Source organism: Kribbella sp. NBC_01510, from assembly GCF_045040325.1.
Lineage (GTDB): Bacteria > Actinomycetota > Actinomycetes > Propionibacteriales > Kribbellaceae > Kribbella.
In genome coordinates this window covers 1,986,621-2,042,692 of the sequence record NZ_CP109418.1, presented here as the reverse complement: position 1 = coordinate 2,042,692, position 56,072 = coordinate 1,986,621, and the positions used below count along the sequence as shown (strand labels likewise).

The window sequence follows — 56,072 nt, the reverse complement described above, 5'->3', positions numbered from 1 at the left end:
CCGGCGAGCTGCTGCTGGAACGCGTACTGCAGCCCGGTCGTCCCGACCTGGTCCTGCGCCGACGCGGTCGGGCCGGCGTTCTTCAGGCTGTCCGCGGTCGCCGTCTTCATGGTGCCGAGGATCGACCGGGCGAACGTCGCGGTCTCCGGCAGCGACTGCGTGCCACCCATCGTCAGCACGCCGGGCAGGTTGCCCATCACCTTGCGCAGCGCCTCCCACTGCTCGGACCGGATCGTGATCGCGTCGACGAACTGGCCGGTCGGCGCCGCCTTCGCGCGGGCGGCGAGCTTCGCGCCGTCGACCTGGAGGTTCTTGGTGAAGGCGGCGTACGTCGCAGGCGTCGCCACGTTGCCGGAGGCGACCCCGACGATGACGACCTGGCGGTTCGCGGTCAGGGCGACGCCGTTGCGGTCCAGGATCGAGGCGCGGGCGGGCAGTGCGCGGACCCGCTTGAGGTAGTTCGCGTCACCGAGCCCGGGGTAGATGGTGTCGCCGGAGGCCTTGATCTTCCACACGTCGCCGGTCTTCACGGCGGTCGCCGTACTGGTCCACTTCATCGCGCCGATGCCGCGGAGCTGGGCCTCGACGGCGAGGTCCTGCGTGCAGTTGCTGCCGTCGCTGCACTTCGGGTCGCCCTGCGGTGCCACCGTCACGGTGCTCGCGACCAGCGCGGTGTCCACGTCGTCGAGCCGCTTGCCGAACACCGTCGGATTGTCGGTGAGCGCGCCCGCCGCGTCCGGCTTCCCGTCCGGCGCCCACGCCTTCACCCAGGCGTCGGCGAACTCCTTGATCACCGCGGCTGAGGCCTGCTTCTCGTCGTTCGGGTCCGGCTTGCCGTCGGCGCCGGCCTTCTTTCCGGAGCAACCGGCGGTGATCAGCAGACTACTCAGGCAGACGATGGCAGTGGTTCGCTTCACGTTCTCAACTCTCGCACGACGACGGATGGACACCGGGCACAGTCTTCGGCGTGTGCCTTTACAGGCACGAGGGCGAAACTACTCAACCCACCCAAGTACGACGCGGGGTGGGCGGCTGGAGTTGGCATCGAATCGCAAAATCGCCTGATCAGGCAGGTGGATCGCCGCGATGAATCAGAGTCAAGAGCCTGCGCGAATCGTGGGCCAGGCAACCGATTGCTCACTCCCGGCGTATTCTGCAGCCTTGTGACCCGCCTTGCTCTGCACAGCCGGCTGATCCCCGGGACCGAAGAGGCCTACGAGATCGAGCACGCTCGTGTCTGGCCGGAACTGATCTCCGCGATGCACGCCGCCGGCATCAGCGACTGGTCCATCTGGCGCAGTGGCCGCGATCTGTTCCACCTGGTCGTGTCCGACGACTTCGAGGCCGCCGTCGCGCAGTTGAGGAACGACCCGGTCGACCAACGCTGGCAGCAGCACATGAGCCAGTTCGTCGAGGGCTTCGCCCAGAACCCCGAGGGCGTCGCCGGCCAGTCGTTGCGCCACGTCTGGACCATGAGCGAGCAGCAGGACTGAGGGCCGGGCCGCCAGCCCATCACAACCGACGTCGGCTGCGTGGGCTGAGCGTCGCCGCACCGCCGGCGGCTTCATTGTGATGGCCTGGCGGTCCGCCGTCTCTAGTCGGACATCTCCCACACGAGGATCTCCGCACCGCCTGGGCCGGCGGTGAGGCGGCGGCCGTCCGCGTCGATCTGGCGTACGGCGTCCGCGGTGCCGAGGTCGCCGGCATTCTCGAGGCTCGCCGTACCCAGCGCAACGAAGAGATGCAGGTACGGCGCTGACGGCAAGCCCACGGTCTGGCCGGGAGACAGCCGCGCGACTGAGAGACCTGCGGAACCCTGATTGATCCGGATCGCGGTGCTGCTCGCGTGCTGCGGCAGGCCGGACGCGATCGGGACCAGCTGGCCCCCGCGAAGGTCGATCTCGGCCTGCTGGTAGGAGGGTGGCAGGTCGAAGCGGTCCGGGCGGACCCACATCTGCACGTAGTGCACCAGATCGCCTGCGTCGTTCCATTCGGAGTGCTGGATGCCGGAGCCGGCGCTCATCCGCTGGGCCAGGCCCGGGTGGACGACGCCGCTGTTCCCTTCCGAATCGCGGTGCGCCAAGGCACCCCGCAGTACCCAGGTGACGATCTCGAGATCCTGATGCGGATGTGTCTCAAACCCGGTGCCCGGGGCAACGGTCTCGTCGTTGTGCGCGACCAGGAACCCGAACCCGACGTTCGCCGGATCGTAGTGCGGTCCGAACGAGAACGAGTGCCGCGACTCCAGCCACTCACTGGCCGTCCGAAACCGCTCGTCCGCCCGCCGGATCTCGATGCCCATAGCTCTAGTAATAACAGTGGGACTGCGCCGCTCGGTGGGCGGCGCAGTCCCGGATCGTGGGTGGTGGGTGGTCAGCCGGTGGGGTTGCCGTTGTCGGAGCCGAGGGTGGCGGTGATCGACTGGGTCTGGCCGTTCCGGGTGATGGTGAGCTTCACCTGATCGCCCGGGCGGTGCGAACGGACCGCGGCGACCAACGCGTCCCCTGACGCGATCGCCTTGCCGTCTACAGCGGTCACCACATCACCCGCGTGCAGACCGGCCTTGTCCGCCGCACCGCCGGACGTGACCTCGCCCAGGCGTGCCCCGTTCGAGAGCCCGTCGGAGGACTGCGCGTCGCCGACCTGGACGCCGAGCCGCGCATGCGTGGCCTTGCCCTTGGCCACCAGCTCGTCGATGATCGGCTTGGCCTGGTCGATCGGGATAGCGAAGCCCAGGCCGATGTTGCCGCCTTCGGATTGTCCCGATCCGCCGGCGGTTTTGATCGCGCTGTTGATTCCGACCACCTGGCCGGCGAGGTCGATCAGGGCGCCGCCCGAGTTGCCCGGGTTGATCGCGGCGTCCGTCTGGATTGCTGGGAAGACTGTCGTGCTGTCCTGCTGTGCGTCGCCCGACGTGACCGGACGGTTCAGCGCCGAGACGATGCCGCTCGTCACGGTCGCCTCCAGGCCGAACGGCGAGCCGATCGCGACCACGCCCTGCCCGACCGCGAGCTTGCCGCTCGAACCCAGCTTCGCCGGGGTCAGGTCGGTAGCGGAGGCGTGGATCACGGCCAGGTCGGTGAGCGGGTCGGTGCCCTTGATCGTGGCCGGTACGGTCCGGCCGTCGTTCAGCATCACCGAGATGGTCGCGCCGCTGCCGGCGCCGGCCACCACGTGGTTGTTGGTGACGATCAGGCCGTCCTTGCTGATCACGATGCCGGACCCGGTCGCCTCACCCTGCGAGGTCGCGACCGCGATCTTCACCACGCTCGGCAGCACCTTCGCGGCGGCGCTCTGCACCGAGCCGTCCGGCGCCGAGGCGGGTGCCGCCTGGTTGCCGTTCAGCGGGGATGTCACCGACGGGGTGTTGGAGGTGGAGTCGTTCGTCGCCGAGTACACCGCGGCGCCGCCGACACCGCCCGCGGTGCCGACCAGCAGAGCGGTCAGCGCCACCAGGGCGAGGCCCCGCCGCTTCGGCTTCTCCGGTGCGGGTGCCACGGGCTGCGGGCCATAGGGCCAGTTCGGGCCCGGCGACGTCCCCTGATGCGCCCCCGGCCCGAACTGCGGGTAAGCACTCCCACCTGCCGGGTGCTGTCCCGATCCCTGCGGCGGCCGCGGCTGCCCGCCCTGTGGCGCGAATTGCTGCTGCTGGTGCTGCCCGTAGCCACCCATCGGCAGCTGCTGGGTCCGCTCCTGCGGACTCACGCCGTACGACGGGTTCTGGCTCCCCGGCGTCGAACCCTGCTCGGGATTCGACCCAGGCTGGTTCTGCGGCAGCTGCTGTGGGTTCTCGTTCATGACGAGTACTTTGACGGCCGGACCTGAGAGGGCCCTGAAGATCCCCTCGGAGCAGCCGAAGAAGTCCATGAAGATCCTCTGAAGGATCGGTCAGGAAGTCTTCAGCGAGTCTGCGTCGCGGCGTGCGGGAGCCACAGCGTGAACTGTGCTCCGGCGCCCGGGACGTTGCGGGCGTAGATCATCCCGCCGTGCTGCTCCGCCGCGTGCTTCACGATCGCGAGCCCGAGACCAGATCCGGGCCGGCTGCGCGCCTCACTGGACCGGTAGAACCGCTCGAACACGTGCGGCAGGTCCGGCTCGGCGATCCCCGGTCCGGAATCGGTCACCGTGAGTACGCCGTCCAGCAGCCGGACCGTGACGTGGCCGACGGGCTGTCCGTCGCCGCGCGGCGTGACACCCTCCGGCACGCTGTACTTCGCCGCGTTGTCGAGGAGATTCATCACGGCGCGGCCGAGCAGCCGCTCGTCACCCCACACCGGGAACGGAGTCAGCTGGACGTCCCACTCCAGCCCGGGCGCGCGCCGCCGTACCTTGATCACCGCGTCCTGGACGACGTTGGACAGCTCGATCAGCTCCGCGTTCCGCACCTGCGGGGTGTCGCGGGCCAGCTCGGTCAGGTCGCCGATCAGGGTGGTCAGCTCGTCCATCTGCGCCCGGACGTCGTCCAGCAACTGCTGCCGGTCCTCCGGCTTGAGGCCACCGCGTTTGTCCGCCTGGGCGAGCAGGTCGAGGTTGGTCCGGATGCTGGTGAGCGGCGTACGCAACTCGTGTCCCGCGTCACCCACCAGCCGTCGTTGCCGGTCCTGAGAGCGCGCCAGTGCCGCGAGCATCGCATTGAATGCTTGCGCCAACCGCGAGATCTCGTCCGACCCGGTGACGGGGATCGGTTTCAGATCCTCGGTCCGCGCCACATGCTCGGCAGCACCGGTCAGCCGGGCCAGCGGCCGGAGGCCGGACCGGGCGACGGCGTTGCCGGCGAGCGCGGCGCCGATGACGCCGATCAGTCCGAACGCCCACAGCACGATGCCGAGGTTGTGCAACGTCTGGTCGATCGCCCCCAGCGACTGCGCGACAACCAGCGCTCCAGGCTGCAGGAGGCTGGGGTCGGCATTGCACGGCGCGCCGACCGGGCAGTACTTGGCGGGTACGGCGACCACGCGGAAGTGCGAGCCGTTGCGCACGCCGACCGTCCGCAGGCTGGCGTCGGTGCCTTGGTTCTGGGCGATGGCGAGCTCGTCCGGTCCGATCGGCGGGAGCGGGCTGTTCGCGGCACCGAACTGGCGACCGTCCGCACCCAGGATTGCGACCTGAATGTCGCTCAGGCCGAACGCGTCTGACGAGATCCTCTGCAGGTTCGTGAGATTGGTCAGGACGCCCTTCTGCGCGGCCTGGCCGGCCCGCATGATCAGGCTGTCGTCCAGATTCTGGTACATCTGCTGGCGCACCGTGACGTACGCCGCCACACTCACGATCGCCACCGCGAGGGCGACCGCGACCGCGGCGAGCATCGTGACGCGCGCGTGCAGGCTCAGCTGGTGGAGGGTTTCGGTCCACCAGTGCTGGGTGCGGGCAGCCGTCGCGGCGACCCGGTTCCCGTTGCTGTTGGCAACCGATTTGTCCGGGGCCGGTGGCTCCAGCCCGACCGGTGCCGGTTCGTGCGGAGCCGACGCGGCCTGCTGCGGCCGGCCGGCGTACGACGGGAGATCGTCGGGGTGTTGCCTACTCACGGTGGGGTGTCCCTCAGCACGTACCCGATGCCGCGGACGGTGTGGATCAGGCGGGGCAGGTCGTTGACCTCGGTCTTGCGGCGGAGGTAGCCGATGTAGACCTCGAGGGAGTTGGCGGTGGTCGGGAAGTCGTAGCCCCAGACCGCGTCCAGGATGACCGCACGCTCGAGCACCCGGCGCGGGTTGCGGATCAGCAGCTCGAGCAGGGAGAACTCGGTCCGGGTCAGCGGGATCGCGACGTCGCCGCGGTGCACCTCGTGCGCGTCCACGTCGACCACGAGGTCGGCGTACTGCAGGACCTCGCCGCGCTGGCCGCCCTCGCCGGGCGAGCTGCTGCGGCGCAGGAGGGCGCGCAGCCGGGCGAGCAGCTCCTCGAGCGCGAACGGCTTGGTCAGGTAGTCGTCGCCGCCGGCGTCCAGGCCGTCGACCCGGTCCGCGACCGCGTCCCGCGCGGTCAGCACCAGGATCGGAATGTTGTTGCCCGCGGCCCGCAGGGCCTTGGTGGTCTCGAGGCCGTCCAGCCGGGGCATCATCACGTCCATCACGACGACGTCGGGCTCGACGTTGCCGATCACCGCGAGCGCCTCGGCGCCGTCGGCCGCGGTCACGACCTCGAAGTCGTTGAACTCCAGCGAACGGCGCAGCGAATCGCGGACCGCCCGGTCGTCGTCCACCACCAGTACCCGCATAGCGCGCTCCCGCTCCACCTGAGTCCGGACAGCCCGATCTGACCATCCGCGTGTCGAGATTAGGCCGTCTCTTTGAGAATCGCCTGAGAACCCGCTGATCGCTACCCAATACCCTCGTGGACACCTTAGGTTGAACAGTCGTGGACGTCCTCGAGTACACCCCTGAGCCCGACGACTTCGCCTGGACCTTCGGTGGAGTTCCTCCCGTCCGCCGGGTCAAGCCCGGCACCGCGCTGCGGTTGTGGACCGAGGACGCGTACTGCGGCACCCTCCGCAGCACGGCGGATCTCGCCAGCGCCTCGCTGACGATGCCGTTCGTGAACCCCCAGACCGGCCCGTTCTACGTCGAGGGCGCGGAGCCTGGGGACACCCTGGTGCTGCACTTCGTCGAGCTCACGCCGGCCCGGACCTGGGGTGTGTCCACGACCATCCCGTTCTTCGGCGGCCTGACGAGCACCGACAAGACGGCCACGCTGCAGGACCCGCTGCCGGAGCGGACCTGGGTCTACGAGGTCGACTCCGACAAGCAGACGGTCGGGTTCCAGGCCCAGAGCAGCGGATTGGAGCTCGCGCTGCCGCTGGAGCCGATGCTGGGCACTGTCGGGCTCGCGCCCGCCGCGTTCGAGGCTCGCTCGTCGCTGGTGCCGGATGTGTTCGGCGGCAACATGGACACACCGGAGATGCGCGCGGGCGCGACCTGTTACCTCAAGGTCAACGTCGAGGGTGCACTGTTCTCGATCGGTGACGGTCACTACCGCCAGGGCGAGGGCGAGTCCTGCGGGACCGCGGTCGAGGGCGCGATGAACGTCGTACTGATCGTCGAGCTGCTGAAGACGCCCGGACCGACGTGGCCGCGGATCGAGAACGACGACTACCTGGCCGTGGTCGGGTCGAGCCGTCCGCTCGAGGACGCGTGGCGGGCTGGTCAGGTCGACATGGTCGGCTGGCTCGGTTCGCTGTACGGGCTGGACAAGCTGGACGCCTACCAGCTGTTGAGCCAGATCAGCGAGGTCCCACTGGCCAACGTCGTCGACGTCAACTACAGCGTGGTCACCAAGGTCCCGAAGCGCCTGCTACCGGCGACGAACGTGTACGAAGGCATCCACGAGCACCTGCGCACAGCGGCCGCCTCGCTCAGCTGAACGCGGGTACGACGTCCTCCGCGAACCGCTGCATCGGCTCGTGGTCGTACGCGACGCCGGGGATGTACGCGAGGACGTACTCGATCCCTGCCTCGGCCAACTGCTCCACGTGCTCGGTGAGCTGCTTCGTCGTCACGACCTCGGCCAGTGCGCCAGGCGTCCCGCCGGCACCGATCTCGGCGAACTCGTCCAGGCTGTAGCGCCCACGCGCCTTGGCGGTCGCGACGCCCGGATCCGCGCCGGCCTCGACCGGGAAGACGTTGAGACTGGTCGACTTCACGATCTCGTCGTAGTCACGGCCGACCTCGTCGCAGTGCCGCCGGAGGATGGCGAGCTTGCGCTGGATGACGTCGACGCGACCGGTGCCGACGTTGCAGGCGTCGCCGTACCGTGCGACCAGCCGCAGCGTGACCCGTTCGCCACCGCCACCGATCCACAGCTTCGGCTTGCGACGAGGCTCGATGATCGGCTTGTCGACCGAGTGGTACGTGCCCTTGAAGACGACGTCGTCCTCGGTCCACAGCCGGTGGATCAGCTCGACGGACTCGGCGAACGACCCCATCCGGTCCTTGAGTCCGGTCCAGGGGTAGCCGAACGCCTTCCACTCGTGCTCGTACCAGCCCGCGCCGATTCCGGCGTACAGGCGGCCGTGGCTGGCGACGTCGACGGTGGACGCGATTTTCGCGTACAGCGCCGGGTTGCGGTAACCGTTGCAGCCGACCATCTGGCCGATGTTCACCCGCCGGGTGTCGCGGGCCAGCGCGGCCGTGGCCGTCCAGGCCTCGAACACCGTCTCGCGGACCGGCTCGGGAACCGTGTGGAAGTGGTCGAACAACCAGATCGAGTCCCAGGGACCGGCATCGGCGGCGCGCGCGACAGCCGTCATCGCCTCCCACTGCTCGACCGGGTCGTCGAGCTCGACCAGGTCCATCCGCCAGCCTTGCGGAACGAACACTCCGAACTTCATCGACTGCTCCTTCGGGTACGACGGGAGATCGCCACGCCGGTGAGGCACAACGCGCCGCCGGCCAGGGCGAGGAGAGCGGGGGTTTCGCCGAGGAAGAGCCAGCCGAGGACGATGGCGATCACCGGGACCGCGTACACCGTGGCGCCCATCTTGCCGGCGCTGGTCCGCCGGAGGGCGAAGGCCCAGGTGGTGAAACCGAGCGCGGTCGGGAAGGCGCCGAGGTAGATCACCCACCAGATCGTCGCGCCGTCCGCGGTCTGGAGTTCGTCGATCAGCCGCGGGGCGAACGGGAGGCACACGATCGCGCCGATGGTGCACCCGAGCCAGGTCACCTGGGCCGACGGGAGCCGGCTGAGCAGCGGCTTCTGCGTCACCACTCCGACGGCGTACGAGATGGCGGCGGTGACGCACAGGATGACGCCCCACGTCTCGGCGCGGCCGGTGGAGGTCGAGATGCCGATCAGCAGGACGCCGCCGAACGCGACCAGGCTGCCGATCACCACCTGGCGGGGGAAGCCTTCGCCCAGAGTCAGCCCGGCGAGCAAGGCGATCAGCAGTGGGGCGATGTGGATCAGCATGGCCGCGGTGCCGGCCTCGAGGCGGCGTTCGGCTTCGTTCAGGGCGAGGTTGTAGACGCCGAACCAGAGCAGACCGAAGACCAGCAGCGGCAACCAGTCCCGCCTGGCCGGCCACTGGCGTTCGGCCGGGTTCTGCCGACGGCGGATCAGGAGGAACAGGCCGAGGAGGACACTGCCGACCCCCAGACGGGCCAGCGACATGGCGCCGGCGGAGAACTCCCGGCCGCCGTGCCTGATAGCGACGAAGGAGGAGGCCCACACCAGCACAGTCACACCGGCCGCGCCGGTCGCCAGCAGGCTCTTGGCCGGAGCTTCCACGATGGTTGTCACGTGACTACCCTAGGAACCGAATCTGCGGTTTCCCATGGCGATACGAGTTGAGGAGGGTCCTGATGGTTGCCGGAACGAACGCAGAAGGCGCGCAATACCTTCACACTGAAAAGCCGGTGCTCGACGAGCTCAACCTGCGTCTGCTGACGGAGCTGACGGCGGATCCGCGGCTGCGGACCACGGAGCTGGCCCGGCGGCTCGGGGTCTCGGCTCCGACGGTGCGCGAGCGGGTCACCCGGCTGGAGGAATCAGGGGTGATCCGCGGTTACCGGCTCGAGGTGGACCCGGCGGCGCTCGGGCTACCGGTCGCCGCGTGGGTGCGGCTGCGGCCTGGTCCGGGGCAGATCCCGAGGATCATCGCGCTGGCCGACCGGACGCCGGAAGTCGTCGAGTGCCACCGGATCTCCGGCGAGGACTGCTTCCTGATGCGGGTCCAGGTGGCCGCCATCGCCGGCCTGGAGGAAGTCCTCGACAAGTTCCTCGTCCACGGCCAGACCACCAGCTCCTTCATCGTCTCCACCCCAGTACCCCCACGCCCGGTGCCGCTGGGGTGAGGTGGCGGACCGCCGGCCCCTCACAATCGCGCCGGTTCGCCGGGCTCCCGCCTGACGGTCCGCCGGATCCACGATTGTGATGGCGTGGCGGTCCGCCGTCCCCACGACAGGCCCCAACCACAGCTGAGGGTGGTCTGCATCACTAGTCTGGGGGCGACTTCAGTGACGTCTGGAAGGACCCTGCCCATGGCTGCCGACAAGTCTGTCCGCAGAGTTGCCCTGCTCACCGCCGGCGGGCTCGCGCCCTGCCTGTCGTCCGCCGTCGGCGGGCTGATCGAGCGCTACACCGAGGTGGCGCCCGACGTGGAGATCATCGCGTATCTGAACGGGTACCACGGCCTGCTCAGCGGCCGTTTCCTCGAGGTGACGCCCGAGGTCCGGGCGAAGGCGTCCCTGCTGCACAAGTTCGGCGGCAGCCCGATCGGCAACAGCCGGGTCAAGCTGACCAACACCGCCGACCTGGTGAAGCGCGGGCTGATCCAGGACGGCCAGAACGCGCTCCAGGTCGCGGCGGAGCGACTGGTCGCCGACGGTGTCGACGTCCTGCACACCATCGGTGGTGACGACACCAACACCACCGCCGCGGATCTGGCGGCGTACCTGCACGAGCACGACTACGACCTGACCGTGGTCGGCCTGCCGAAGACCATCGACAACGACGTGATCCCGATCCGGCAGAGCCTGGGCGCCTGGACGGCGGCCGACCAGGGCGCGCTGTTCGCCCGCAACATCATCGCCGAGCACAGCTCGAACCCCCGGATGCTGATCGTCCACGAGGTGATGGGCCGCAACTGCGGATGGTTGACCGCGGCAACGGCCCGGTCGTACCGCGAGTGGCTGGGCGAGCAGGACTGGAACCCGGGCATCGGCCTGGACCAGGCCGGCTGGGACGTGCACGCGGTCTACGTGCCAGAGGCAACGATCGACTTGAACGCCGAGGCGGACCGGCTGCGCAAGGTGATGGACGAGAACGACTGCGTCACCATCTTCCTGTCCGAGGGCGCCGGCGTACCGTCGATCGTGGCCGAGATGGAGGCCCGCGGCGAGGAGGTCGGCCGGGACCCGTTCGGGCACGTGAAGCTGGACACGATCAACCCGGGCGCCTGGTTCGCGAAGCAGTTCGCAGAGCGGATCGGTGCGGAGAAGACGATGGTGCAGAAGAGCGGCTACTTCAGCCGCTCGGCCGCGGCCAACGACCGGGACCTCGCGCTGATCAAGGAGTGCAGCGACTACGCGGTCGACGCCGCGCTGCGCGGTGAGAGCGGCGTCGTCGGTCACGACGAGGAGCGGGGCGACGAACTGCGCGCGATCGAGTTCCCGCGGATCGCCGGCGGCAAGGAGTTCGACCCGAACGTCGACTGGTTCGTCGCACTGAAGGCCGACATCGGCCAGAGCTAGCCGCGGAGGCGGCCGACCCACTGGTCGGCCGCCTTCTCGATCTGCGCGAGGACCTCGTCGAAGCCCTCCTCGTCGCCGTAGTACGGATCCGGTACGTCGTCCTCCGCGAACAACTGGACGTCGCCCGCGCGACTCAGCGCAGCCAGGTGCCCGGAGTCCATCGCCAGCACGAGATCGCGCTCGGCGAACCACTCGGGCTGGAACTGACGGGCCCGATGCGTGCTCCCGTCGTACCCGCGCCGTCGCAACGCCGCCGCGGCCCGCGGGTCCATCGGGTCGCCGGCATGCCACCCGCCGGTCCCCGAGCTGGTGACCTGGACATCGTCGATCCCCGCCTCGGCGAGCTTCGCGCGCAGCACGACCTCGCCGATCGGCGACCGGCAGATGTTCCCGGAGCAGACGATCTCGACCCGCCTCACGTCACTTGATCTCCGCCTTCTCCGGGAGTACGGCGTTCAGCAGGATGCCGACGACGGTGATGATCAGGGAGCCGAGCAGCGCGGACCAGAAGCCGTCGACGTGGAACTGGACGTCCAGCTTGCCGGTGATCCACGACGTGAGCAGCAGCATCGCGGCGTTGATGACGAAGAGGAACAGGCCCAGCGTCAGGGCGATGAACACGCACGACAACAACTGCAGGATCGGCTTCACGAAGGCGTTCACCACGCCGAAGATCGCGGCGACGATCAGCAGCGTGAGGATCCGCCGTCCGGTGGTCGCACCCTCCAGGGTGATCCCGCCGATGGCCCAGGTCGCGATCGCCAGGGCGACCGCGTTGGCGAGCAGTCTGATGACCAAGTTCTTCATGCCGCCGATCCTGCCATCCCGCCGGTAGCGTCACGCCTCCGTACGCGCCCTGATCCATCCCTGAGTCTTGACAGGCTAATGACCAAGTGATCTGATCATTTTTGTTCGTGAGGTCAGTGAGTGCTGGAGGAGGCCAGGGTGGGAGCCAAGAAGTCACACCGGTGGGGTGTGGTCGTGGCGCTGGGTGCCGCGGCTGCCGTGATCGCTACAGCGCCGACGGCGTCAGCCGGTCAGCCTGCAGCTGAGCCGGCGGGGACCGCGCAGGACTGCAACACCGTTCGGACCAACTGGACGGCGACCGCCCAACCGCACGCCGCGCCCGAGGGGTTGCTGAACGCCTACAGCAACACCGGCAAGGGCTGGACCGGCGCGGACAGCACGTACTCGGTCCCCCTGTCCGGCGGGCGGACCGCGTGGATCTTCTCGGATACGTTCCTCGGTCCGGTGAACCCGGACGGCAGTCGGCCGACCACGACGCCATTCATCAACAACTCGTTCGTCATCCAGTCCGGCGGCACGCTCAAGACCGTCACCGGCGGTACGGCGACCAACCCGACAGCGCTCGTACCACCGCCGTCCAACGGCTGGTACTGGGTCGGCGCCGCGCAGACCAGTGGCGCCGGCCGGAACCTCGATGTCGTCGCGCTGCGGTTCGAGCGGACCGGTACGGGCCAGTGGGACTGGCACTGGGCCAGCAACTACCTCGCCCGGTTCGACAGCAAGACGTTGAAGCTGCGCAGCCTCAAGCCGCTCCCGTCGGCCGCCAACGTGCAGTGGTCCGGCTGGCTGCTGCGTGATAGCGGCTACACCTACATCTACGGCGTCGAGGACCTCGGCTCCGCGAAGTACGACCATGTCGCGAGAGTCCGCGGCGACGACCTGACCGCGAAGCCGTGGGAGTACTGGACCGGTTCTGGTTGGTCGGCTGACGAGACTGCCTCGGCTCGCGTGCTCGAAGGCGTCGCCAACGAGCACAGTGTGACTCGCTGGGGTGACGGCTATGTGCTGGTCACGCATGACACGACCGAGCTGTTCAGCAAGCGAGTCCTCGGGTACTTCTCCTGCTCGCCGACCGGTCCGTTCGTGAAGCCGGTCGAGCTCTACCAGACCCCGGAGACCGGTGCGACCGGCAGCTACGGCAACGCCAACATCATCACGTACAACTCCCACGACCACCCGGACCTGCGCCGCGGCAACACGCTCCTGGTCAGCTACAACGTCAACAGCCTCGACGCCAACACCGATCTGTACGCCGACGTGAGCATCTACCGCCCGCGGTTCGTCGGCGTCACCTTGACGGCCGCACCATGAGTGCGTCGGGTGGCGTCGTACGTCGGAGTCTCCTGGACGATCTGGCGACCTCGATGCTGGCTCTGATCGCCGATCGGAAGTTGTCGTCCGGCGACCAGTTCGAGTCGGTCCGGTCACTCGCCGACCGGTTCAAGGTCGCCGTACCGACAATCCGGGAAGCACTCCGGCGGCTGGAGGCCACCGGAGCTGTGGAGCTCCGGCACGGATCCGGCGTGTACGTCGGTCCGCACGTCGGCCGGCTGATCCTGGCCAACCCACTTGCCCTGGCGCCGTCAGCCGACCGCCTGGTCGAGCTGCTCCAGGCGCGCGCCTTGATCGAACCACCGGTCGCTGCACTGGCCGCACGGGTCCGCGACGAGGCCGCACTGGAGCAGATGGGCCGGGATCTCGCCGCGGCGGCCGAGCTGATCGCATCCGGCGACCATGCCCAGCTCGCCGAGGTCAACATGGACTTCCACCGCTCCCTGGCGCAGGCGTCCGGGAACGCGACGCTGGCCGAGGTGGTCGAGTCCGTCACCGTCGTGAACGTCCGGGAGCAGCTGGAGATCCTGCACATCCACGGCGACCGGCAGACCGACCTGGACGAGCACCGCGCCATCTACGACGCGGTCCGTGCCGGCGACACCGAGCTGGCTGAACGACTCACGCACGAGCACCTCGACGGGGTCCTTGCTGTCATCAACGAACGACTTCAGCACCCCTGAAGCTGAAAGGACGCACCATGCAACGAATCAACCGGAAGGCGCTGACCGCCCTGGCGGTGGCCACCGCGCTCGCATTGTCCGCCTGTGGAGGCGGAGGAGGAACCGGTGCCGCCGCCAAGGGCGACGACAAGCCGGTCGACTCGCTGAAGTTCTACAACGACAAGGGCGGCTGGAAGGACGCCTTCACCCAGGTCGGTGCGGCCAGCAAGAAGGACATCGGCGTCGGCATGGAGCCGGTCGGGTACTCCGACTCCAACACCTACACCGCGTTCATCCGCTCCTCGTTCCGGACCAAGGAGAAGGCGGACCTGTTCACCTGGCACACCGGCAAGGAGCTTCAGGATCTGGTGGACCAGAAGCTCGTCGCCGAGACGACCGACCAGTGGACCAAGGCGATTGCTGACGGCAACATCCCGGAGCAGCTCAAGCAGTACTTCACCTACGACAACAAGCAGTACTGCGTCCCGCTGAACGCCGGCTACTGGGTGATGTACTACAACAAGGCCGTCTTCAAGAAGGCCGGGGTCACCGAGACCCCGAAGACCTGGCCGGAGCTCCTTGCCGTCGCCGACAAGGTGAAGGCGGCCGGGGTGAAGCCGTTCTACCAGACAAACATCCTGTTCTCGTTCGTCTGGTTCGAGACCCTACTGGCCGGCAAGGACCCGGACCTGTACGACGCACTCGCCACCGGCAAGGCGAAGTACACCGACCCGGGCGTGGTCGAGGTGATGAACGAGTGGAAGAAGATGATCGACGCCGGCTACTTCAGCGACCCGGGCTCGAAGACCGAGCCGCAGGCGCAGCTGAAGAACGGCGACGTGGCGATGATCAACTTCGGCACCTGGTTCAGCGGCAACCTGAACACGCTGAAGATGAAGGCCGGCACCGACTACGACTTCTTCGTGATCCCGAACGTGAACGCGGGCCTGCCGAAGACCTCGATGATCTTCGAGACCGGACCGGTCTGCTCGGCCGCGGCCGGGGACCACGCCTCCACCGTCAAGAAGTGGACCGACTGGTGGGTCACGCCGCAGGCGCAGACCGCCTGGGCGAACTCGCGCGGCGACCTGTCGTTCAACCCGAAGGCCGAGGTCAAGGACCCCGGCCTGGCGACGCTGAACAAGGATGTCGGCGGTGATGGCTACCGGCTGATCAACCGCTGGTTCGAGGCGACGCCGGTGCCGGTTGCGAACAAGGCGCTCGAGGTGTTCGGCGCGTTCGTCACCAAGCCGGGCGACCCGATGCCGGGCCTGCAGAAGATCCAGGCCGAGGCGGACGCGTACTGGGCCAAGCAGAAGTGACTTCCTTGATGGAGCGGCCGACGGCCACTCGCAAGGTGAGTGCCGACCGGTCGGCGCGGACGGGAGCTCGGACAGCGCCCCTGTTCGGGCTGCCGGCCGTGGGCGTGGTTGCGTTGCTGCTGTACCTGCCGTTCCTGTGGACGACGTACGTCAGCTTCACCGACTACGACGGCCTCGCCTCGCCGGTGTGGTCGGGGCTGACGAACTACAAGGCGATGTTCAGTGACCCGGACCTGGTGGGGGCGCTGACCAACACGCTGCTGTGGGTCGTCGGCATGGTGACTCTGCCCGTGGTGCTTGGGCTGCTGATCGCCGTGATGACGTACGGGCACAAGTGGGGCACGTGGCTGCGGTTGCCGTTCTTGCTGCCGTACGCGATCTCCGGCGTGGCCGTCGGGGTCATCTGGGGATTCGTACTGCAGCCGGACGGCGCGCTGGGGCAGGCGCTCGGGTTCTTCGGCCTGCCTGGTGCGCACACCGGCTGGTTGCAGGCCGGTCCGGGCAACACACTGATGATGATCGTGGCCGTCACCTGGCAGGCGGCCGGCGTGAACGCGCTGCTGTTCGTGGTCGGGCTGCAGTCCATCCCGGGCGAGCCGCTGGAGGCCGCGCGGCTGGATGGTGCGGAGGGCTTCCGGCTCTTCTGGCACCACCTGTGGCCGCAGCTCCGTCCGATCACCACAGTCGTCATCGGACTGTCCATCGTGGGAAGCCTCAAGACCTTCGACGTGGTGTGGGTGATGACCCAGGGCGGTCCTGGTACGTCGTCGGAGACGCTGGCGTTGTCGATGTACAAGGAGACCTTCGTGCTCAACGACTACGGACAGGGCGCGGCGATCGCGTTGTTCCTGAGCCTGGTCACGTTTGCCGCGTCGATCCTCTATCTGCGCTACCAACTGGGGGAGTCGCGTGAGCAGGGTTAAGACTCCGATCCTCGTCGTACTGGGGCTGATCTGGCTCGCGCCGGTCTATCTGCTGATTGTCAACGCGTCCAAGTCGGTCGACGGGTACGACGCGAAGACGGTGTGGAAGCCGGGTGGGTTCGCGCTGTTCGCCAACTTCGGCGACGCGTGGAGCAAGGCCGCGCTCGGTGACACGCTGGTGGCGACGACGATGTACAGCGTGATCGCGCCCGTGCTCGCGGTGCTGATCGGCGCCGCGGCCGGCTACGCGATCGTCGTACTGCGGCTGAAGCGCGGGTTCCTGTGGTTCGTGTTCATCTTCGGCGGGACGATCTTCCCGTTGCAGATGATCCTGATGCCGCTGTTCTCGGGGTACGCCAACTCCGGCCTCTACGACACCCGGGTCGGGATGATCATCGTGTACACGGCGATCAGCGTGCCGTTCTCGGCGTTCGTGATGCGCAACTTCTTCACCGGCATCGCCCGCAGCGTCTTCGAGGCCGCGGTGGTCGACGGCGGCGGTCTGTTCCGGATCTTCCGGAGCATCTACCTCCCGATGGCGGGGGCCGCGCTGGCCGCGATCTTCATCCTGCAGGCCACCTTCGTCTGGAACGACCTTCTCCTGGGCCTCACGCTCAGCCAGTCCGACTCGGTCCGCCCGATCATGCCCGCCCTCACTGGTCTGCAGAGCACGTACGGCGGCGCCGCGCTACCGACCGTGCTGGCGGGCGGCCTGCTGGTCTCGCTGCCCACAGTGATCTTGTTCCTCGCCGCACAACGCTTCTTCTCCCGGGGCCTCGCCCTGGGTCAGTTCTGAAAGGACGTATATGAGTAGCCGCACAGTCGTCGTTACCGGTGGCGCTGCCGGGATCGGACGAGGTGCTGTCGAACGCTTCGTCCAAGCCGGCGACGACGTAGTCGCAGTCGACCGAGACGCCGATGCTTTGGCTGGGCTCGAGAAGGAACTCGGGGTCCGGGGGATCACCGTCGACGTTGGGGATCGCGAGGCTCTGGCGACGGCCGCGCAGCAAGTGGAGCGGGTCGACGCGCTGGTCTGTGCCGCGGGCATCCAGCGGTACGGGACCGTGGTGGATACCTCGTGGTCCGTCTACGACGAGGTGATGGCGGTGAATGTCGGCGGCGTCTTCTTCGCTTGTCAGGCGTTTGTCCCGTTGATCCCGCGGGGTGGCAGCGTCGTGGTGGTCGCGTCGGTGCAGGCGTATGCGGCGCAGAAGAGTGTCGCGGCGTACTCGATGGGCAAGGGTGCGTTGCTGTCGCTCGTGCGGGCGATGGCGGTGGACCACGCTCCCGAAGGGATCCGCGTCAATGCGGTCTGCCCGGGCTCGGTGGACACCCCGATGCTGCGGACGTCGGCCGCACAGTTCGGCGGCGGGCGGTCGACCGACGAGGTCGTTGCCGAATGGGGCCGGTCGCATCCGCTCGGCCGGGTCGCGACTCCGGGAGAAGTTGCCGAGGTTATCCACTTCCTCTCGTCGCCCGCCGCTGCGTTCGTGACCGGAGCTGATGTGAAGGTGGACGGCGGATTGACCGCCGGCCTGCCCGTCGTACTGCCGGAGGACGCGAAGTGAAGATTGTCGACATCCGCGCCACGACCGTCACGATGCCGCTCGAGGCGCCGTTGCGGCACAGCAACGGCGCGCATTGGGGCCGGTTCGTCCGAACGGTCGTCGAGGTCGAGGCCGACAACGGGCTGATCGGCCTCGGCGAGATGGGTGGCGGCGGCCAGAGCGCCGAGGCCGCGGTCACCGGGCTCAAGTCCTACCTCGTCGGCCATGATCCGGCTCGCACCGAGGCGCTGCGCTGGATGCTCGCCAACCCGACCGCGAGCCTGTACAACAACCGGACCCAGCTGCTGGCCGCGATCGAGTTCGCCTGTCTCGACTTGCAGGGCCGCGAACTCGGCGTACCGGTGCACGAACTGCTCGGCGGCAAGGTCCGCGACCGGGTACCGTTCGCCAGCTATCTGTTCTTCCGCCACGCGGCCGACGACGGCACCGGCGAGATCCGGACGGCCGAGCAACTCGTCAAGCACGCTCGGGAGCTCGTCGACGAGCATGGGTTCAGCGTGCACAAGCTGAAGGGTGGCGTCTTCCCGCCGGACTACGAGCGCGAGTGCTTTCGCGCACTGGCCGAGGCGTTCCCCGAGCACCGCGTCCGCTTCGACCCGAACGGCGCGTTCAGCGTCGAGGAGGCCATCCGGTTTGCCCGCGGTATCGAGGACCTCGACAACGACTACCTCGAGGACCCGACCTGGGGCATGAACGGGATGCGCCGGGTCCGCGAGAACACGCCGATCCCGCTCGCCACCAACACCGTGGTGGTGAACTTCGAGCAACTCGCGGCCAACGTCCGCGACCCCGCCGTCGACGTGATCCTGCTGGACACCACGTTCTGGGGCGGGATCCGGCCGTGCATCAAGGCGGCCGGCGTCTGCGAGACCTTCCAGCTCGGGGTCGCCGTGCACTCGTCCGGCGAGCTCGGCATCCAGCTGGCCACGATGCTGCACCTGGGCGCCGTCGTACCGAACCTGTCGTTCGCCGCCGACGCGCACTACCACCACCTGCGCGACGACATCATTGCAGGCGGCAAGGTTCCGTACGTCGACGGCGCGATCGCTGTCCCGGACGGTCCCGGCCTCGGTGTCGAACTGGACCGCGACAAGCTCGCCGAGTACGCCGAACTGTTCCGCGAACTCGGCCCCTACCCGTACGACCGCGATCCGGCGCGCCCGGACTGGTACCCCCTGCTCCCGAACACCGATTGGGCCGACCCCTCATGACTCAGCTCATCCCTCGCAGCGCCGACCTGGCGAGCGATGTCCTCACGCACACCTACGACGACATGTTCAACCCGCCCGGGCTGACGAACTTCCTGGGTACGGCGCAGGTGGACCACGACGTGTTCGCGATCCGCAGCGTGAACTTCCCGCCGTACTCGCACGGCGACTGCATCACCGGACAGTTGTACGTCGACGGGCGGCTGGCTCGCTCGTACGGCGGGACCGTCGAGGTGGTGTGGCGACCGGACCAGGTGGTCCGTTCGACCGTGGTCGACGGGCTGACCCTGCGGACGGTCACCGCATGCGCTCCCGGTCGGCCGGCTGTCGTCGTACAGCTCGACGTGGAAGGTGCACCGGGCCGCTCGGTGCGGCTTGGGTTCGCCCTGGACAGTACGGCGACCCGCTCGGGGAGCGGTTGGTTGAAGCCGGAGCCACCGTCGGAGCCGAACACACTGACCGCGGTCGACGGCCGCGTTGTCGGGACAGGGGAGTCCGGGTCCGCGGTGAGTCTCCAGGGACTCGACGTGGCCGGCGTCGTCGACCGGTCGATGCTTGAGGCAACCGTCGTACTGGATGCCGCAGGCAACGGTCGGGTCTCCTACGTACATGTCCTGGCCGGGGACCTCGCCGAGGCGACGGACCACTTCGACGCGTGTGTGGCCGACGTACCCGCGGTGTTCTCAGCGGCCGAAGGCTTGTGGGACAAGGCGCTGGCGGACGCGTTCGATCCGAACGGCGACGGCTTCAGTGGATCCCTGCCGGTCCTCGAGACCACGAACGATGCGCTGCGGAAGCTGTACTGGTGGGGCGTGCTCGGCGTGATCTGGTTCCGGCGGGACAACCCGGCCAGCGTGATCGGGCGGACGTACGACACGTTGATGCCGCGGTACTGGCAGACCACGACGTTCATCTGGGACTACAGCCTCTCCTCGCTGACCCACGCTTTGCTGGACCCGGAGCCGATGCGCAAGCACATCGAGCACTGGATCGATCTCGACATCCACGAGCACTTCGGCACCGAGTGGCTGACCGGCGGACCGGTCGGGCAGTGGTACTCGGTCAACGACTTCGCCATGACGCGGCTGGTGCGCGACTACGTGCGCTTCACCGGGGACTCCGGCTTCCTGGACGCTTCTGTGGGTCCCAAGCCGGTTGCGGAGCACCTGCACGACTGGGCCACCGCCTGGCGCGGCCTGCGGGGCGAGCACGCGCTGGCGGACTACGGAGGCATCGACAACCTGCTGGAGTGCGTGAGCAGCTACGTGCACGAGGTGGCGAGCTTCAACGCCGCCAACGTGTGGTGCCTGCGCGTCGCCGCGGAGGTCGCCGAGCGTTCAGGTGATGCCGATCGCGCCGAGCTGCTGCGCAAGGAGGCCGACCAGCAGGCCGGTCATGTCAACGAGCTGTACATCGAGGGCGCGGGCTTCTGGCACGCGCGGCAGCCGGACGGCTCACTGATCCCGGTGCGGCACTGCTACGACTTCAACATCATCGGTACGACGATGGCCGCCGACCTCTCGGAGTCCCAGCGGGCCGAGATGGTGTCCTTCTTCCAGCGTGAACTCCAGACGCCGGAGTGGATGCGCGCGTTGTCGCCGTACGACGCCGACGCGGCCTTCAGCGTTCGCCCCGATCACCAGTGGAACGGCGCCTACCCGGCCTGGCCGGCCGACGCCGGCCGCGCTCTCTTCGCCTTGGGGCGCGGGGATGTGGCGCTCGACTGGCTCCCGGGCCTGGCCCGCACCGCCAACCAGGGTCCCTGCGGGCAAGCCCACTTCGTCGAAGAAGCCGAGCCGTTGATGTCCGGCGGTGCTCGCAAGTCCCCGCCGCAGTTCCCGTACCTGATCGACTGGGCCTGCTCCTCTTCCGGATCATGGGTCAGCCTGGTCCTGGAGGGCATCTTCGGCGTCGAGGTGGCCCTCGACGGCACGGTCACCGCCAACCCCCAGGTGGCAGCTCTGGACCCCGACGCCCGCCTGACCGGGCTCCGCGTCGGCCCCAACACCTACGACGTCACCGCGAACGGCTTGTCCCCTCTGGTGGGCTGACCCACCCCTCTGCGGGTTGGCCTACCAGAGTCCGGTGGGCCAACCCGCCCGCTGGTGGGCTGACCCGTCAGAGGGGCGCGGGGGAGCCGGGTGACGGGGTGGGGCGTCGGAGGGGGCGTGGATCAGCTCGGGGGCATCGCGATGGCTTCGAGGAGGGACTCCTCGGCGCCGGCCAGGTGGTGGCGGAGCTCTTCGACGCACTCGTCGAGCTCGCCGCGTTCGAGCAGTCGGACCAGTTTTCGGTGCGAAGCGACCTGCTGGCGGGCGTCCTGGCGAAGGGCGTCGACGCGGGCCAGCGCGAGTCGCGCCTCGCCGGTGATCGAGTCGGCGGTCGCGATCAGCCGTTCGCTGCCGGTCAGCGCGACCAGGCTGCGGTGGATCGCCAGGTGCGTCTCCGTCATTGCCTCCGGATCCGCCCCGTCCTTGGCGGTCGCGGCGAACACCCGCATCGCCTCACCCACCCGCTCGCGCGCTGCCTCGTCCGCGTCGAACCACGCCCGGATCCCGGCCGACTCCAGCACGAACCGGGCCCGGCAGATGTCCGCCACCGCGTCCGGGTGCAGGATCGCCACGCTGACACCCTTGTTCGGCTCCCGGACCGCGAGCCCCTCGGTGACCAGCATGGTCATCGCCTCACGAACGGTGCTCCGGGCAACCCCGAGCGCCTCCGCGAGCGGTTGCTCGCGTAACGGCGTACCTGGTTCGAGGTCTCCGGCGAAGAGGGCGGCGCGCAGCGCGTCGACCACCCGGTCCACCGTGGTCGAGCGGTCCACCCGCAGCCGTTCGTACATAGGGAGATTCTCGTCCAGTCGAGCTCGGTTGTCGCGTGCGACCCGGCTCCCGGGACCGACCCGGCGGCCACCTGTGGATAACTCTCGACACAATGACCTGGTTTTCAGGCAGGATTTTCCTCTGTGGCCGCCCCACTCCGCCGACCGGCACGGAGAGCCACCCAGCGAGCGAGGAGCACACCGTGGGTGACAGCAAAGCCCTGCCGATCGTCGGCGGTGTCATGCTGGTGCTGTTCCTGCCGCTGATCATCGTGATCGCCCTGATTGTCGGCGGCCTGGCCGGGATGGACGCGGCCGCGTCGGACTGCGGCACCACCACGGAGACCGAAGGCAAGGCGTTCGCCTGGCCGACCGACGAGCACAACGTCGACCAGGACTGGCAGGACCCCGACGCCGACGGCTACAGCCACTCCGGCATCGACTTCGACGTCGACGAGGGCAGCAAGGTGTACGCCGTCGGGGACGGCGAGATCACCTCGATCGCGAACCACGAGATCCGGATCAGGCACGACGAGGGTATCGAGACTCGGTACAAATACCTCAAAGAGATCAAGGTGAAGGTCAAGGACAAGGTCAAGCGCGGCGACCAGATCGCCACCTCCGGCTCCGGCGACGAGGACCCGCCCGGCCTGACCGGCGACCACCTGCACTTCGAGTTGTGGATCGACAAGAAGGACGACGGCAACCTCGTCAACACCAAGCCCGACAAGGACTCCTTCGGCGATGCCGGCAGCAGCGACGACAGCGGCAGCGCGGGCTGCTGTGCCGGCGGCGACCTGTCCGGCAACAACAACGCCCAGAAGGCGTTCAACTACTTCGCCTCCAGCGGGTACTCGAAGGAGCAGGCCGCCGGGATCGTCGGCAACATGATCCACGAGTCCAGCGTCGAGCCCGGCCGGTTGCAGGGCACGCCGTCCGGCAAGGTCACCAACCCGTCCGACGCGGTCGAGAGTTCGGCCGGCTGGGGCATCGTCCAGTGGACGCCCGCCGGCAAGATGATCAAACCGTCCCGCGCCGCCGGGATCGACGACGCCACCATCGTCTCGCTGCAGTACCAGCTGGACTTCCTCCGCAAGCAGCTCAACGGCGAGACGCCGATCCCGGAGAAGAACGCCGGCGACCAGGTGAAGGCGGCCAAGACCGTCGAGGACGCCGCGGTCGCCTTCGGCCGGTACTACGAGCGGTTCGCCGGCTCCGACGACCTGAGCAACTCGCGCTACACCGAGCGCAAGACCGCCGCCAAGCAGGTCCTGTCCACCTTCGGCGCGGGCGCGCCGACCAGCGGGGCCGGTGGCTGCGGCGCCGGCAGCGGCAACATCGCCGCGGTCGCGATGAGCCTGGCCTGGCCCACCCCGGGACACACCACGCAGCCCTACGCGGACCACGCGACCGACATGTACAAGAAGAACTTCTACCAGTACAACAAGTCGGCCAAGAGTGCCGGCGACGTGGCGTGGACCGACTGCGGCCGGTTCGTCGCGACCGTGATGCACATGAGCGGCGCCGACCCCGACTACCCCGACGTGTACACGCCGACCCAGGAGAACTACCTGCGTACCTCCGGGAAGTACGAGGTGCACGACGACTGGGACGTCTCGAAGCTGCAACCGGGCGACATCCTGATCGGGCCGGGGCACACCTACCTGTTCGTCGGCCCCTGGGCCAACGGCCACAACGCGGCCTCCGCGTCGCTGGACGGCCCGAATCCAGGACCGGGCCACGTGCCGGAGGCGAGCAACGCGTACGAGGTCGGTACGACATACGCCGTCGCGCGGCTGAAGAAGAAGTAGGGAGTAGCGCATCATGCTGGAAGAGAATCGGCGGACGTTCCTGATCGGCGTGACCGCTGTCGTGATCGCTCTCGTGGTGATCGGCGGCTATCTGCTCTTTCGCGGCGATCCGGAGTCGAAGCTGTCCGTGGACGCGGTGCCCAACGACCTCACCCTGAGCGTGGACGGGCACCAGGTCGCGACCACCGGCGACATCAAGCTGAAGGCCGGCGAGCACACCTTGACGGGGGAGCGGAAGGGATTCCAGACCTACAGCCAGACGGTGACCGCGCGCGGCGGCGACCCGATCGACGTGAAGATCTACCTGTACGCCAACAGCGCCGAAGGGCGCGAGTGGGCGGAGAAGCATCCCGCGGAGACCTCGAAAGCCGAGGAGGAGGCCGGGCGGCGCTTCGACGAGATCAACGAGCGGTTGCGGGAGAAGTATCCGATCATCGCGTCGCTGCCGTACCTCGGGCCCGGGTTCGAGGCGAACTACGGGGCCTCCAAGTCGGACCCGAAGAACCCCGAGGCGATCTCGATCGTGATCTCGACGTACACCCCCGACGGCAAGACCAAGGCCCTGCAATGGATCCAGGGCAACGGCTGGGACCCCGCAACCCTCGACATCATCTACACCACAACCAGCTGACCCCAGCCTTCCCCGCAGCCCACGCCGCGCCTGGCGCCGGCTCGCACGGTAGGCTCTGGCGGGCTCGGACACCCCCTGGAGGGTTGGAACAAGAAATAGCGGCTGCCCTGGCGTTTCCGTGGGTGCCCCGGGGACCAGCCACATCCCAGCGGGCACCACTCCGCAAGCCGCTCGCTGGTCACCGCCACCCGGCCGCCCGACTGCCCCCGCCCGACTGCCCCCGCTGCCCTGCCCGGCTGCCTGGCTGCCCCGGCCGGGCTGGCTTGGTCGGTCACTTTGTGCACCAGATCCGTACGGTGCCGGCCTCCGGGGACGGATCTGGTGCACAAAGTCGGTCTCTGCTGTGGCCGAAACCGGTTCGGTCAGGGTCCGGGCTCGATGCTGCGGTGCTGGCACACTCACCAAGCAACGCGGTCCTGCCCCGGTCACGCTCCGATCCGGGGCGGCGGTGAGCTGACGGTTGGGTTGGTGAGTGTCTCAGGTCCGAAGCCGCACCGAGCCCCGCAAACAGCGGCGTCGACACCGCCACGATCGGGCAGCCACCGAGACGCCACAACAGCCCGGACAACGCCTCGGCTCGGGGGGTTCTCCCCTCGGACACCTGCAAAGAACCCGGCACACGTTCGGATATCCGGTCCACCGTCCGGGAGGGGGCGCCGTTTGACGGGCCGGGGCGCGGACACCATGTCGGGGCCTCGGACAACTCATGACCTGTCCCCGGTCCCGACATCTTGTCCCCGGTCCCGACACCTTGTTCCAGGGCCCGGCGTCCTGTCCCAGATCGCTGGCCTGAACAGGGGGCGAGCTGAAGCCCGGCCGCTCAGGCTGGGAGGATCAGGTCGCCGCCGGGGGTGGTGATGCGGTCGAGGGGGAAGTCCAGGGGGTTGGTGAGGCAGCGGATGGAGCCGCCGCCCTTGTGGAACTCGGAGAGGTCGAGGACGAGCACCCGCAGGCCCAGGGTGGTGAGGATGTCGTGCAGGCGGGGGGAGCAGGCCGGCATGATGATCGTCTCGTTGACCACGATGGAGTTGGCGGAGAAGGCGAAGGCTTCGTCGTCGGTGAGGACGATCGGGTCGGGGACGATGCCGAACAGTTCCGCCTGGCCGGCCGCGTCGAAGGCCGGCGGGTAGATCATCGCGTGGGTGCTGTCCACCGGGCAGAACGGCAGGTCCAGGTGGTACATCCCCTCGTGCGCGATCGGCAGCCCGCGGACCCGGATGTTCCACTCGGTCGCGAAGTGCTTGAGCGCGTCGGCCTCGGTCCGCGGCCCGTACCCGACGACCAGGCTGTCGCCGAACACGAACGCGTCCCCGGACTCGAAGTGCGGCCCGACCCCGTCGCTCCCGGTCCGGCCCAGCGCGAAGCCGTGCTCGGTGAACCACTCGCCCGCGGTCAGCGACTCCTTCCGGCGCGGCTCGAAGCGCATGTGCGAGAGCATCGCGCGGCCGTCCGCGGTCGCCAGGCCGAGGTTCATCGCGTACACCATGTCCGGTGAGTCGGCGCGCTGCGCGAGAACCTCGACCGCGCCGCCGGCGTCGACGATCGCCTGACGCAGGGAGTCCCACTGCTTCAGCGCCAGCGCCGGATCCGGCTGGTCCTGGGTGGACATGTACGGGTTGATCACGTAGTCGATCCGGAAGTGGTCCGGACGGACCATCAGATACCGGCGACCCCACTCCAGCGGCTGACCCATGACACCCTCCTGACCGTTGAGATCTATTGCCAGATCCCCTGATTGTCCGACAATCAGTCAGTGTGCAGGCAAGATTCCGTCCGCGCAACACGGTTCGTCCGGGCGCCACGGATGTGACCGCGCAGCACGCGCGGATGTGTGCGGAGGAGTGCTGTGGAAGTGCGCGGAGGAGCGCTGTGGGTGTGACGTAAGCAGGGTGGTCGCGGCGTCGGGTAAGGACTAACCTGCGGGCATGACCCCTGACAGTGAGGTTCGCTTCCGCGCCTGTCTGGACGATGTGGCGGCTTACAAGCCCGGTCGTCCGCCCGCGCGCACCGACGGCCGGCCGACGTACAAGTTGTCCAGCAACGAGAACCCGTACCCGCCGCTCCCCGGCGTGCTGGCCGCCGCGACCGAGGCCGCCGGACAGATGAACCGGTACCCGGACATGGGCGCCGTCGACCTGCTCGAGGCGCTGTCGGACCGGTTCGGCGTACCGGTGAGCGATCTCGCCGTCGGCACCGGGTCGGTCGCGCTGCTGTACCACCTGCTGCAGGCGACGGTCACCGACGGCGACGAGGTGATCTACGCGTGGCGCTCGTTCGAGGCGTACCCGATCGCCGTCCAGTTGACCGGCGCGACCTCGGTGCAGGTGCCGCTGACCGACGACGCCCGGCACGACTTCAAGGCCATGGAAGCGGCGATCACCGATCGGACCAAGGTCATCCTCGTCTGTACGCCGAACAACCCGACCGGCCCCGTGGTCCGGCGTGACGAACTGCTCACGTTCCTGGACGCCGTACCGTCGAACGTCCTCGTCGTGCTCGACGAGGCGTACCGCGAGTTCGTCCGCGAGACCGACGTGGCCGACGGCGTGGACGTGTACCGCGACCGGCCGAACGTCGTCGTGCTGCGCACGTTCTCCAAGGCGTACGGCCTGGCCGGCTTCCGTGTCGGGTACGCGATCGGCCACCCGACGGTGGTCGCGGCGATCCGCAAGTGTGCGCTCCCGTTCGGAGTCAGCCACGTCGCCCAGGCTGCCGCGATCGCGTCGCTGGCGGTGGAGGACGAGCTGCTCGAGCGCGTCGACGCACTGGTGATCGAGCGGACCCGGGTCGTCGACGAGCTGCGCGCGGCCGGTTGGGATGTGCCGGAGACGCAGACGAACTTCGTGTGGCTGGCGCTCGGCGACGACACCGCCGCGTTCGCCGAGGCGGTGCAGGCCGCAGGGGTGTCGATCCGCCCGTTCCCGGGTGACGGCGCACGCGTCTCCATCGGCGAGCCCGAGGCGAACGACCTCTTCCTCTCCGTCGCTCGCGCCTGGCGCCAGTGACAGCCAAGCCTCCGTCGCAGGTCTGGATCTCGGGAGCATCGGCCGGGATCGGCGCCGCACTGGCCGCGGCCGTGCCGTTCCGCGACGCCCGCGTGATCGACCTGTCTCGCAGCGGCGGCGGTACGGCGGAACACGTCGAGGTGGACCTCTCCGACCCAGCCGGCTGGTCCCGGGTCGATCTCCACTTCGAGGAGGAGCTCAAGGCGTATGAGGGTGATCGCGTCGTGTTCATCCACAACGCAGGCACGATCACGCCGATCGGTCCCGCGGACGCGGTCGACCGCCACGCGTACCGGCGCGCGGTCCTGCTCAACTCGGCGGCGCCACAGATCCTCGGCAGCGCGTTCCTGCGCGCCGCGGCGCACCTGACGTGTGAACGGCACCTGGTCATGCTGTCCTCAGGTGCCGCCAGGACGCCTTACGCCGGATGGTCGTCGTACACCGCGGGGAAAGCGGCGGTCGAGCAATGGGTCCGCACGGTGGGGATGGAACAGGCGGGCGGTTGCCGGGTGATCGCGGTCGCACCGGGCGTCGTCGACACCGCCATGCAGACCGAGATCCGCTCGACCGACGAGCGGGCGTTCCCCGCCGTCCAGCGTTTCAACGACCTCAAGCGCACCGGCGCCCTCAGCACACCAGCCGCCGCGGCCGCCGGGATCTGGTCTCTGCTGGAGCGCGACCTCCCCAACGGCGCCTGCGTCGACCTCAGAGACCTCTAGGTAGTGCCTGGTCGTCGAGCAGACACAGAAAAACCCGGCCCTTGCTGTGACAAAGGGCCGGGTGTGATGCGGCGCCGGGAGGAGTGAGGCTTTCTCCCGGCGCCGCGGATGGTGCTACCGAATCAGTCACCCCACCGAGGTGGCTCTTTCGGGTCCTGCATCACTGACCAGGGAGGGTCAGTTGTTCTGCTCGGAGTCCTGCTCGCAGGTCTTCAGCGTGTCAACGGAGTTGCCGTTGTTGCCCAGGCCCAGGACGCCCGACAGGTTGGTCAGCGGCACGTTCCCGCCGATGCCGGTCGCGGACAGCTCGTTGTGGCAGGCCTGCCACGGGCCGACGTTGTTGCGGCTGACCGACAGCAGACCGTTGTCGCCCATCTTGTACCACTTGTGGTTGGCCTGCGTGTTGCCCTGCTCGCAGGTCTTGACAGCGGTGACCGAGTTGCCGTTGTTCCAGAAGCCGACGACGCCGACGACATCGCTCGCCGGCACGTTGCCGCCGATGCCGGTGCCGGAACCGAACAGGTGGCAGGCCTGGAACGGGCCGACGTTGTTGTCGTCGATGGCGAGCAGCCCGCCATCGCGCTTGACGCCGTACCAGCCGTGGTTGCCGTAGGCCTTGCTGGCCAGCGACGCGGCGTCGGCCAGGCCGGTGTCCTGAGCCTTCTTCTGCGTGTCGTCGAGAACGTTCGCGCTCACAACGGTGGCCAGGCCCAGCGTGGCGACGGTCGCCACAGCCGCGGCAGCGGCGATCTTGCGAGTTACCTGCATTATGCCAGGTTTCCTTTCGGGTTTGACGGATTCGTCTTAGTGCTAACGACACCTGGCTACGCCGGTTACAAACTTTCTTGTCAGATATTCGAGCGGTCCCGGCGCTCATAGCCGGCCGGTGATGAGTTCACTGACAGCGCAGCCGAATCCGTGCTGACCAGGCAACTTCCCGGTGATCAGGTGGTCGCCGGAGCGAGCGGAAGTTGAGATGGAAGGGCCCGTAACCGATGCCGCGGTAGGTCGTTGAGTCAGCGCGGGTGACGGATGAAACCCGGTGAATCGGAAGATTGTTCTCGGTGGGCTCGGTGGTCGCCGAATAGGCAATACCACGATGAATCGGAATGTCGTTGCAACCATTGCCGGAGTTTCGCGCCGTGTTTTTTCGGGGCAGGGCGCCGGCCGGCAAACCAAGGCCCGCTGCCGCGCGCATCGGCAGCGGTGGGAGACCCGGGTCCCTCGTGGGCCCGGGTCTTTCCATTCAGGAGAAGGCCCGGTCAGGTGGTGCTGCGCCGGCGTTCGGCCGTGACGACCAGCGCGACGCCGATGATGATCACCGCACCGCCGAGCAGGATCTGCCAGGTGATGTGCTCGTCGAGGATCAGCCACCCGAGCAGGACGGCGACCGCCGGGTTCACGTACGCGTACGTCCCGATCAGCGAGATCGGCGCGTTCGCCAAGAGATATGAGTACGCCGAGTACGCGAGCAGCGAGCCGAACACGACCAGGTAGGCCAGCGCGAACCACCCGGACCCGTCGATCCGCCCGAGATGCAGCCGTCCGGGCTCGCCCCGCAGTACGCCGATCAGCAGCATCGCCGTACCGCCGAAGACCATCTCGTACAGCGCGGTCACCAGCGGGTCGCGCGGCAGTCCGAGTCGCGGAGCGAACCGGGATCCGATCGCCCAGCAGATCGTTCCGACCACCAGGATCGCCACCGACAGCGGCTTCGCGCTCGTGTTGCCACCTGACAACGCGAGCAGCGCGGCGCCACAGAAGCCGATCAGTACGCCGACCCACGTCAGCGCGCGGGGTCGCTCACCGCCGCCGACTCGCAGCAGCATCAGCCACAACGGGATCGCGGCGACCAGCAACGCGGCCAGGCCGGACGGGACGGTCTGCTCCGCGATCGCGACCGCACCGTTGCCGAAGGCAAGCAGCAGGATGCCGACGGTGGCCGCGCCGAGCGCCTCGCGCCGGGTGATCCGCAGCCGCCGCCAGCCCGACTTCAGGCTCAGCGCCGCGGCCAGCAGCACCGCCGCGGTGAGGAACCGGGTGGCCATCCCGAGCATCGGCGGGATCTTCGCGTCCACGACCACCCGGATGGCCAGGTAGGTCGAACCCCAGACGACGTACACCACCGCGAGCGCCGTCCAGATCATCGCCCCCGATGCCGGCCGGGTGCCGGTCTCGGGCAGTGCGGCCGGAGCGGACGCGGCCATCCGGGTCTCCTCAGCTTGTCAGGGGTGTCATGCGTTAACGATGCTTACGCTAAGCGCGCGCGGGCCGCCGCGCAAGCCGGTATCCGGCCAGCAATCCGCTGTTTCCCGCCAGGCCACCGGCGCCGGGCAAGGTGCCCGCTACGACCCCGAGGGTGAGGAGAGCTGGATGCGGATCGCCGGTGTCCTGGTTGCTGCGATGACTGTCACGCTGTGACGACTCGGCCGCTCGGGCCGCGGTTCCGGCACGGCCTGTTCGCGGTACACGACGGCGAGAACACGCCCGGTGACGGGGACCGCGAGGGCACCAATTTCAAGCTGGTCCGGCTCGAGAAGCTGCCCAGGTCGTGACAGATTTGTGACACATGCTGTCGAGGTCGGCCGATCTCTGTAATATGAGCGCGGTGATGGGACCAGTGGATGGACTGGTGTCTCACTCCAGGACCGGTTTCCGTACCGTCGTACCCGCTCGCGTCCAGACAGTTAGCGGATCAGGCACCCGCTGGGTACGGTGTCCGGCAAGATGGGAGTGAGACCAGTGAGGAAGGTCCACTGCCCAACAGTGCATCAACCCCCTGGATCCACGCGGTCCTGCCTGCGAAGCCTCATCCGGCACAACGGGCCGGCCCCGTGCAACGTTGCGGTCGCGGCGATCCCGCGCTCGAACCCGAGGAGTGCATGTGAGTGAGTCGGTGCCGGGGACCACCCCGGAAGTGTTCGCGCCCGTCGAGGCGCCGGTCAGCCCACCCCAGGCCTCCGAGGAGGTCGAGTTCGTCCAGCTGCTGACGCCCGAAGGTGAGCGCGTCGAGCACCCGGACTACGCGTTCGAGCTCGACGACGACGCGATCAAGGGGTTCTACCGGGACATGACCCTGGTCCGCCGGATCGACACCGAGGCGACCGCCCTGCAACGCCAGGGTGAGCTCGGCCTGTGGGCGTCGCTGCTCGGCCAGGAGGCCGCGCAGATCGGCTCCGGCCGCGCCCTGAACGCCAAGGACATGGTCTTCCCGACCTACCGCGAGCACGGTGTCGCCTGGTGCCAGGGCGTCGACCCGCTGCGGCTGCTCGGCCTGTTCCGCGGCGTCGACCAGGGCGGCTGGGACCCGAAGGACAACAACTTCCACCTCTACACGATCGTGATCGGCGCCCAGACGCTGCACGCGACCGGGTACGCGATGGGCCAGCAGCGCGACCACGCGATCGGCGACGCCGAGAACGGCGAGGCCACGATCGCGTACTTCGGCGACGGCGCCAGCAGCCAGGGCGACGTGAACGAGGCCTTCATCTGGGCCTCGGTCTTCAACGCACCGGTCGTGTTCTTCTGCCAGAACAACCAGTGGGCCATCTCCGAGCCGATCGACCGGCAGACCCGGATCCCGCTGTACCAGCGCGCGGCCGGCTTCGGCTTCCCCGGCGTCCGCGTCGACGGCAACGACGTACTCGCGACGTACGCCGTCGCCCAGCAGGCGCTCAAGCGGGCGCGGGAAGGCAGTGGCCCGACGCTGATCGAGGCCTACACCTACCGGATGGGCGCCCACACCACCTCCGACGACCCGACGAAGTACCGGCTCAACGAGGATCTCGAGCACTGGAAGCTGAAGGACCCGATCGAGCGGGTGCACGCCTACCTGGCCCGCACCGCCGGGGTCGACCACGACTTCTTCGACGAGGTCGAGGCCGAGGCGGACAAGATCGCCGCCGAGCTGCGGGCCGGCTGCCTGTCGATGCCGGACCCGGTGCTGACCGACTTCTTCGACCAGGTGTACGTCGAGCAGACGCCGCAGCTGGTCGAGCAGAAGGCACAGTTCGCCGCGTACGCCGCGTCGTTCGAAGGCGAGGGCTGAGCGATGACGAAGATCAGTCTCGGCAAGGGCATCAACGCCGGCCTGCGGGCCGCGATGGAGGCCGACCCCAAGGTCGTCGTGATGGGTGAGGACATCGGCAAGCTCGGCGGGGTCTTCCGGGTCACCGAGGGTCTGCAGAAGGACTTCGGCGAGGACCGGGTGATCGACACCCCGCTGGCCGAGTCCGGCATCATCGGAACCGCGGTCGGCCTCGCGCTGCGCGGGTACCGGCCGGTCTGCGAGATCCAGTTCGACGGCTTCGTGTTCCCGGCGTACGACCAGATCATCAACCAGGTCGCGAAGATGCACTACCGGTCGGCCGGTCGGATCAAGATGCCGGTGGTGATCCGGATCCCGTTCGGCGGCGGCATCGGCGCGGTCGAGCACCACTCGGAGTCGCCGGAGACGCTGTTCGCGCACGTTCCCGGTCTGAAGGTCGTCGCGTGCGGCGACCCGGTCGACGCGTACTGGATGATCCAGCAGGCGATCGCCTCGGACGACCCGGTGGTCTTCTTCGAGCCGAAGCGGCGGTACCACGAGAAGGCGGAGCTGGACGAGTCCGTCCCGCCGGCGTTGCCGCTGCACCAGGCGAAGGTGGTCCGCGAAGGCACCGACGCGACACTGTTCTGTTACGGCCCGATGGTGAAGACCTGCGTGCAGGCCGCCGAGGCCGCGGTCGAGGACGGCCGGCAGCTCGAGGTCGTCGACCTGCGGACGATCTCGCCGCTGGACCTGGCGACGATCTTCGCCTCGGTCAAGAAGACCCGGCGGGCGGTCGTGGTGCACGAGGCGCCGTTCACGCTCGGCCCGGGTGCGGAGATCGCGGCGCGGGTCACCGAGGAGTGCTTCTACCACCTGGAGGCGCCGGTCCTGCGCGTCACCGGGTACGACCTGCCCTACCCGGCGTCACGGACGGAAGAGGACTACCTCCCCGATCTGGACCGGGTGCTCGACGGGGTCGACCGGGTGATGGGGTACTGATGGGCATCCAGCACTTCCGCCTCCCCGACGTGGGTGAGGGCCTGGTCGAGGCCGAGATCGTCAGCTGGAAGGTCAAGCCCGGCGACACGGTCAAACTCAACGACACGGTGGTCGAGATCGAGACCGCCAAGTCCCTGGTAGAACTCCCCGTCCCCTTCGCCGGCACCATCAGCGAACTCCTGGTTCCCGAAGGCGAAACAGTCCCTGTCGGTACGCCGATCATCGCGGTCCAGACCGACTCCGCGGACGACGCGGCGGCCGCCGCCGAGGACCTCGTCCCGTCGATCCCGGAAGAAGAGGACAAGACCGGCGGCCGGACCGCTGTCCTCGTCGGCTACGGCCCGAAGACAACCGAAGCCAAGCGGCGGGCTCGCAAGACTCCCGCAGCCTCCGCCGGCTCGGCGCCGGGTCCGGCTGCGGGTGGTGCTGCCCCGGCAACCGCCGTGCCGGCGCCCGCCGCCGCGGCGCCCGCCGTCGCGTCTACCCCGGCTGTGGCTGCGCCTGCGGCGCATACTGGTGCGCCGACTGAAGTTGCCGGGGGCAACGGCGTGCATGTGCTGGCGAAGCCGCCGGTGCGGAAGCTGGCCAAGGATCTGGGGGTCGATCTGGCGACGGTGACGGCGACCGGACCGGGTGGGATCATCACCCGGCAGGACGTCGAGGGGCATGTCGCGGCTCCGGTCGAGGCGGCTCCGGTCGCGCCGGCTTACGAACCTGCTCCCGTGGTGAGTGGCCGCGAAGACACCCGCGTGCCGGTCAAGGGTGTGCAGAAGGTGATGGCGCAGGCGATGGTTGCCAGCGCGTTCACGGCGCCGCACGTCACCGAGTGGATCACCGTCGACGTCAGCGCCACGATGGAGCTCGTCGACCGGCTCAAGGCCGACAAGGCGTTCCGGGAGCTCAAGGTGTCGCCGTTGCTGATCGTCGCGAAGGCGGTCACGCTGGCGGCTCGCCGTACGCCGATCATCAACGCGGCGTGGGACGAGCAGGCGCAGGAGATCGTCTACAAGGGCGCGGTCAACCTCGGCATCGCCGCGGCCACCCCGCGCGGGCTGATCGTCCCGAACATCAAGAACGCGGACGCCCTCACCCTGCCCGAGCTCTGCGCGGCGCTGAACGACCTGGTCGCCACCGCCCGCGAGGGCAGGACGCAACCGGCCGACCAGGCCGGCGGCTCGTTCACGATCACCAACGTCGGCGTCTTCGGCGTCGACGCCGGCACCCCGATCATCAACCCGGGCGAGGCGGCGATCCTCGCCTTCGGCGCGGTCCGCAAGCAGCCGTGGGTGGTGGACGACGAGATCGTCCCGCGCTGGATCACCACCCTCGCCCTGTCCTTCGACCACCGCCTGATCGACGGCGAGAAGGGCTCGATCTTCCTCGCCGATGTCGCCAGCATCCTCGAGGACCCGGCGCGAGCGCTGATGTTCTAGGGGTACGACGTACGCCACGAAAGGCCCGGGGTCATCACCCCGGGCCTTTCTGTTTGACCTCAAGCGCTTGAGGTGTGTGACGGTGGGCTGCATGACAGCTTTCACCATCCAGGAGGTGTCGCGGCGGAGCGGGCTGAGCGAGCCGACGCTGCGCTACTACGAGGAGGCCGGGCTGGTCGGCCCGATCGGCCGCGACCAGCGCAGCGGACATCGGCGGTACCGCACCGAGGATCTCGACGTACTCGAGGCGTTGGCCTGCCTGCGCGCGGCCGGCGTCGGCATCGAGGACATGCGCACCTACCTGGCCAACCGTGCCCGCGGGCGCGAGGCCGCGGCCGAACAGCGTGATCTCCTGCTCCGTCACGCCGAGCGGATCGAGGCCGAAATCGTCGCCCAGCAGGTCCGGCTCGAATATCTGCGCGAGAAGGCGGCCCTGTGGGACGCCCGCGACCGCGCCGACTCCACTGCGGAGGCTCACGCGATCGACCGGGTAATGGACGTGGTCGGCGACCTGGCGGCACTGCGATGACGCCGGTCCTGGTCACCGGCGGCTCGGGCTACCTCGGGACCCAGCTGATCGCAGCCCTGTTGAAGTCCGGACGCTCGGTCCGTACGACGGTCCGCTCGACGGCTCGTGGACCCGAACTGCGCGCGGCCGTGCGACGCGGCGGTGCGGACGACTCCGGCCTGGAGATTGTCGCGGCCGACCTCATGACCGACGACGGTTGGCCGGCCGCGGTGGCCGGGTGCGACGAGATTCACCATGTGGCGTCGCCGATCCCGATCGCCCAGCCCGATGACCCCGACGAGCTGATCGTCCCCGCCCGCGACGGAGCGCTCCGCGTGCTGCGTGCCGCGCGTGACGCGAGGGCGCGGCGCGTCGTACTGACGTCGTCCTTCGCCGCGGTCGGGTACTCCCGCAAGCCGGGGGCCGAGTACACCGAGGACGACTGGACGGATCCCGATACGCCGGGCCTGGCGCCGTACCCGCGCTCGAAGGCGATCGCCGAGCGGGCCGCGTGGGACCTGATGAACGGCGCGGGTGGCGACACCGAGCTCGTCGTGCTCAACCCGACCGGCATCTTCGGTCCCACGCTCACGACCGAGCTGCGGTCGTCGACGCAGCTGATCAAGATGATGCTCGACGGCACGATGTCCGTCGCGCCCCGGCAGCGCTTCGGCATCGTCGATGTCCGCGACGTGGCCGATCTCCACCTCCGCGCCATGGCCGAGCCCACGGCCGCCGGCAAGCGCTACCTGGCCGTTGCCGACGGGCCTACACTCAGCTTCCTCGAGATCGCCGGCATCCTCCGCCGACTGCTCGGACCGCTCGCCGCGCTCGCACCGACGCAGGAGGCGCCGGGCGAGGATCCGCCCCGGCCGATCATCCACAACGAGCGGGCAGTCACCGAGCTCGGATGGCGCCCGCGCCCGGCCGAGACCACCGTCGTCGAAACCGCCGAGAGTCTGTGGGAGCTCGGCCTGCTGTAAGCACCCCCGTTGGTCACGGCCGGTGTGCCGGCACCTCATCCACAGCAATGTCCGGCCGATGCTGTGGATTCGTCGAGTGGTGCGGCGCCCGGCCTGGTCCATTGCGGGACGGGGCGGCCGTCCTTCTTCCACCAGGTGTAGGTCCGATCCTCCGGCCAGCCCGCCGGCGAGTCCTCCCAGGCCTCCTGACGACCGTAGACCGTCAGATCGAGCAGGTGGGCCTGCACCATGGTGGCTTCGACGCCGCGACCGACTGTCTCGTTGGTGAGGAAGACCCGGTCGCCGATGCGCAGGTAGCAGGCGAGGTAGCCCGGCTCGTCGATGAGCCCGGTCCCGACGCCGCGATCTTCGACCTCGAGCATCGAGTACCACGGCAACCTGTAGCCCATGAATTCGCGGAACGGCGCGATCTCCTCCCACGGCCCCTCGCAGAAGACCGCGAAGGACACTCCGCGATGGTTCAGATAGCTGGCGTCGTGCACGTCGAAGATGCTTGCGGTGCACCCCTCGCACTGGCCTTCGATCCCTGCGCCGGTGTGCCACATGTGCTTGTACGCGACGAGTTGGTCGCGCCCGTCGAAGACGTCCAGGAACGCGACAGGTCCATCCTGCCCGACCAGTGTGGCCGCGGCGTCGACCTCGGTCATCGGCAGCCGGCGCCGGGCCGCCGCGATCGCGTCGCCCGCACGGGTGTGGGCCTTCTCCCGGACCAGGAGGGCCTGGCGTTCACGACTCCAGGTCTCACGGTCGACGATCTGTGGCGATGCCGTCGCTTCGGTCATGGGGTTCTCCTCGTCGGTCTGGGTTGGTGTTATGAATATCGACGAGCGCCCGGTCGGATCGTCATCGCACTTTCGGCGACGTCGCCGGGGTACGGCGTACGAGCGGGCACGATCAGCAGGATCCGGGAGGACCTGAGCGCATGACGAGTACGGCGGACGACGCGTGGTTCCAGGACGCGTTCGAGGAGCACCGGCGCCCGTTGCATGCGCACTGCTACCGACTCGCCGGGAATGTCGCCGACGCCGACGACCTGGTCCAGGAGACCTTCCTGCGCGGCTGGCGCTCCCGGGCGCAGTACGCGGAGAGGGCGTCGATCCGGACCTGGCTCTACCGGATCGCCACCAATGTCTACCTTGATCACCGCAAGGCCGCGGCGCGGCGGACCATACCGGTCGGTGACCCGATGGAATGGAGCACCGAGATCGGGCCGTATCCCGACGCGCTGCTGGGCGACGACCCGCCATCAGATCTGGTAGCACGGGAGACCGTCGAACTCGCGCTCATCGCCGCGCTGATGTATCTGCCGCCACGGCAACGGGCGGCGTTCGTGCTGCGCGACGTCTCCGGTTGGACAGCGGCCGAGATCGCCGACGCCCTCGGACTCGCGGTGCCCGCGGTGAACAGCTTGATCCAGCGAGCCCGGAAGACACTCCGGCACTATGCGCCCGGTGACTCCCGGCACTGGCGCAGGCCGGTGCTGACCAGCGAGGACGAGGAAATCCTGCGTCGCTATGCAGCAGCTACCGATCCCGCGACCTTCCGGGAGTTGCTGGCCGAAGACGTGCGCATCACCATGCCGCCGGACCCACCAGTCTTCGGGAGCGAGGCGGCGGCCGAGTTCCTGGCGAGGCCGATGGATTGGCGCACGTTCCCGTCCGCTGCCAACGGCCGGCCTGCCCTGATCTGCTATCTCCGACGCCCCGGCAGCGATCGGTACGACGCATTGGTCGTCGACGTTCTCACCGTCGAGAACGGCAAGATCGTGGCGAGCAACGCCTTCGTCGGATCCCACCACGTTGCTGCGTTCGGGATGCCCGCGAGCATCTGATCCGGCACTTGGCGCGAGGCTGGCGAACGCGCGACGGGATCGCAGGTGCGGGGTCCGCTGGGCGAAAAATCACCTCGGCGGACGCTGGACCGGTGAGAGGGTGTAGCGGTGCTGGTCGTGATGGTGGTGCTGGGGGCGGCGGTGCTGCACGCCACGTGGAACGCGATGGCGCATGGGGCACCGGATCGAGTGGCTGGGCTGGCGTTGTTCGAGATCGCGGCCGGGGTCATCGGGCTGGTCGCGGTGCTCGTGATGGGCCTGCCGCCGGCGGGCACCTGGGGATACATCATCGCGTCGGCGTTGCTGCATGTGGCGTATCTGGGTGGGCTGCTGGCGTCGTACCAGCTCGGTCAGTTCAGTCAGATGTATCCGTTGGCCCGCGGTACGTCGCCCTGGGTGGTGGCGGTGGTGTCGATCGTCGTACTGCATCAGGCGCTGGCCGTGCTCGAGCTGGCGGGCGTGCTGCTGGTCTCGGCAGGGCTCATCGCGCTGGTGTTCATCGGGCGGCCCGGTCGGAGACAGGCGCCGGCGTTGCTGGCCGCGTTCGGCACCGGGCTGATGATCGCGGCGTACACGGTCGTGGACGGGCTGGCGGTCCACAAGATGCCGGTCGCGACGTACATGGGTTGGGTCTTCATGCTCCAGGGCTTCGCGGTCCCCTTGGTCGTGATCTGGTGGCGCGGCCCCCGCGTCTTCAACCTCCCCCGCGGTGCAATCCTCTCGGGCCTCGCCGGCGGGGTCGTGTCGATGGCTGCCTACGGCCTGGTCCTCTGGGCCCAAACGCGAGGCACCCTCGCCGCCATCGCAGCCCTCCGCGAAACCAGCATCATCTTCGGCGCGATCATCGGCGCGATCTTCTTCGGCGAACGCTTCGGCCCCCGCCGAGCCTTCGCCGCAGCCGTCGTCGTCGCCGGCATCATCCTGATCACCACGGGCTAGCCGATCATCCGGCCGGGAGGATGTCGCGGCGCACTCGCCGGAGCCACAATCAAGCCGCGCGTCCAGCGAGGGCTGCCGTGTTTGGGGGTCTAGATGTTCTTCGCCCTGCCCAGCCTGGTCCTTGGTGTCGTTCTCCTCCTGATCGTGCTGGGATCGTGCGCGATCGGTGTGCTGGTCGCGCGTCAGTTGCGCGGTCGCCACGAGACCTGGCGAGAGCCGATCGGCGTCGTGCAGGCGGCGTTGCTGGGGTTCGTGGCGCTCATTCTCGCCTTCGGGTTGACGATGGCGGTGGGTCGGTACGAGACCCGGCGGGTCGAACTGGTGACGGAAGCGAACGCGATCGGCACCACCTACCTCCGGGCGCAGACCCTGTCGGAGCCCGTCCGTAGCCAGTCGCTGGGGTTGCTGAAGCGCTACACCGACGTGGAGATCCGTCTGTCGGCGACGCGACCGGGCTCCGCGGCGGCGCGACGCGACGTGGCGGACGGCGGGGCCATCCAGCGTCAACTCTGGGCGCTCGCCGCTGACTCGCTGCGGGAGGCCCCTCAGGCGAGCGCTCCACGTCTGTACGTCGACAGCCTGAACTCGATGATCGACAGCCAGACCTCGCGTGTCGCAGCACTCAGCAACCGTGTGCCCACACCGGTCCTGGTCCTCGAGGTGGTCGGCGCGGCGGTGGCGTTGGGCCTACTCGGCCTCTACCTCACCGTGCTTGGCCGGGGCATGCTCCCCATCATGCTCGCCGCGGTGTTCGTGTCGCTGCTGTTGCTGGTCACCTTCGACCTCGACCGGCCGACCCGCGGCCTCATCACGGTCCCGTACACGGCACTGCTGGACCTGCGGGCGTCGATGGACTTGCCGCCGGCGGCCGGCGGAGGCTAGATCGAGCCGTTCAGTCGTGTTGCATGAGGGAAGCGGACGCTTCCTCAACCGGGGGGCGGCAGGTCTAGAGTCACGAGAATGACTGCGACCTCGACCCCGCTGCCGATCCTGCCGACCTCGCTGGTGGGCAGCTACGCCCAGCCGGACTGGCTGATCGACCGGGCCAAGCTCGCCGGCCGCTTCCCCCCGCGGGTGCGCGCGAAAGAGCTGTGGCGGGTCAACGCGGAGTACCTCGAGCAGGCGCAGGACGACGCCACGTTGCTGGCCATCCGCGCCCAGGAGGAGGCGGGACTCGACATCATCACCGACGGTGAGATGCGGCGCGAGTCGTACAGTAACCACTTCGCCACCGCCCTCGAGGGCATCGATATCGACAACCCTGGGACGGCCCTCGATCGCAGCGGGCATCCCAACCCGGTGCCGCGGATCGCCGGCCCGATCGTGCGGCCGCACTCCGTCGGCGTCCGCGACGTGGAGTTCCTGAAGGCGAACACCGGCCACACGGTCAAGATGACCGTGCCCGGCCCGTTCACGATGTCGCAGCAAGCACAGAACGACCACTACCCCGACCTCGCGTCGGCGGCTCTGGCGTACGCTGCCGCGGTCAACGCCGAGATCAAGGACCTGCACGCCGCCGGCGCCGACCTGGTCCAGATCGACGAGCCCTACATGCAGGCACGGCCCGCGGCGGCCCGCGAGTACGGCCTCGCCGCGCTCAACGCCGCCCTCGACGGCGTCACCGGCAACACCGCCGTCCACATCTGCTTCGGGTACGCCGCGATCATCCACGAACGGCCCGAGGGCTACTCGTTCCTACCCGAGCTGGCCGGCTGCTCGGCCGACCAGATCTCGATCGAGACCGCACAGTCAGGTCTCGATCTCGGCGTCCTGAAGGACCTCAGCGACAAGACCATCATTCTCGGCGTCATCGACCTGTCGGACCCCGAGGTCGAGTCCGCCGAGCTGGTCGCGGATCGGGTACGGCGAGCCTTCTCCTACACCTCCCGGGACCGCATCACCATCGCCACCGACTGCGGAATGAAGTATCTGCCTCGCGCGAGTGCGGAGGGAAAGATGCGTGCTATGGCCGGCGCGGCGTCGATCCTGCGCGCCGAGCTCTGACGGGAGCCGTGCAGCCCGCCGCCTAGGACCCAACCCGAGGATCAAGCAGGTCCGGGCGCTGTTGGCGTCGGTCTCCGGGCTCTGGAATCACGCGTTGACCGCGGCGACGGCATCGTTGACGACAGACGCGATCTGGTCGGGCACCTCGTTCGGCAGGAAGAACACGCTGCCCGGAATCGTCACGATCTTGACCGTCGAACACGCCTCCAGCGTTTGCCGCTCGGCGTCGGTGAGCCCGCCGTCGCCCTTCTCCGCGTGGACGACCCACGTCGGTACGCCCGAGCCGCACAGCATCGCGGCGTGATCCTCGCCGCTCTCCAGCCACTTCAGGTATTCGCGAAGTCCGAGGCGCATGTCCCGCGTGCTGGTCCTGCGGAAGTCGGCGGCAAGCTCGGCCTGCCGCTCCGGTGGTACCGGGATGCCTTTCACCATCGGCCCGATGGACTTCTTCATCAGCGCTAGCGGCAAGCCGCCCAGCACCTTGGACGATCGGACGACGTTGATGAAGAACGCCGACTCGTCCGGCAACGACAAGCTGATGCCGAGCAGCACCGTCGGGCCGGTGAAGAGCTTCTTCTCCGCCATCTCCAACGCCACGTTCGCGCCCATGCTGAACCCGACGACGACATCCGCACCCTTCTCGGCCACGAGGTCCGCCGTCATTCGGCCATAGGCCTCGTGACTGTAGTCGTCCGGGGACGGCGCGCCGGCGTGTCCGGGCATCGTCGCCGCCACCAGCCGCAGCCCGGACAGACTGGATTGCTGCGTCAACTCCAGGTACGAGCGCGCGCTGCACATGCCGCCGGGAAGCAACAGCACGGTATGTTCGGCGTCCGCCGGACCTGACTCGAACAGCTGCCACTCAACGCCCACATCGCACCCCGGGTCGTTCGATCCTGGTCAGACTGTACGCCGGGCCGTCCGTGCCGTCACAGTTCAGGAGAGGAGCGACAACCCCGCGGTACCGAGCGACGCTTCCCCGCGGCGAGCGAAGTTGACGATGGCATCACCCGACGTCCTCGCCATGGTCCCGGTGAACACGCTGACCAGGTCGCTCCACCGATCCGCAGTCACTGCACGTACCTGCACCGACATGGACCCACCCTACGGACGGCGTCAGATCGCCGACAGCTGTGGCGATTCTGTCTCGCTGGGGTTCATACTTCGAGGACCGTACCGACCCTGGCTTTGCTGGACATCAAGGGGGATCGCATGACGGAGCCGTCCACCAGTTGGCAGCTCGACGCCATCATGTACTCCGGGGGCACGCAGGACGGGCCGCGCGCCAACGTGAAGCTATCCCAGGCTGGGGAACGGGTGCAGGCTGAGGGTTCTGGCACCGGGCTCGTCGACGCGGTGTGCAATTCGATCTCGCAGGCGACGGGCGTGGAGGCACGGGTAGTCGCATTCCGGGCGTACTCAGTCGGCCCGGGCAGCGAGGCCGTCGGAGAGGTCGAGCTCGAGGTGGAGCTGCCGGGCCGCCGGGTCGCGGTCCGGGCGTCGTCCACGGACGTCGTGGAGGCCGCCGGGCTAGCCCTCGTCGCAGCCCTCAACCAGTACAACGCGAAGCGGCCGGCACAGCACTGAGTCCTGCGAAACAACGCTGGTCCAGCGACAGCGAGCACCGCCCCCGCGGCTCACGGAATCCGGTTCGACGGTTCGACGTGGGGGAACCACAGCGGCTGGGATCGACGTGTGGCTGGGCTCCATCGGGTGGAGCGCCCCGGTTGACGGTTGTTGAAGATCTGCGGGCTGGCGGGACCACCGGGGTGGTTGGTGAAGCGCGGCAGCGCGCATCGAGGGGTGGGAGCGGCCCGCGTAGCGGGCGCTTGGGGCGGACCGCGGTTGGAGGAGTGGGGGTCCCGGGCGGGGGACCCCCACTCAGCTTGGGTTAGCGGTGGACTGCGTCGAGGGCGTCGGCGATGCCTTCACCGAAGAAGGAGTTGTTCGCGGTGGTGCCGGTGCAGCGGGCGTCCGGGGTGGCCGGGCACGCGGTGTCGTTGGCTTCCTTGCGCAGCGCCGACTCGAGCTCACGCGGGCCCCACCACGGGTGGACCGACTTCAGGAGAGCCGCGACGCCGGTCACATGCGGCGACGCCATCGATGTGCCGCTCATCAGGCCCCACTTGCCGCCAGGCAGCGTGGACAGGATCGAGCTGCCGGGTGCGGCGACGTCGATCTTGTTGAGGCCGAAGTTGGAGAAGCTGCTGCGGGCGCCGGCCTGGGTAGTGCTGGCGACGGTGATCACGCCGGGCAGCTCGGTCGGCATGTCCAGGCAGTTGTTGTTGATCTGCCGGGGGACCGGGGTCGTGTCGTTCGGGCTGCCGTTGTCGGTGGTCTTGTTGGCCAGGTCGTAGTTCGAGTTGCCGGCCGCCGCGACGGACAGGGTGCCGCGATCCGCCGCCCACTCGTACGCGCGCCGTACCGCTTCCTGCACCGCGCCCTGGTCGCCGTTGTCCATGCACCAGAACTCGAACGGGTCGATGAAGTAGCTGTGGTTGGTGACGTCCATGTGGTGCTCGGCGGCCCAGACGATGCCGCAGATCGAGTACTCCGGGTAGATGAACCCGTCGTCGTTGACCACCTTGACCGACGCGATCCGGACACCCGGGGCCACTCCGACGATGCCGACGCCGTTACGAGCCGCGGCGACCGTGCCGGCGACGTGCGTGCCGTGCGAGCTGGTCGTCGGGCGCCAGGCGCCGGGGGTCGTGTTGGGTACGCCGTTGTTCACACAGTTGACCGAGTCCTGCGCGTCGAAGTTCGGCGCGAGGTCCGGGTGGGTGTCGTCGACGCCGCTGTCATTGATGCCGACCAGCACGTGCCGGGAGCCGTCGGTGATCTGGTGAGCCTGATCCGCCTTGATCTGGACCATGTCCCACTGCTCGCCCTCGCGCGGGTCGAGGACCGGGGTCGCCTGAGTTTCGTCGACCGCCTTCAGTCCGGCCGCGGACGCCGTACCGGCGCCGGCTGGGCCTTCGCTGACCGCGGCGGTGCTGGTGGCGCCGACGGACTGCACCTCACGTCCGTTGTGCCCTGCGCGGACGGCGGTGCGGAAGTCCGGGTTGGTCGACTGCGCGACCACCACGCCCAGCTGGTCGTACGAGCTGAGCACCGTGCCGCCGGCTGCCTCGACCGCCTCCTCCACCTTGCGGACATGCCCGGGGGTGGCCTTCGTGTTGACCACGTAGTTCATCAGCGGCCCGGGCGTGGCCGCTGCTGAGGAGTCGGAGCTGGGTACGGCGTGCGCGGTCGCGGCACCGAGTGTCGTCAGGGCCAGTGCGGCCGCGGCCAGGCCGGCAGTCAGTCGGCGGGGACGGGAACTTCGGGACACAGGCGCCTCCTCGGTGCAGGGCCTGGGCGGACGGGCCCAAGCTCGGTACCCGGGACTTTAGAGCGGATTCCGGACCGGCGGAGTTGTTCATCCACAACGCAGGGGAAACCCTCCACTTGTCACTACTTAGCGTCCGCCCGTTCACCCTCAGTTGCCCACATGCTGTGGATCTGCCTGTGGATAACTCGTGGACAAGCTGGGGAATACTGGCTCAGGCTGGTGGATTAGAGGTATGTGTAGGATAGATACAACAAAGATACGAGTCGTATGGGTGGGAGTTCAGTGACCAGCGGGGTGCCGGAGCATGAGCCGGCGAGGGCGGCAATCGAGTTGGGCGACGAGACCGCGGAGATCGCGCGGGTCGTTGTCGAGGCGGCGCCGGGGGTGGAGAAGATCCCCGCGGCGGAGCGGGTCTACGCATACGTGAAGGCCGCGATCCTGGACCGGACGTACCCGGGCGGCGAGCTGCTCACCGAGGGTGAGCTGGCCACGGCGGTGGGAGTGTCGCGCACCCCGGTGCGGGAGGCGCTGCTCCGGCTGGAGGAGTCCGGCCTGGTGAAGCTGTACCCGAAGAAGGGCGCCCTCGTCCTGCCGGTGCTGCCGCAGGAGATCGACGACGTCCTGGAGGCGCGCGAGCTGATCGAGACGCACGCGGCCGCCAAGGTGTGGCCGCGCCGCAAGCAGCTGATCGAGATTCTGACGCAGCGCGTCGACGAGATGCGCGCGCACCGCAAGGCTGGGGACGCGAAGACCTTCCTGGAGGCCGACCGGGCCTTCCACGAGGCCATCGTCGGTGCCGCCGGCAACGAAATCCTCTCCAAGCTCTACAACAGCCTGCGCGACCGCCAGGTCCGGATGGGGGTGCCCGGCATCGAGATGCAGCCGGCCCGGATGGACAAGTCGATCACTGCGCACCAGGAGATGATCGACGCCCTCGGTGGGAACAGCGTCAAGCGTTTCCGCGAGCTCGTGGTCTCCCACATCGACACCGCCGCGGCGGACCTGCGGAGCACTCGGTGACCGAACTCCTCTTCCCCCTGGGCGGACGGCGAGCCTGGGCGGTGTGGGCTACTGCTGTCTTCACCTACCTCGTGACCGTGCTGCACCGCGGTTCGATGAGCGTGGCCGGGCTGCAGGCCGCGGAGCGCTTCCACATCTCCGCATCCGCGCTGGCCAGCTTCACCGTCGTCCAGCTGACCGTGTACGCCGCGATGCAGGTGCCTGTGGGCATCTTGCTCGATCGGTACGGCTCGAAGCGGCTATTGATCGCTGCGTCCGGTCTGCTCTTCGTGGCGCAGTCCGCGTTCAGTCTGGTCGACTCCTACCCGGCCGCCCTCGCGGCACGCGCCGTACTGGGTGTCGGAGACGCATTGGTGTTCATCAGCGTGTTGCGGGTTGTCATGTCCTGGTTCCCGGCGCTGCGGCAGCCGGTGATGTCGCAGGCGACCGGCATGCTGGGTGGCCTCGGCGCGATCATGTCGACCGTGCCGATGGCTGCCGCCTTCCACGCCTTCGGGTGGACCAGCACCTTCGCCGGTGCGAGCGTCCTGAGCCTGGTGACGGGTGTGGCCGTCCTGTTCCTGATCAAGGACACTCCGTACGACGAGCCGCTGCGACGGGCCAAGCAGTCGCTCGGTGAGGTACGGAACAACCTGCGCAGAGCCTGGAAGGAGCCGGGCACCCGGCTGGGGCTGTGGACGCATTTCACCACGAGCTTCTCCGGCAGCACATTCGGTCTGCTCTGGGGGTACCCGTTCCTGGTGCAGGGCCAAGGCCTGGCTCCGACGACCGCAGCGGCGATGCTGATTCTCCCCGTGCTCGCAGGGCTCTGTTATGGCCCGCTGGTCGGACGGTACGCGGCCCGCTTCCCGTTCTACCGGTCCTGGATCGTGCTGGCGGTGATCTCGGGTTCGGTACTCATGTGGACCGTCGTACTGCTCTGGCCGGGACAGGCGCCGATGCCGGTGCTCCTGCTGCTGATCGTCGTACAGGCCGCTGGTGGTCCGGGTTCGATGCTCGGGCTGGACTACGCGCGGACGTTCAACCCGTCGACTCGCTTCGGTGCGGCCAATGGGATGGTCAACACCGGCGGATTCATCGCCACGCTGATCTGCATCGGCATGGTCGGCATCCTGCTCGACGCCTCGTCGGGCGGGGCGCCGCAGACCATCACCGACTTCAAGTGGGCGCTGGCCTTCCAGTACGTGCTGTGGGCGATCGGCACCCGCCAGATCCTCAAGTACCGCCGCAAGGCCCGCGGTCACCTCGCCCGCTACAACCCAGAGGCGTACCAGGCCTTGATCGCCAACCAGATCGTCCCGGTGAAAGGTTGATGCCAGCCCGCTGAGATGGGCTGACAGCCGAGTGCCAGGGCGGTGCCAGAGCGGTGCCGCACGGTAGTCCCAGTGAAGTGAGTCCACTGGGAGGAACCGATGACCACAACGAACCAGGTCGCCATCGAGGCAACCGGCTTGGTCAAGAAATATGGCAATACCACCGCCCTGGCCGGCGTCGACCTGAGTGTGCCGACCGGCACCGTCCTCGGCGTCCTCGGCCCCAACGGCGCCGGCAAGACCACGGCGGTCCGCATCCTCGGCACCTTGCTCCGGCCCGACGCCGGCCACGCCACGGTCGGCGGGTACGACGTCGTCCGGGACGCGGGCAAGGTGCGCGGCATCATCGGGCTGACCGGGCAGTACGCCTCGGTCGACGAGGACATGTCCGGCCGCCGGAACCTGATCATGATCGGCCGGCTGCTCGGGTACTCGCGGGAGCAGTCCCGGGCTCGCGCCCTCGAGCTGCTCGAGCGGTTCGAGCTGACCGACGCCGGTGACCGGATCGCCAAGACGTACTCCGGCGGTATGCGCCGGCGCCTCGACCTGGCCGCCAGCCTGGTCGGCCACCCGAGCATCCTGTACCTGGACGAGCCCACCACCGGTCTCGACCCGCACGCCCGCAACGGCGTCTGGGAGACGATCCGCAACCTGGTACTCGACGGGACCACGGTGCTCCTCACCACGCAGTACCTGGAGGAGGCCGACGCGCTGGCCGACTCGATCATGGTGTTCGACAAGGGCAAGGTGGTCGCCTCCGGGCGGCCGGCCGAGCTGAAGGCGCAGGCCGGCAAACAGTCCTTGGACGTCAGCCCGGCCGAGCCGGCGCACCTCGAGCGAGTCGCGGCCATCGTCGCCGAGTCGGTCGGCGTCCGCCCGACCGTGGACGTGGTGAACGCCCGGGTCAGCGCGCCGGTGACCGACGGTACGTCGATGCCGGTGGTGGTCCGCCGCCTCGACGAGGAAGGCATCGCCGTCACCGAGCTGGCCCTGCGGCTGCCCAGCCTGGACGAGGTCTTCCTCGCCCTCACCGGGCACACCGCCGAAGAGAAGAAGTTCGACACTGTCCTGGAAGGAGCGGCTCGATGAGCATCGCTGTAGCTGACACACCGGCCCACGCGGGCCGCCGTACCAATCCGTTCGCCTGGGTGCAGCAGAGCCTGACGCTGGCGTGGCGCAACATCGTCCGGATCCGGCAGAACCCCGAAGCCCTGGCGGACGTGACGTTCCAGCCGATCATCTTCCTGGTGCTGTTCCTGTTCGTCTTCGGCGGCGCGATCGCCCAGGGCGGGACCTGGCACGACTATCTGCCGTACCTGCTGCCGGGGCTGCTGGTGCAGACCGTGGTGTTCTCCACGATGGGCACCGGGGTGGCGCTGAACGACGACTTCGCCAAGGGCGTGTTCGACCGGTTCCGCAGTCTGCCGATCGCACGGATCGCGCCGTTGGTCGGCGCCGTTCTCGGGGACGCCGTGCGGTACACGCTGTCGATCGTGATCCTGATGGGGACCGGGTTCGCGCTCGGGTTCCGGTTCCAGAACGGGATCGGCAACGGGCTGCTGGCGCTGGTGATCGTGCTGCTGTTCGCGCTGTCGATGTGCTGGATCTGGGTGTGGCTCGGGCTGTCGCTGAAGACCGCGCAGGGTGTGCAGGGCGTCGCGTTCCTGGTGATGTTCCCGCTCACCTTCGGCAGCAACGTGTTCGTCCAGACCAGCACGCTGCCGGGCTTTCTGCAGGCGTTCGTGAAGGTGAACCCGGTGAAGTATCTGGTCGACACGATGCGGGCCCTGATGCTGGGCGGCGATCTGCAGAAGCCGCTGCTGATCACGCTGGCCTGGATGGTCGGGCTGGTCGCGGTCTTCGCCCCGCTGGCGATCCGCGCCTACCGCCGCCGTACCTGACCGATCCTGGGGCGCCGGGGAACTTCCCCGGCGCCCTTTTGTCCGTGCCGTCCGCGAGAGTGGGCGGCATGACGACGAAGTGGACGATCACGATCGACTGCGCCGACCCGGCGCTGGTGGCGCGGTTCTGGTGTACGGCGCTCGGCTATGTGGACGCGGATCCGCCGAAGGGCTGGGACAGCTGGGAAGCGTTCCTCACCGACCAGAACGTCCCCGCGGACGAGTGGAACGACGGCGCGAGCATCACCGATCCGACTGGCATACTCCCCGCCCTCTCCTTCCTCAAGGTCCCCGAACCGCGCACGGCGAAGAACCGCCTCCACCTCGACCTCCAGGTCAGCGGCGGCCGCGCCGAACCCCAGCACCTCCGCGAACAACGCATCCGCGCCACCGCCGAGTCCCTCCTCACCGCCGGCGCCACCCTCGTCCGCGAGGTCCCCGTCGACAACACCACCACCCTCGACCACCTCTGGATGCACGACCCAGAAGGCAACGAGTTCTGCATCGTCTGACTCCTCAGGCGGTGGTGAGGTCGGCGAAGGCGAGGGGTTGGCGGGTGCAGAGGTAGGTTGCCCAGTGCAACTTTTCGGGGGTGCCGTCGGGGGTGCGGGTGATGCGGAGGAGTTCGCCGCGTTCACGGCCGGAGATGGTGCGGTAGACGTCCTCGGAGATCCGTTCGAAGACGGCCGGTGCCTGGTACTCGGCTGCTGCTGGGGACTTGGCCTGGAGGGTGCCGTTCTTGACCGAGAAGACGAACGGGTTGCCCTCGGAGAACCAGGTGCCGAGGACGCCGGCGAGCTCCGGCGGGACGGCGGTGCCGGGGACCCACGGCTCGGTGGGCAGCGGGTCGTCCTCGAGGACCTTGATGACCAGGTCCGTGGCCAGCGCGCTCGGTGCGGGGGACGAGGTGGCGCCGAACAGCGCGATCCCCGCCGTACCCGACTCGCGGTGCACGAACGTCGACGTGATGTGACCCGGCATCCCGCCGTCATGGCCGACGAACAAGCGGTCGCCGCGGCGCAGGATCATGAACCCGAGCCCGAAGGCGAGCTGCCACCGGTCCACGTCGGCCATGATCTGCACCTGGCACATCTCGTCCAGGGTGTCCTTCGACAGCACCTCGTCGATCGGGTTGGCGACGAACATGGCCCACTTCGCCAGATCCGCAGCCGTCGAAGCGAGCCCGCCGCACGCGTCCATCGCGCCGAGGTTCAGCAGCGGCTCCTGCACCGGTACGTCGGAGAACGGCGGCACGTAGTACCCGGTGGCGGCCGGTCCGCCGTCCATCCCGACCGTGGTCCGGCGCATCTCCAGCGGGTCGAGGATCCGGGCCTTGATCGCGTCGTACCAGGGCCGTCCGTCGAGCCGGGCGACGATCTCACCGAGCAGCGAGAAGACGAGGTTCGAGTAGTGGAACCGGTGGTGCGGCTTGCCGACCCGCTCGGCCTCGTTCCAGCCCGAGACCAGCTCGGCGCGGTCCGGGAACTCCATCAGGTCCCAGACGTCGCCGACCGGCTCGCGCTGCATTCCGCTGGCGTGGCTGAGCATCTGCCGGACGGTGATGCCCTCGTGCTTGCTCTCCGGGATCAGCTTCTCGACGGTGTCGTCGAGGCTCAGCTTGCCCTCGTCGCGCAGCGCCATCACCGCGACCGCGGTCAGCGTCTTGCTCTGCGACGCGATCAGGAACTGCGAGTCGGCTGTCGGTGGCACGCCCGGACTCTCCAGGTCGGCCGACCCGACGCCGGTCGACCAGGCCAGCGACCCCGCGCGGGCGACGGCGCCCACCACTCCGGGGACCCGGCCTTTGGCCTGACGGTCGGCAACGATGCGAGAAAGGGCGGTCTGCGTCTGCGCGGCGATATCTGTCACGAACCCTGACCTTAAGGGAACCAAATGACAAAAGGCAGGGGTGTTGGGACGGGTCATGTGCGACGCTGGTGGAGTGCGCATAGCGGTGCTTGGGCCTCTCGCGATGTGGGCGGCTGACGGGACTCCGCTGGACGTCCGCGGAGTCCGGCTGCGCGGCTTGCTCGCACGGCTCGCGTTGAGCGCCGGCCGCCCGGTGAGCGTCGAGACGCTGGTCGACGGTCTGTGGGGCAGCGAGGCCCCGAGCGCGAACGCGCTGCAGTCGCTGGTGTCCCGTCTGCGCGCGAGCCTCCCGGTGACCGAGTCGAGCATCTCGGTCCAGTCGGGCCCGGCCGGCTACACGCTGACCATCGGTCCGGACTGTGTCGACGCCCTCCAGTTCGAGGACCTCGTACGGCGTGGTCGCGGGCTGCTCGCGTCCGACCCTGAGCAGGCGCACACGCTGCTCACCCAGGCCGAGCGGCTCTGGCGTGGTGAGGCGCTCACCGACCTGCGCGACCTGCCGTTCGCCGCAATCGAGGCGGACCGCCTGGCCGAGCTCAGGCTCGCCGCGGCCGAGGATCTGGCCGAAGCCGCCGTCACCTGCGGCCACGCCCGCGAAGTGATCACCGAGCTCGAACACCTGGTCGCAGCTCACCCGCTCCGCGAGCGCCTCCACGAACTCCTGATCAGAGCCCTGTACGCCGATGGCCGGCAAGCCGAGGCGTTGGCGGCGTACGAACGTGTCCGGACCACTCTCGCCGACGAGCTCGGTGCAGATCCGGGCACTCGCCTCCGCGAGCTGCATGTCGCCGTACTCCGCGGGGACTCGCTCGACCCGGTAGCCAAGGCGACCGCCGTACCCGTCGCAGCGCCGTCGGCGCCGCGCAGCAACCTCAGGGCGCCGATGACCAGCTTCGTCGGCCGGCGTGACGACGTAGCCGAGCTGACGCGGCTGCTCAGCAACGGGACCCGCCTGGTCACCATGGTCGGCCCCGGTGGCGCCGGGAAGACCAGACTGGCGACGGAGACCGGCCGGACGCTGGTGGACCACAGTGGCGACGGCATCTGGTTCGTGGAGCTCGCACCGCTCGGTGACGCCGCCGATGTGGCGCCCGCGGTGCTGTCCACGCTGGGCGCGAGTGAGTACGTCGACCTGCCGCCTAGGACGTTCAGCAAGCCGTTCCCGACCAGCCGGGCCGCGACGCTGCGACTGGTCGAGGTGATAGGCGACCGCCGGATCCTGCTCGTCCTCGACAACTGCGAGCATCTGGTGGCGGAGGTCGCCGGACTCGTCGACTCCCTGCTCGCCGCGTGTCCGAGGCTTCGGGTACTGACGACCAGCCGTGAGCCGCTGAGCATTCAAGGCGAGCACCTGCACCCGGTCGGTCCGCTCGGCCTGCCGCCGGAGCACAGCCTGGACGACGAGTACCCGGCGATGCAGTTGTTCGTCGACCGCGCCCGCGCGGTTCGGCCCGACTTCGAGCTCACCGACGGCAACCGCGAGGCGGTCGCCGAGATCTGCCGACGGCTGGACGGGATGCCGCTCGCGATCGAGCTGGCGGCGGCGCGGCTCCGGGCGCTCACTCCACTCGCGATCGTCGATCGGCTGACCGACCGGTTCCGCCTGCTGACCAGCGGTTCGCGGACCGCACTACCCCGGCACCAGACCCTGCGAGCGGTGGTCGAATGGAGCTGGGACCTACTCGATCGGGACGAGCAGGCGGTCGCCCGACGGCTGTCGCTGTTCTCCGGCGGTGCCACTTTGGACGCGGCCGAGCAGGTCTGCAGCGACGACGACCTCCCGGCCGAGGCCATCCTCGGTGTGCTCGCGTCACTTGTCGACAAATCGCTCGTCGAGGCCGCGGCCGACGACCGGTCGGTGCGTTACCGCATGCTCGAGACAGTCCGCGCGTACGGCGCTGAGCAGTTGAAGGACTCGGGTGAGTACGACCGGTTCCGGCACGCGCATACGACGTACTTCAGCCGGATGCTGCGGCGGGCCCGGCCGAAGCTGTTCACCGGCGAACAGATCCAGTGGATCGCCCGGCTGACCGCCGACAACGAGAATCTGCTCGACGCGCTCCGGACCGCGATCGACAGCGGCTCGGCGCGGAGCGCGGTCCAGATGGTCGCCGCGCTGGGTGAGTACTGGAACATGAGTGGCCGTCCGGCCGAGGCGGTCAACTGGATGCAGGCGGCTCTCGCCGTACCTGGTCCGAGTTCTCCGATCGACCGGGCGACGGCGGTGATGCTGCTCTCGCTCGGCACCTTGTCCAGTGGTGACGACCAGGCCGGGTCGTTCCCCCGGGTGATCCGCGGACTGGCCGAGGTCCGCTGGCTCAGCCGGCGGCACGCGCAGGTCGCGGAGTCCGGGGTCGGCCTGTTCACCAATGCGGTGTGGGCGGCGATCCGGCGGGACAAGGCCGGGTGTTTCCGGGCGCTCGAGGCGGCGCGTGAGCACGATGACCCGTGGACCCGGAACATGGGCGTGATGATGACGGCGATGTTCCGCGAGAACGACGGCGAGGTCGAGCAGATGGCGGCCGACCTGGCCATCGCGCTCGAGGGTTTCCGGGCGATCGGCGACCGGTTCGGTACGTCGCTGGCGCTGCGCGGGCAGGCCAGCTACCAAGGCAATCTCGGCGACCACGAGGGCGCTCTCGCCTCACTGCACGAGGCGATCCGGCTGGTCGAGGAGCTCGGCACCACCGAGGGCCTCGCGCAACTGCTGGGCTCCTGCGCGGCCAGCCGGATCGAGCTCGGTGACCTCGACGGCGCCCGCGCGGACCTGGAGCGCGCCATGCAGTTGTCCGAGGAGACCGGATCCCGTGCCGGCCAGGCGCTCGGCTACCTGGGGATGTCGCGGATCGCCCGCCGGACCGGCCGGCTGGACGAGGCCAAGGAACTCGCGGAACGCGCGTACTCGATGCTCGACCTCGAGGCAGAGCGGATGGCGCCGCACGGCCAGGCGATGCTGCTGGCCAACCTGAGCCGGGTGCACGTCGCCAGGGACGAGCTCGAGACGGCCCAGCGCTACGACCGGCATGCGGTCGAACTCGCCCTCACCACCGAGGACATGCCGCTGGCCTCGATCATCATCGAGGCCTCCGCGGACGTGCAGTTGCGGGCCGGAGAGACCGAGCAGGCCGCGCGCACACTGGGGCTGGCGGCGGCGATGCGCGGCATGCGAACGGTCCCGGACGCCGACGTCCGGAGCACCTACGACCGGCTGCATGATGCCTTGGGCAACGAAGCGTTCGACGCGGCGTACGACGCCGGCGCGGCGCTGACCACGGAAGAGGCCGTGGCGGAGCTCCGCAAGCGCCTCAGCTCGTCGTGACGCCGGTCAGCTCGTGATCAGCTGGACCGCCAGCTCGCGCAACGAGTCCTGCACGTTCTGCTCGGGTGGTCGCGGATCGGCCAGCATCCAGTCGTAGACCACGGTGTTGACCGCACCGAAGAACGCCAGCCCGAGGAACCGGAAGTCCTTGCGCTTGATCTCTCCCCGCTCCACCGCCGCGTCGCCCAGGTCCCGCACACTCCCGATCAGCAGTTCCCGGAACGCGATCCGCTGATCCTCGACCGCGGGGCTCGTGCCGACCACCTCGACGAACGAGATCTTGGCCCGGCGCAGGTCGGTCATGATCGTCCGCAGGTAGCCGTCGACGGCGGCGATGATCCGCTCCCGGACCGGCCGGTCGGCGGTCCGGCGCAGCGCGTCGCCGGTGGTCCGGACGGCCAGCTCGATCACCTGCGCGTGCACCGCGAGCAGCACTGCCTCCTTGTTCTGGAACTCGTGGTAGAAGTGCCGGGTGGACACTTTCGCCTGTGTGCACAGGCGTTCCACGGAGGTCGCCGGATAGCCCTCGGTCCCGAACAACTCCAGTGCCGCAGCCAGCAACCGTTCCCGGCGCGCGGCCTTCCACTCCTCGACGGATCGCCCGGAATAACGGCGTACGGAGGGTTCCCTCATCACACCTCTTGTCGCTACCCCGTGCCAGATGCCGGATATCCTATCCACCCTTCGGCGCGGGTGTAACCGGGTTCCGGCCGGCGGCAGTCTTCGCGGAGGTGAGTTCCGCGAAGACTGTCCGGGCAAACGGTCTCAGTTCATCCGTTCGTAGCCGGTCGCGCCGTCCAGGAGTTCCCGGATGATGTCGAGGTGGCCGAGATGACGGGCGGTCTCCTCGATCATGTGACACAGGATGTAGCGCGTCGACGCCGCCGCGCCGGACTCCCGGAAGGAGACCCGCTCCACGTCGTCGAGCGAGACGCCGGCGAGGATCTCGTTGGATCGCGCGCACTCGGCGTCGTAGTCGTCGAGCAGTTGGGTGAGCGGTACGTCGTCCACGAACATCTCCGCGTCGACGTGGCCGCCCTCGGTCCACGGGGTCTCGCCGTGGTCCGGCGTACCCAGGAGGTTCTGGGTGAACCAGGAGTACTCGACCCAGCGCAGATGGGAGACCAGACCTGCCACCGTCATCAGCGGTGAGGTCGGCAGCACCTTCCGGTGCGCGTCCGCTTCGCTCAGGCCTTCGCACTTCGTCCGGACGAGCGACCGGAGGTGGTCGAGCCAGCCGGTCAACTGGGTCCGCTCGTCGGCGGTCAGTGGCGGCCTCATGCTTCGCTCATCTTCGTGTAGCCGGTCTTGCCGTCGACGAGCTCTCTGATGATGTCCATGTGCCCCAGGTGGCGCGCTGTCTCCTCGAGCATGTGGCAGAGGATGTAGCGGAGTGAGGCGGCCTCACCCTTGGCGGCGTACGGGCCCTGTTCCACGGCATCGAGCGGGAGCCCGGCGATGGTCTGGTTGGATCGCTTGCACTCGGCGTCGTAGTCGTCGAGCAACTGGGCGAGCGGGATGTCGTCGACGAACATCTCGGCGTCGTCGTGACCGCCCTCGGTCCACGGGGTCTGCCCGGTGTTCGGGACGCCTATGAGGTTGAGCTGGAACCACGAGTACTCGTTCCAGCGCAGGTGCGCCACGAGACCCGCCATCGTCATCAGCGGCGAGGTGTCCAGGACCTTGCTGTGGGCATCTTCTTCATTGAGCCCTTCGCACTTCATCCGGACGAAGGAACGCTGCAGGTCGAGCCATCCGATCAGCTGGACCCGCTCGTCGGCGGTCAGCGGCGGACGCTGTACTTCGGTCATTCGAAAGCTCCTGTACTGATGAGGAGCCACCCGGCCTCAGCCGCGGGTACGGCGGACGGGCAGCACGACATTGTGACTCGACATCGCGCTCACCTCCTCTCCGCCGCCGGGGGTGTCGAGCCCACCGGCACGAGAAACGTACACCCACCTTGAGCACCCACCAACCACTTTTCACCCCGCGAATCGGTTGGTGTGTGCCCAAAGTGGATCCAAGGGGCTGGCATGCTCGGGGGAGGGCGCCCGCATCGCGCGAAGAGGTGAGACGTGGACCACGGTTCGACCTGCCGCTCTACACGCGTCGAAGGCTCCGACGTCCCGTCGAAGACGTTGTCGACCACGTCCGCACGGGTTCGTCGTACCGCGAGATAGCCACCAAGTTCGCCCTCGAGGACTACGAGGTCGAGGCCCTGGTCCGCCCCCACATCCGCCCACCCGCCGTCCGCAAAGCCCGCCGCGCCCCGGCCCGGGTGCAACCTCTCCTCTAGCGGGTTCCGTGCAGCTGAACAGGTAGTACGGGGTGATTACCTAGTGCACCTCTGCCTGCGATTGAGATGCGTACGGCGTTCGGGCAGTGCACTACCTGTCGAGCTGCACGGCTAGGTCTTGCGGTTGTCCTTGATGCGTTTGGCCTTGCCGAGGGAGCGTTCCAGGGCGTGGGGGTCGACGACCTCGACGGAGACCGTAACGCCGACGCGCTCCTTCACACGCTGCGCCAGGTGGGCGGCGGCCGCTGAACGGCTGGTGAGGCCGGGGGCGGCTTCGACTTGGACGGTGAGCTCGTCGAGG

Annotated in this window: 57 protein-coding genes (2 of these 57 cut by a window edge); 35 read left to right on the top strand and 22 right to left on the bottom strand. The window is 68.6% G+C overall.

Features of this window, described 5'->3' with window-relative positions; all coding sequences use genetic code 11:
• On the bottom strand, positions 1-917 hold the 5' end (the start) of the coding sequence (locus OG558_RS10110) for a penicillin-binding transpeptidase domain-containing protein (RefSeq protein WP_329482919.1). It extends 991 nt beyond the left edge of the window; the window shows 917 of its 1,908 coding nt (coding positions 1-917); its start codon is at positions 915-917; the stop codon falls past the left edge of the window.
• A 246-nt stretch (positions 918-1,163) separates the two neighbouring features.
• On the opposite strand from OG558_RS10110, the gene OG558_RS10105 reads away from it, so the two are divergent.
• Complete coding sequence (locus OG558_RS10105) at positions 1,164-1,493, top strand: L-rhamnose mutarotase (protein ID WP_329482918.1); 330 nt, start codon at positions 1,164-1,166, stop codon at positions 1,491-1,493.
• Positions 1,494-1,594: 101 nt separating this feature from the next.
• Here OG558_RS10105 and OG558_RS10100 read toward each other — a convergent pair whose 3' ends face one another.
• From OG558_RS10100 to OG558_RS10085, 4 genes are all read right to left on the bottom strand, one after another.
• Entirely contained in the window at positions 1,595-2,302 is a 708-nt protein-coding gene (locus tag OG558_RS10100) for a pirin family protein (protein WP_405069982.1), read from the bottom strand.
• 71 nt (positions 2,303-2,373) lie between these two features.
• Positions 2,374-3,798, bottom strand: coding sequence for a trypsin-like peptidase domain-containing protein (locus OG558_RS10095; protein ID WP_405069981.1), 1,425 nt, complete (start codon positions 3,796-3,798; stop codon positions 2,374-2,376).
• A 101-nt stretch (positions 3,799-3,899) separates the two neighbouring features.
• Positions 3,900-5,525: a sensor histidine kinase gene (locus tag OG558_RS10090; protein WP_405069980.1), complete on the bottom strand. Its 1,626-nt coding sequence runs from the start codon at positions 5,523-5,525 to the stop codon at positions 3,900-3,902.
• Positions 5,522-6,214: a response regulator transcription factor gene (locus OG558_RS10085; RefSeq protein ID WP_329482914.1), complete on the bottom strand. Its 693-nt coding sequence runs from the start codon at positions 6,212-6,214 to the stop codon at positions 5,522-5,524. Before OG558_RS10085 ends, OG558_RS10090 begins: the two co-directional genes overlap by 4 nt.
• A 140-nt stretch (positions 6,215-6,354) precedes the next feature.
• Between OG558_RS10085 and OG558_RS10080 the strand changes: the two genes are divergently transcribed.
• Entirely contained in the window at positions 6,355-7,356 is a 1,002-nt protein-coding gene (locus OG558_RS10080; protein WP_405069979.1) for an acetamidase/formamidase family protein, read from the top strand.
• Here the strand turns inward: OG558_RS10080 and OG558_RS10075 are convergent.
• On the bottom strand, positions 7,349-8,323 hold the full coding sequence (locus tag OG558_RS10075; RefSeq protein WP_405069978.1) for a TIGR03560 family F420-dependent LLM class oxidoreductase: 975 nt from the start codon (positions 8,321-8,323) through the stop codon (positions 7,349-7,351). The genes OG558_RS10080 and OG558_RS10075 overlap by 8 nt on opposite strands.
• On the bottom strand, positions 8,320-9,231 hold the full coding sequence (locus OG558_RS10070; RefSeq protein WP_405069977.1) for a DMT family transporter: 912 nt from the start codon (positions 9,229-9,231) through the stop codon (positions 8,320-8,322). The genes OG558_RS10075 and OG558_RS10070 overlap by 4 nt, the downstream gene beginning before the upstream one ends.
• Before the next feature lie 62 nt (positions 9,232-9,293).
• Here OG558_RS10070 and OG558_RS10065 point away from each other — a divergent pair, with 62 nt between their 5' ends.
• Positions 9,294-9,785: an Lrp/AsnC family transcriptional regulator gene (locus OG558_RS10065; protein ID WP_405069976.1), complete on the top strand. Its 492-nt coding sequence runs from the start codon at positions 9,294-9,296 to the stop codon at positions 9,783-9,785.
• Positions 9,786-9,971: 186 nt separating this feature from the next.
• Positions 9,972-11,183 (top strand): pyrophosphate--fructose-6-phosphate 1-phosphotransferase, encoded by a 1,212-nt coding sequence (locus OG558_RS10060; RefSeq protein ID WP_405069975.1) that lies wholly within the window; start codon positions 9,972-9,974, stop codon positions 11,181-11,183.
• Here OG558_RS10060 and OG558_RS10055 read toward each other — a convergent pair.
• Together OG558_RS10055 and OG558_RS10050 are read right to left on the bottom strand one after the other, a co-directional pair.
• Positions 11,180-11,602, bottom strand: coding sequence for a low molecular weight protein-tyrosine-phosphatase (locus OG558_RS10055; RefSeq protein WP_329482908.1), 423 nt, complete (start codon positions 11,600-11,602; stop codon positions 11,180-11,182). The genes OG558_RS10060 and OG558_RS10055 overlap by 4 nt on opposite strands.
• 1 nt (position 11,603) lies before the next feature.
• Complete coding sequence (locus tag OG558_RS10050; protein WP_405069974.1) at positions 11,604-11,990, bottom strand: phage holin family protein; 387 nt, start codon at positions 11,988-11,990, stop codon at positions 11,604-11,606.
• A 138-nt stretch (positions 11,991-12,128) separates the two neighbouring features.
• On the opposite strand from OG558_RS10050, the gene OG558_RS10045 reads away from it, so the two are divergent.
• The 8 genes from OG558_RS10045 to OG558_RS10010 are packed head-to-tail and all read left to right on the top strand — an operon-like array spanning position 12,129 to position 21,056.
• A complete protein-coding gene (locus OG558_RS10045; RefSeq protein ID WP_405069973.1) occupies positions 12,129-13,301 on the top strand; it encodes a DUF4185 domain-containing protein in 1,173 nt (390 codons plus the stop codon).
• Entirely contained in the window at positions 13,298-14,005 is a 708-nt protein-coding gene (locus OG558_RS10040) for a FadR/GntR family transcriptional regulator (protein ID WP_405069972.1), read from the top strand. The genes OG558_RS10045 and OG558_RS10040 overlap by 4 nt, the downstream gene beginning before the upstream one ends.
• A 17-nt stretch (positions 14,006-14,022) precedes the next feature.
• Positions 14,023-15,306: an ABC transporter substrate-binding protein gene (locus OG558_RS10035; RefSeq protein WP_405069971.1), complete on the top strand. Its 1,284-nt coding sequence runs from the start codon at positions 14,023-14,025 to the stop codon at positions 15,304-15,306.
• Positions 15,307-15,314: 8 nt separating this feature from the next.
• A complete protein-coding gene (locus tag OG558_RS10030) occupies positions 15,315-16,229 on the top strand; it encodes a carbohydrate ABC transporter permease (RefSeq protein ID WP_405069970.1) in 915 nt (304 codons plus the stop codon).
• Positions 16,216-17,025, top strand: coding sequence for a carbohydrate ABC transporter permease (locus OG558_RS10025; RefSeq protein WP_329482902.1), 810 nt, complete (start codon positions 16,216-16,218; stop codon positions 17,023-17,025). The genes OG558_RS10030 and OG558_RS10025 overlap by 14 nt, the downstream gene beginning before the upstream one ends.
• A 10-nt stretch (positions 17,026-17,035) precedes the next feature.
• A complete protein-coding gene (locus tag OG558_RS10020; RefSeq protein ID WP_405069969.1) occupies positions 17,036-17,797 on the top strand; it encodes an SDR family NAD(P)-dependent oxidoreductase in 762 nt (253 codons plus the stop codon).
• Entirely contained in the window at positions 17,794-19,008 is a 1,215-nt protein-coding gene (locus OG558_RS10015; protein WP_405069968.1) for an enolase C-terminal domain-like protein, read from the top strand. The genes OG558_RS10020 and OG558_RS10015 overlap by 4 nt, the downstream gene beginning before the upstream one ends.
• Entirely contained in the window at positions 19,005-21,056 is a 2,052-nt protein-coding gene (locus OG558_RS10010; RefSeq protein WP_405069967.1) for a hypothetical protein, read from the top strand. Before OG558_RS10015 ends, OG558_RS10010 begins: the two co-directional genes overlap by 4 nt.
• 122 nt (positions 21,057-21,178) lie before the next feature.
• On the opposite strand, the gene OG558_RS10005 is transcribed toward OG558_RS10010, so the two are convergent.
• A complete protein-coding gene (locus tag OG558_RS10005) occupies positions 21,179-21,847 on the bottom strand; it encodes a GntR family transcriptional regulator (RefSeq protein ID WP_329482898.1) in 669 nt (222 codons plus the stop codon).
• A 182-nt stretch (positions 21,848-22,029) separates the two neighbouring features.
• Between OG558_RS10005 and OG558_RS10000 the strand changes: the two genes are divergently transcribed.
• Positions 22,030-23,637: a phage tail tip lysozyme gene (locus OG558_RS10000; RefSeq protein WP_405069966.1), complete on the top strand. Its 1,608-nt coding sequence runs from the start codon at positions 22,030-22,032 to the stop codon at positions 23,635-23,637.
• A gap of 13 nt (positions 23,638-23,650) precedes the next feature.
• Positions 23,651-24,268 carry a PEGA domain-containing protein gene (locus OG558_RS09995; RefSeq protein WP_329482896.1) on the top strand — a complete coding sequence of 206 codons (618 nt, stop codon included), beginning with the start codon at positions 23,651-23,653 and terminating at the stop codon, positions 24,266-24,268.
• Positions 24,269-25,088: 820 nt separating this feature from the next.
• Here the strand turns inward: OG558_RS09995 and OG558_RS09990 are convergent.
• Complete coding sequence (locus OG558_RS09990) at positions 25,089-25,961, bottom strand: dimethylarginine dimethylaminohydrolase family protein (RefSeq protein WP_405069965.1); 873 nt, start codon at positions 25,959-25,961, stop codon at positions 25,089-25,091.
• A gap of 232 nt (positions 25,962-26,193) precedes the next feature.
• On the opposite strand from OG558_RS09990, the gene hisC reads away from it, so the two are divergent.
• Both hisC and OG558_RS09980 read left to right on the top strand, forming a co-directional pair.
• The gene (hisC, locus tag OG558_RS09985; RefSeq protein ID WP_405069964.1) at positions 26,194-27,273 is read left to right on the top strand and encodes a histidinol-phosphate transaminase; all 1,080 of its coding nucleotides are present in this window, start codon (positions 26,194-26,196) and stop codon (positions 27,271-27,273) included.
• On the top strand, positions 27,270-27,992 hold the full coding sequence (locus tag OG558_RS09980) for an SDR family NAD(P)-dependent oxidoreductase (protein WP_405069963.1): 723 nt from the start codon (positions 27,270-27,272) through the stop codon (positions 27,990-27,992). The genes hisC and OG558_RS09980 overlap by 4 nt, the downstream gene beginning before the upstream one ends.
• Positions 27,993-28,169: 177 nt before the next feature.
• Here the strand turns inward: OG558_RS09980 and OG558_RS09975 are convergent, their stop codons facing one another.
• A complete protein-coding gene (locus tag OG558_RS09975) occupies positions 28,170-28,760 on the bottom strand; it encodes a hypothetical protein (RefSeq protein WP_328524625.1) in 591 nt (196 codons plus the stop codon).
• A gap of 494 nt (positions 28,761-29,254) precedes the next feature.
• On the bottom strand, positions 29,255-30,199 hold the full coding sequence (locus OG558_RS09970; RefSeq protein WP_405069962.1) for an EamA family transporter: 945 nt from the start codon (positions 30,197-30,199) through the stop codon (positions 29,255-29,257).
• Between the two features lie 40 nt (positions 30,200-30,239).
• Between OG558_RS09970 and OG558_RS09965 the strand changes: the two genes are divergently transcribed.
• The 7 genes from OG558_RS09965 (at position 30,240) to OG558_RS09935 (ending at position 35,945) form a co-directional block, all read left to right on the top strand.
• Positions 30,240-30,413 (top strand): hypothetical protein, encoded by a 174-nt coding sequence (locus tag OG558_RS09965; protein WP_405069961.1) that lies wholly within the window; start codon positions 30,240-30,242, stop codon positions 30,411-30,413.
• On the top strand, positions 30,410-30,547 hold the full coding sequence (locus OG558_RS09960) for a hypothetical protein (RefSeq protein ID WP_405069960.1): 138 nt from the start codon (positions 30,410-30,412) through the stop codon (positions 30,545-30,547). Before OG558_RS09965 ends, OG558_RS09960 begins: the two co-directional genes overlap by 4 nt.
• A 329-nt stretch (positions 30,548-30,876) precedes the next feature.
• Complete coding sequence (gene pdhA, locus OG558_RS09955) at positions 30,877-32,040, top strand: pyruvate dehydrogenase (acetyl-transferring) E1 component subunit alpha (protein ID WP_405069959.1); 1,164 nt, start codon at positions 30,877-30,879, stop codon at positions 32,038-32,040.
• A 3-nt stretch (positions 32,041-32,043) separates the two neighbouring features.
• Positions 32,044-33,021, top strand: a complete 978-nt coding sequence (locus OG558_RS09950; protein WP_329482888.1) for an alpha-ketoacid dehydrogenase subunit beta — start codon at positions 32,044-32,046, stop codon at positions 33,019-33,021.
• On the top strand, positions 33,021-34,454 hold the full coding sequence (locus OG558_RS09945; RefSeq protein WP_405069957.1) for a dihydrolipoamide acetyltransferase family protein: 1,434 nt from the start codon (positions 33,021-33,023) through the stop codon (positions 34,452-34,454). The genes OG558_RS09950 and OG558_RS09945 overlap by 1 nt, the downstream gene beginning before the upstream one ends.
• A gap of 91 nt (positions 34,455-34,545) precedes the next feature.
• A complete protein-coding gene (locus OG558_RS09940; protein ID WP_328524620.1) occupies positions 34,546-34,983 on the top strand; it encodes a MerR family transcriptional regulator in 438 nt (145 codons plus the stop codon).
• Positions 34,980-35,945, top strand: coding sequence for an NAD-dependent epimerase/dehydratase family protein (locus tag OG558_RS09935; protein WP_405069956.1), 966 nt, complete (start codon positions 34,980-34,982; stop codon positions 35,943-35,945). The genes OG558_RS09940 and OG558_RS09935 overlap by 4 nt, the downstream gene beginning before the upstream one ends.
• Positions 35,946-35,980: 35 nt before the next feature.
• Here the strand turns inward: OG558_RS09935 and OG558_RS09930 are convergent, their stop codons facing one another.
• On the bottom strand, positions 35,981-36,727 hold the full coding sequence (locus tag OG558_RS09930; protein WP_405069955.1) for a DUF899 family protein: 747 nt from the start codon (positions 36,725-36,727) through the stop codon (positions 35,981-35,983).
• A 140-nt stretch (positions 36,728-36,867) separates the two neighbouring features.
• On the opposite strand from OG558_RS09930, the gene OG558_RS09925 reads away from it, so the two are divergent.
• The 4 genes from OG558_RS09925 (at position 36,868) to OG558_RS09910 (ending at position 40,719) form a co-directional block, all read left to right on the top strand.
• Complete coding sequence (locus tag OG558_RS09925; RefSeq protein ID WP_405069954.1) at positions 36,868-37,776, top strand: RNA polymerase subunit sigma-70; 909 nt, start codon at positions 36,868-36,870, stop codon at positions 37,774-37,776.
• 108 nt (positions 37,777-37,884) lie between these two features.
• The gene (locus OG558_RS09920; RefSeq protein WP_405069953.1) at positions 37,885-38,715 is read left to right on the top strand and encodes an EamA family transporter; all 831 of its coding nucleotides are present in this window, start codon (positions 37,885-37,887) and stop codon (positions 38,713-38,715) included.
• Between the two features lie 93 nt (positions 38,716-38,808).
• Positions 38,809-39,597 carry a hypothetical protein gene (locus OG558_RS09915; protein ID WP_405069952.1) on the top strand — a complete coding sequence of 263 codons (789 nt, stop codon included), beginning with the start codon at positions 38,809-38,811 and terminating at the stop codon, positions 39,595-39,597.
• A 78-nt stretch (positions 39,598-39,675) separates the two neighbouring features.
• Positions 39,676-40,719: a hypothetical protein gene (locus tag OG558_RS09910; RefSeq protein ID WP_405069951.1), complete on the top strand. Its 1,044-nt coding sequence runs from the start codon at positions 39,676-39,678 to the stop codon at positions 40,717-40,719.
• An 87-nt stretch (positions 40,720-40,806) separates the two neighbouring features.
• Here OG558_RS09910 and OG558_RS09905 read toward each other — a convergent pair whose 3' ends face one another.
• A complete protein-coding gene (locus OG558_RS09905; protein WP_405069950.1) occupies positions 40,807-41,592 on the bottom strand; it encodes an alpha/beta fold hydrolase in 786 nt (261 codons plus the stop codon).
• A 63-nt stretch (positions 41,593-41,655) separates the two neighbouring features.
• Positions 41,656-41,814 carry a hypothetical protein gene (locus tag OG558_RS09900; RefSeq protein ID WP_405069949.1) on the bottom strand — a complete coding sequence of 53 codons (159 nt, stop codon included), beginning with the start codon at positions 41,812-41,814 and terminating at the stop codon, positions 41,656-41,658.
• A gap of 117 nt (positions 41,815-41,931) precedes the next feature.
• Here OG558_RS09900 and OG558_RS09895 point away from each other — a divergent pair, with 117 nt between their 5' ends.
• Positions 41,932-42,306 (top strand): alpha-isopropylmalate synthase regulatory domain-containing protein, encoded by a 375-nt coding sequence (locus tag OG558_RS09895; RefSeq protein ID WP_405069948.1) that lies wholly within the window; start codon positions 41,932-41,934, stop codon positions 42,304-42,306.
• Positions 42,307-42,610: 304 nt separating this feature from the next.
• Here the strand turns inward: OG558_RS09895 and OG558_RS09890 are convergent, their stop codons facing one another.
• A complete protein-coding gene (locus OG558_RS09890; protein ID WP_405069946.1) occupies positions 42,611-44,053 on the bottom strand; it encodes a S8 family peptidase in 1,443 nt (480 codons plus the stop codon).
• 282 nt (positions 44,054-44,335) lie between these two features.
• On the opposite strand from OG558_RS09890, the gene OG558_RS09885 reads away from it, so the two are divergent.
• The 5 genes from OG558_RS09885 to OG558_RS09865 all read left to right on the top strand — a co-directional run bounded on the left by OG558_RS09885 (position 44,336) and on the right by OG558_RS09865 (position 48,799).
• The gene (locus OG558_RS09885) at positions 44,336-45,073 is read left to right on the top strand and encodes a GntR family transcriptional regulator (protein WP_405069945.1); all 738 of its coding nucleotides are present in this window, start codon (positions 44,336-44,338) and stop codon (positions 45,071-45,073) included.
• The gene (locus tag OG558_RS09880; protein WP_328524610.1) at positions 45,070-46,386 is read left to right on the top strand and encodes an MFS transporter; all 1,317 of its coding nucleotides are present in this window, start codon (positions 45,070-45,072) and stop codon (positions 46,384-46,386) included. The genes OG558_RS09885 and OG558_RS09880 overlap by 4 nt, the downstream gene beginning before the upstream one ends.
• Before the next feature lie 99 nt (positions 46,387-46,485).
• On the top strand, positions 46,486-47,475 hold the full coding sequence (locus tag OG558_RS09875) for an ATP-binding cassette domain-containing protein (protein ID WP_405069943.1): 990 nt from the start codon (positions 46,486-46,488) through the stop codon (positions 47,473-47,475).
• Entirely contained in the window at positions 47,472-48,287 is an 816-nt protein-coding gene (locus OG558_RS09870; protein ID WP_329482871.1) for an ABC transporter permease, read from the top strand. The genes OG558_RS09875 and OG558_RS09870 overlap by 4 nt, the downstream gene beginning before the upstream one ends.
• Positions 48,288-48,355: 68 nt before the next feature.
• Positions 48,356-48,799, top strand: coding sequence for a VOC family protein (locus OG558_RS09865; protein ID WP_405069942.1), 444 nt, complete (start codon positions 48,356-48,358; stop codon positions 48,797-48,799).
• A 4-nt stretch (positions 48,800-48,803) separates the two neighbouring features.
• On the opposite strand, the gene OG558_RS09860 is transcribed toward OG558_RS09865, so the two are convergent.
• Positions 48,804-50,156: a serine hydrolase domain-containing protein gene (locus OG558_RS09860; protein ID WP_405069941.1), complete on the bottom strand. Its 1,353-nt coding sequence runs from the start codon at positions 50,154-50,156 to the stop codon at positions 48,804-48,806.
• A gap of 85 nt (positions 50,157-50,241) precedes the next feature.
• Between OG558_RS09860 and OG558_RS09855 the strand changes: the two genes are divergently transcribed.
• Positions 50,242-53,475 carry a BTAD domain-containing putative transcriptional regulator gene (locus OG558_RS09855; protein ID WP_405069940.1) on the top strand — a complete coding sequence of 1,078 codons (3,234 nt, stop codon included), beginning with the start codon at positions 50,242-50,244 and terminating at the stop codon, positions 53,473-53,475.
• A 6-nt stretch (positions 53,476-53,481) separates the two neighbouring features.
• Here the strand turns inward: OG558_RS09855 and OG558_RS09850 are convergent, their stop codons facing one another.
• From OG558_RS09850 to OG558_RS09840, 3 genes are all read right to left on the bottom strand, one after another.
• Positions 53,482-54,108: a TetR/AcrR family transcriptional regulator gene (locus OG558_RS09850; RefSeq protein WP_405069939.1), complete on the bottom strand. Its 627-nt coding sequence runs from the start codon at positions 54,106-54,108 to the stop codon at positions 53,482-53,484.
• A gap of 132 nt (positions 54,109-54,240) precedes the next feature.
• Entirely contained in the window at positions 54,241-54,756 is a 516-nt protein-coding gene (locus OG558_RS09845; protein ID WP_329482866.1) for a DinB family protein, read from the bottom strand.
• Positions 54,753-55,286, bottom strand: a complete 534-nt coding sequence (locus OG558_RS09840; protein ID WP_405069938.1) for a DinB family protein — start codon at positions 55,284-55,286, stop codon at positions 54,753-54,755. Before OG558_RS09840 ends, OG558_RS09845 begins: the two co-directional genes overlap by 4 nt.
• Positions 55,287-55,543: 257 nt before the next feature.
• Between OG558_RS09840 and OG558_RS09835 the strand changes: the two genes are divergently transcribed.
• The gene (locus tag OG558_RS09835) at positions 55,544-55,771 is read left to right on the top strand and encodes a hypothetical protein (protein WP_405069937.1); all 228 of its coding nucleotides are present in this window, start codon (positions 55,544-55,546) and stop codon (positions 55,769-55,771) included.
• A gap of 111 nt (positions 55,772-55,882) precedes the next feature.
• Here OG558_RS09835 and paaK read toward each other — a convergent pair whose 3' ends face one another.
• Positions 55,883-56,072 carry the end of a phenylacetate--CoA ligase PaaK gene (paaK, locus tag OG558_RS09830; protein WP_405069935.1) on the bottom strand. The gene runs 1,112 nt beyond the window's last position, so 190 of the gene's 1,302 nt are visible here — the last part of the coding sequence; its start codon lies off the right edge, out of view; it ends in the stop codon at positions 55,883-55,885.

Excerpts from the sequence above, each read along its gene's own strand:
- OG558_RS10100 (WP_405069982.1), bottom strand. The coding sequence starts at position 2,302 with ATGGGCATCGAGATCCGGCGGGCGGACGAGCGGTTTCGGACGGCCAGT.
- OG558_RS10095 (WP_405069981.1), bottom strand. The coding sequence starts at position 3,798 with ATGAACGAGAACCCACAGCAGCTGCCGCAGAACCAGCCTGGGTCGAAT.
- OG558_RS10085 (WP_329482914.1), bottom strand. The coding sequence starts at position 6,214 with ATGCGGGTACTGGTGGTGGACGACGACCGGGCGGTCCGCGATTCGCTG.
- OG558_RS10075 (WP_405069978.1), bottom strand. The coding sequence starts at position 8,323 with ATGAAGTTCGGAGTGTTCGTTCCGCAAGGCTGGCGGATGGACCTGGTC.
- OG558_RS10065 (WP_405069976.1), top strand. The coding sequence starts at position 9,294 with ATGGTTGCCGGAACGAACGCAGAAGGCGCGCAATACCTTCACACTGAA.
- OG558_RS10060 (WP_405069975.1), top strand. The coding sequence starts at position 9,972 with ATGGCTGCCGACAAGTCTGTCCGCAGAGTTGCCCTGCTCACCGCCGGC.
- OG558_RS10050 (WP_405069974.1), bottom strand. The coding sequence starts at position 11,990 with ATGAAGAACTTGGTCATCAGACTGCTCGCCAACGCGGTCGCCCTGGCG.
- OG558_RS10040 (WP_405069972.1), top strand. The coding sequence starts at position 13,298 with ATGAGTGCGTCGGGTGGCGTCGTACGTCGGAGTCTCCTGGACGATCTG.
- OG558_RS10035 (WP_405069971.1), top strand. The coding sequence starts at position 14,023 with ATGCAACGAATCAACCGGAAGGCGCTGACCGCCCTGGCGGTGGCCACC.
- OG558_RS10030 (WP_405069970.1), top strand. The coding sequence starts at position 15,315 with ATGGAGCGGCCGACGGCCACTCGCAAGGTGAGTGCCGACCGGTCGGCG.
- OG558_RS10020 (WP_405069969.1), top strand. The coding sequence starts at position 17,036 with ATGAGTAGCCGCACAGTCGTCGTTACCGGTGGCGCTGCCGGGATCGGA.
- OG558_RS10010 (WP_405069967.1), top strand. The coding sequence starts at position 19,005 with ATGACTCAGCTCATCCCTCGCAGCGCCGACCTGGCGAGCGATGTCCTC.
- OG558_RS10005 (WP_329482898.1), bottom strand. The coding sequence starts at position 21,847 with ATGTACGAACGGCTGCGGGTGGACCGCTCGACCACGGTGGACCGGGTG.
- OG558_RS09995 (WP_329482896.1), top strand. The coding sequence starts at position 23,651 with ATGCTGGAAGAGAATCGGCGGACGTTCCTGATCGGCGTGACCGCTGTC.
- OG558_RS09990 (WP_405069965.1), bottom strand. The coding sequence starts at position 25,961 with ATGGGTCAGCCGCTGGAGTGGGGTCGCCGGTATCTGATGGTCCGTCCG.
- hisC (WP_405069964.1), top strand. The coding sequence starts at position 26,194 with ATGACCCCTGACAGTGAGGTTCGCTTCCGCGCCTGTCTGGACGATGTG.
- OG558_RS09975 (WP_328524625.1), bottom strand. The coding sequence starts at position 28,760 with ATGCAGGTAACTCGCAAGATCGCCGCTGCCGCGGCTGTGGCGACCGTC.
- OG558_RS09970 (WP_405069962.1), bottom strand. The coding sequence starts at position 30,199 with ATGGCCGCGTCCGCTCCGGCCGCACTGCCCGAGACCGGCACCCGGCCG.
- OG558_RS09965 (WP_405069961.1), top strand. The coding sequence starts at position 30,240 with ATGCTTACGCTAAGCGCGCGCGGGCCGCCGCGCAAGCCGGTATCCGGC.
- OG558_RS09950 (WP_329482888.1), top strand. The coding sequence starts at position 32,044 with ATGACGAAGATCAGTCTCGGCAAGGGCATCAACGCCGGCCTGCGGGCC.
- OG558_RS09945 (WP_405069957.1), top strand. The coding sequence starts at position 33,021 with ATGGGCATCCAGCACTTCCGCCTCCCCGACGTGGGTGAGGGCCTGGTC.
- OG558_RS09940 (WP_328524620.1), top strand. The coding sequence starts at position 34,546 with ATGACAGCTTTCACCATCCAGGAGGTGTCGCGGCGGAGCGGGCTGAGC.
- OG558_RS09935 (WP_405069956.1), top strand. The coding sequence starts at position 34,980 with ATGACGCCGGTCCTGGTCACCGGCGGCTCGGGCTACCTCGGGACCCAG.
- OG558_RS09930 (WP_405069955.1), bottom strand. The coding sequence starts at position 36,727 with ATGACCGAAGCGACGGCATCGCCACAGATCGTCGACCGTGAGACCTGG.
- OG558_RS09925 (WP_405069954.1), top strand. The coding sequence starts at position 36,868 with ATGACGAGTACGGCGGACGACGCGTGGTTCCAGGACGCGTTCGAGGAG.
- OG558_RS09915 (WP_405069952.1), top strand. The coding sequence starts at position 38,809 with ATGTTCTTCGCCCTGCCCAGCCTGGTCCTTGGTGTCGTTCTCCTCCTG.
- OG558_RS09910 (WP_405069951.1), top strand. The coding sequence starts at position 39,676 with ATGACTGCGACCTCGACCCCGCTGCCGATCCTGCCGACCTCGCTGGTG.
- OG558_RS09900 (WP_405069949.1), bottom strand. The coding sequence starts at position 41,814 with ATGTCGGTGCAGGTACGTGCAGTGACTGCGGATCGGTGGAGCGACCTG.
- OG558_RS09895 (WP_405069948.1), top strand. The coding sequence starts at position 41,932 with ATGACGGAGCCGTCCACCAGTTGGCAGCTCGACGCCATCATGTACTCC.
- OG558_RS09875 (WP_405069943.1), top strand. The coding sequence starts at position 46,486 with ATGACCACAACGAACCAGGTCGCCATCGAGGCAACCGGCTTGGTCAAG.
- OG558_RS09870 (WP_329482871.1), top strand. The coding sequence starts at position 47,472 with ATGAGCATCGCTGTAGCTGACACACCGGCCCACGCGGGCCGCCGTACC.
- OG558_RS09865 (WP_405069942.1), top strand. The coding sequence starts at position 48,356 with ATGACGACGAAGTGGACGATCACGATCGACTGCGCCGACCCGGCGCTG.
- OG558_RS09850 (WP_405069939.1), bottom strand. The coding sequence starts at position 54,108 with ATGAGGGAACCCTCCGTACGCCGTTATTCCGGGCGATCCGTCGAGGAG.
- OG558_RS09845 (WP_329482866.1), bottom strand. The coding sequence starts at position 54,756 with ATGAGGCCGCCACTGACCGCCGACGAGCGGACCCAGTTGACCGGCTGG.
- OG558_RS09840 (WP_405069938.1), bottom strand. The coding sequence starts at position 55,286 with ATGACCGAAGTACAGCGTCCGCCGCTGACCGCCGACGAGCGGGTCCAG.